Here is a 55909-nt window from a genome sequence, read left to right on the forward strand (position 1 = left end):
TACGACGGCGGGGTCCTCGGCGAGGGCGACTTCGCGGCGATCCGCCTGCAGGAGGAGGAGCTGCTGTCCTGGCGGCTCGTCCCGCGCGAGGAGCTGACCGGGTACCTGCCCGGCGCGCTGGGCCGCCGTGTGCTGGCCGCTCTCGACGTGCTGGCGGACGGCTCGGGGACGGCCGAACTGGAAAACGGCCGCCGCGTGGACTGACAGGCGCCGGTTCAGCCGTCGGAGTCGCGGGGTTTGACGTCCACCTCGCGCAGCGCCTCGTCGCGGGCGGCCACGCGGGCCTCGGTCCGGTGACCGCGCTCGATGTAGTCGCGCAGGACGAGGTGGACGGCGTCCTGGGGGGTGCCGACGCCCGCGAGCACCATGGCTTCCACGACGAGATCGGCATCGAGCGAGACGGTGACCTTGGCCATGGGCGGAGCCTAACACCGGGCGAGCAGCGCGATATCCGTTCGCCCCGCCCGGCCGGCCCGGCCTACCCTCGGCTGCATGAGCAAGCCCCTCGTCGCCCTCCTCAGCGGCGCCGGCATCTCCACCGACTCCGGCATCCCGGACTACCGCGGACCGAACGGACTGTGGCGGCGGGACCCGGAGGCCGAGAAGCTCGTGACGTACACGTACTACATGGGCGATCCGGAGATCCGCCGCCGCTCCTGGCGGATGCGGCGCAAGAACCGGACGCTTCAGGCACAGCCCAACGCGGCGCACCGGGCGGTGGCAGAACTGGAGCGGTCCGGGGTGCCGGTGCGCGTCATCACGCAGAACGTGGACGGGCTGCACCAGCTCGCCGGGATGCCCGCCCGCAAGGTGCTCGAACTGCACGGCACCGCGCGCGGTGTCGTGTGCACCACGTGCCACGCGCGCGGCCCGATGGAGGAGGCGCTCGCGCGGGTCGAGGCCGGCGAGGAGGACCCGCCGTGTCTGGACTGCGGCGGCATCCTGAAGTCGGCCACCGTCATGTTCGGCGAGCGCCTCGACCCCGTCGTCCTCGGCGAGGCCCTCGCCATCAGCAAGGCGTGCCAGGTCTTCATCGCCGTGGGCACCAGCCTCCAGGTCCAGCCCGCCGCCGGTCTCGCCGGGGTCGCCGCCGACCACGGAGCGCGGCTGATCATCGTCAACGCCGAGCCGACGCCGTACGACGACCGCGCCGACGAGGTCGTGCGGGAGCCGATCGGCACGGCGCTGCCCGCGCTGCTGGGCCGCATCCAGGAGACCGGCGCCTGAAGCGGGCCGGCGCGCGGTTCACCGTGACGGGCCGGTCCGCAGTTCCCGCAGGCGGTCGAGGGCGTCCCGGGCCTCGTTCCGCTCCCCCGCCGTGAGCGGGAGCGCCACGGCCCGGGCGAGCGCGGACCGGGCCGTCTCCTCGTCGCCGAGACGCCCGGCGACGTCCGCGCGCAGGACGAGCAGGCGCAGCAGGTGAACGCGTGTGGGTCGCTCGTCCTCCAGGCTCAGGACGCGGTCGATGGTTTTGGCGGCGGCTGCCGGGTCCTCCTTGGAGTCCGCGAGGAGCGAGGCGTGGTGCAGGGCCCGCGCGAAGGTCTCCCGGGGTGCGGGCGGGTGGTGCGCCTCGCCGCCCGTGCGGCGGCCGACGCGGACACAGTTGCCGCCCGGGTCGGTCATGAGGAACTGCCGCACGCCGTACGACATGTCCTTCAGCGGCCCGATGCGCGGCAGCCCGCGGGTCGGGACGCGCCCGTAGCCCGCCTTGAGCCCGGCGCGGAACGCCTCGTACAGCCCGTCGACATCATCGGTCAGGACGTAGCACGTACTGATCGACTCGGCCGGTTCGTAGTGCTTCATCGCGAAGAACTGGAGCTCTGTGCCGCCGCGTTCGACGACCGCGTAGGGATTGGGACTGCGCTGCTGGAACGTCACCTCGAACCCCAGGGCCGTGTAGAAGGCGAGCACGGGCTGCAGCGTGCGGCACGGAAGGATCGGGATGGTCTTTTCGCTGTCCATGCCGCCAATGTAGTCAAAATTGATTAGCACAGGGGCGGGTTGGCGGATCCGGCTCCCCGCTCGAAGTGCAGCAGGCGCCGTTTGCGGTCCAGGCCGCCGCCGTAGCCGGTGAGGCTGCCGTCGGCGCCGACGACCCGGTGGCAGGGGACGATGATCCCGACCGGGTTGCGCCCGTTGGCGAGCCCGACCGCGCGGGAGGCGGCGGGATTGCCGAGGGCGTCCGCGAGGTGGCCGTACGAGCGGGTCTCGCCGTAGGGGATGCGGCGCAGCTCCTGCCAGACACGGCGCTGGAACGGGGTGCCCGCCAGCCGGAGGTCGAGGGTGAACTCCCTCAACTCGCCCGCGAAGTAGGCCCGGAGCTGTTCGACGGCTGCCGCGAAGGGGGTGTCGTCGGGGTCGCCGAAGCTCTCCTCGGGTGGGCGGTGGCGCTGGTCGGTCATGTAGAGGCCGCACAGAACGCCGTCGTCGGCGACGAGGGTGAGGGGGCCGTAGGGGCTGTCGATCACGGTGTGCTGCTTCATGAAACGTCCTTGTACGTCCTCGTACGTCGTCTGTCCCTGTGCGCCCTGTGGGCGCTGTGGTCGCTGTGGGCCCTTGTGCGGGCTCATGGGGGGAGGAAGTTGATCGGGTGGCTGTCGGTCGCCCACAGGTACTGGACCGCGTAGGCCCGCCAGGGGCGCCAGGCCGCCGCGCGGGCGGTGAGCGCGGCGGGCGTGGACGGCAGGCCCAGTTCGCGGGCGGCGCGGCGGATACCGAGGTCGGTGGGGAGGAAGGCGTCGGGGTCGCCGAGGGCGCGCATGGCGATGACGTCGGCCGTCCAGGGGCCGAAGCCGGGCAGAGACAGGAGCGTGGCACGGGTGCGGGGCCAGTCGCTCTCCACGCCCAGGCCGAGGGAGCCGTCGGCGAGGTGGCCGACCAGGGTGGCGAGGGTCGTGCGGCGGGTGCGGGGCATCGCCAGCGTGTCGGGGTCGAGGGCCGCCAGGGCCTCGGCGGACGGGAAGAGATGGGTGAGGCCGCCCTCGGGGTCGTCGACCGGTTCCCCGTGCGCGGTGACCAGGCGGGCCGCGTGGGTGCGGGCGGCGGCCGTGGAGACCTGCTGGCCGAGCACGGCCCGGATCGCGAACTCGGCCTCGTCGACCGTACGGGGCACCCGTCGGCCCGGCGCCTTGTCGACCAGGGGCGCGAGGACCGGGTCCGTGCGCAACTGGTCGTCCACCGCCACCGGGTCGGCGTCCAGGTCGAGCAGGCGGCGGCAGCGGCTGATGGCGACGGGCAGATCGCGCAGGTCGCTGAGGGTGAGCCGGCAGCCGATGTGGTCGGGCCGCGGAGTCAGGGCCACGATGCCGTGGCCGTACGGCAGCCGAAGTGTGCGCCGGTAGGCGCCGTCCCGCCACTCCTCCACGCCGGGTACGGCGGTGGCGACGAGGTGGCCGAAGAGGTTGTCGGGGTTGAGGGGGGCGCGGAACGGCAGCCGCAGCGTCAGGGCGCCCGGGGCCGCCGCGGTGTTCTTCGGGGCCCGGGCCCGCAAATCGCTCGGGGAGAGCGCGAAGACCTCGCGGACGGTGTCGTTGAAGGTGCGGATCGAGGAGAAGCCGGCGGCGAAGGCGATCCGGGCCATCGGCAGGGTCGTCGTCTCGACGAGCAGCCGCGCGGTCTGGGCGCGCTGGGCGCGGGCGAGCGCGAGCGGGCCCGCGCCCAGCTCGGCGAGCAGCTGGCGTTCGACCTGCCGGGTGCTGTAGCCGAGCCGGGCGGCCAGACCGGGCACGCCCTCGCGGTCCACGACACCGTCGGCGATCAGCCGCATGGCACGGGCCACGAGGTCGGCGCGCTGGTTCCACTCCGGGGAGCCGGGGCTGGTGTCCGGGCGGCAGCGCTTGCAGGCCCGGAACCCGGCCTGCTGGCAGGCCGCCGCGCTGGGGTGGAACACCATGTTCTCGGGCTTGGGCGGCACCACGGGGCAGCTGGGCCGGCAGTAGATGCGGGTCGTCAGGACGGCTGTGAAGAACCATCCGTCGAACCGCGCGTCCTTGGACTGGACGGCGCGCACGCAGCGCTCCGTGTCGGTGTGCATCCCCATCTGCATGGATCCAGCATCGGCCACCGGCCACACCGCGTCCGGCGAGAATCCGACATCGACCTTCCGCGTGCTGGCACGGCCCGGATCCCCCCCGGCACCCCCGCGCCCCCAGCACCCGATTGATTTGCATGAAAGATCATTCATGTGTCTCGGGGTGACCGGTAGGATGTCTCCATGGGTCATGGAGCCGTCATCCCCGCGCAGGACGCCCCCGAGCGCGTACGCCTGGACGCCGACAACGTCGCGAAGGTCGCCACCACGCTCCAGGCTCTGTCCACCCCCTCCCGCCTGCTGATCCTGGCGCGGCTGCGCGAAGGCCCGCTGCCCGCCACGGAGTTGGCGGCGGAGGTCGGCATGGAGCAGTCGGCGTGTTCGCACCAGCTGCGGCTGCTGCGCAACCTCGGGCTCGTGGTGGGCGAGCGGCGCGGCCGGTCGGTCGTCTACGCGCTGCACGACCACCATGTCGCCGAGCTGCTCGACCAGGCCGTCTACCACGTGGAGCACCTGCGGCTGGGCATCAGCGACACCGCCGAATGAAACGTCTTGCTCCGCTCGGCCGCCGTACGGCTCGGCGACGGCCGGGAAGGGAGCCCTTCCCGGCCGTCGGGACCTGCCTGGGGCGGGGATCCGCCTACTCCGTGGCCGTCGGCCGGCGTGACAGCGCCGTCGCCCGGTCCACGTCGGTCAGCGGACGCAGCCGGTAGGTGTACGTGTAGTCGCGGTTGGCGAACAGCTTGTACTCGTCATGGGTGTGCGCACCCCAGCTGTTGTCGCCGCCCACGCCCATCTGCCGGTGGTTCACGCGCAGGACGACCTCGTCGCGCGGGGTGAGCTGGTAGTCGTGACGGACCCCGGACGACAGGTCCTCCGGGGTGAAGTACGACGCGTTGATCTCCAGCAGCGGTTCGCCGGAGACCAGCAGGCCGACGCCGTCGCGGTCGGTCAGGGCGGCCCAGCGGACGTCGGTCTTGTTGCCGTTCTCCTGCGGCCGGATGTAGGGCGTCCACTGTTCGGCGACGGTCCCGGAGTACAGGCCCACGTCGGTGCCGTTGTTGCGGTCCCAGTGGTTCTCCTCCGGGCCGCGGCCGTAGAAGTGCAGCCGGTCCAGGCGGCGCGGCAGGAACAGCAGGGTGCCGACCTCGGGGATGTACGGCAGGTTGGACGCGCCCGGGTGCAGCGTGTTCTCGACCTTGATCTCGCCGTTGCCGAAGACCGTGTAGGTGACGCTGTACGTCGACTCCGTGCTGGTGGGCAGCGTGCCGCCGACCTTGATCTCCACGGCCCGGTCACCCAGCGGGCTCACACGCACGTCCGTGACCTCGCGGCGGGCGCCGGCGTCGCGCCAGGTCTGGTTGCGGGTGTGCTGGCCGTTGCCCTTGTCGTTGTCGGTGGGCGCCCGCCAGAAGTTCGGCACCGGCCCGGAGCTGAACAGGGTCCTGCCCGCGACCTCGTACGAGGTGATGGTGCCGCTGCTCTTGTCGACGGTGACGGAGAAGCCCCGTCCGGTGACGGTGACGGCCGTGTCGCGGTCCTCGTGGCGCAGCGCGGGGACGCTGTCCAGCGGCACGGGGGTCACGGCCGGGCTGCCCGCGTCGAGCGGGAGCTGCTGCCCGGCCACCTCGAAGCCAGGCTTCGCCCACGCGGTGGTTTCCCTGGTCGTGAAGGACAGGTTCAGGAAGTACTCGGTGCCGGGCGCCGGACGTGCCGGCAGCTTCACGGGCACCGTGATGTCCTTGCTGGTCAGCGGGGCGACGTTCAGCTGGTCGCGGGTGAGTTTTCCGCGCTGGACGACCTTGCCGTCGGCGACCAGGGACCACCTTCCGTCGAACTCACGGAGGTTGGTGAACAGGTACTCGTTGGTGAGGGTGACAGCGCCGGGTCCGCCCGAGGCGGGGGCGGCGTTGATCGCCTGGTAGATCCGCTTGACCTCGGCGGCCTTGCCCGTGTGGCCGCGGTCGGCGGTGACGATGCCGTCCGCGACGAAGTTGCCGTCGTTGGGGTTGTCGGCCCAGTCGCCGCCGTACGCGAAGAAGGTCCTCTCCTCGGGCCGCTTCTCGGTGAACCCGACGGTGGCCGCGTCGAACCAGAACCGGACGCCGTCGTCGCCGGGGCCGCGGCCGTCGGAGGCCAGTTCGGCGGCGGTCAGGGCGCGGGCGTAGACGCGGGCCCGGCGGAGGGTGCCGCTGAACTCGCGGGTCCAGTTGTCGGCGTCGGTGGCGAGCGCGAGGGGCGCGGTGGTGCTGCCGGGCCGCCGGGTGGTGGTCCGGGTGGCTTGCACGGCTCCGTCGACGTACAGGGTCAGGGTGCCCGCGTCCGCGTCGAAGACGCCCGCGACGTGGTGCTCGCGGCCGGTCCAGTCCGCCGGCAGCGCCCAGCTCGCGGTGACCCACTGACCGCCGCCGTGGATGAAGAACTCCAGGGTCTTGTTGGTCTGCTTCAGGGCGTACTGGGTGTCGCCCTTGGCGATGATGGGCTGGTGATAGCCCGTCACGTGCGGGGTGACCCAGGCCTCCAGGGTGAGCGAGCCGGTGAGGTCCAGGCGCGCGTCGCGGGCGAAGACGGTGCCGCCGGTCAGGCCCTTGGCGCGGTCGAAGGTGCCGCCGGGGGCGAGGATCTCGCCGCGCAGCCCGCCGGGCCCGGACTCGGTGAACACCTTGCGCGTCGGGGTCGGCCAGCTCAGGGCCTGGTCGGCGAAGTCCCAGATCCAGCCGCCCTGGAGGACGTCGTAGCGACGGACCAGGTCCCAGTACTTCTTGAAGTTGCCGTTGGAGTTCCCCATCGCGTGGGAGTACTCGATCATCACATACGGCCGGGTGTCGCTCGTGTCCTTGGCGCGGGCCTCGACGCGTGAGGGGCTGTCGTACATCTCGGAGCGGATGTCGCTGATGCCCGGGCGGTCGTCGCCCTCGTACTGGATGACACGGGTGGGGTCGTACGAACGGATCCAGTCGTACATGGCGTTGAAGGTGGTGCCACCGCCCGCCTCGTTGCCGAGCGACCAGATGACCACCGAGGCGTGGTTCTTGTCGCGGTGCACCATGTTCTGGGCGCGCGCCACGCACGCCTCGGTCCAGTCGGCGTGGTTGCCCGGGTACTCGCCCCGGATGCCGTGCGTCTCGACGTTGGCCTCGTCGACGAGGTACAGGCCGTACTCGTCGGCGAGTTCGTACCAGAGCGGGTTGTTCGGGTAGTGCGAGGTGCGGACGGAGTTCATGTTCATCCGCTTGATGACCTTGATGTCCTCGACCAGGTCGGCGCGGGTGAGCGCCATACCGCGGTCGGGGTGCATCTCGTGGCGGTTGGTGCCGCGGAAGGAGACCGGCTTGCCGTTGATGCGCATCAGGCCGCCCTTGAGCGCGAACTCGCGGAAGCCGACGCGGTGCGAGAGCGTCTCGATCACCTTTCCGGCGGGGTCGCGCAGCCGCAGGACGGCGGTGTAGAGGTGGGGATGCTCGGCCGACCACAGGCGCGGCGAGGGCACGGCCTTGGACGCCTGTACGGTCCTCTCCTCGCCGGCCGGGACGTCGGCGGCCTGCTGCAGCGGCCGGGGCCAGACGGGGTGCCCGTCGGAGTCGTACAGCATGGTGTCGACGGTGTACCGGCCGCCGCTGCCGCCGTCGTAGTCGCGGACGCTCGCGGTGACGTGGAGCTCCGCGGCCGAGTAGTCGTCGCTGAGCGGGGTGTCCAGCTTGAAGTCGCGCAGGTGCACGGAGGGCGTGGAGTACAGGTAGACCGAGCGGAAGATGCCGCTCAGCCGGATCATGTCCTGGTCCTCCAGCCAGTCGCCGTCGGAGTAGCGGTACACCTCGACCGCGATCTGGTTGGTGCCGGGCTTCAGGTGCTCGGTGATGTCGTACTCGGCGGGCGTGAAGGAGTCTTCGTGGTAGCCCACGAGTTCGCCGTTGATCCACACGTAGTGCGCGGACTTGACGCCCTCGAAGTGCAGGAAGGTCCGCCGGCCCGTCCAGCCGCGCGGGACGGTGAAGGTGCGGCGGTACTGGCCCACGGGGTTGTAGCGGGTCGGCGCGGCGGGGGGCTGCGGTTCCTCGCCCAGGCCGTTGGGGCCCCAGTACGGGTAGGTGATGTTGACGTAGATCGGGAAGTCGTAGCCGTGCAGCTGCCACACGGAGGGGACCGGGATGGTGTCCCAGTCGGAGTCGTCGACGTCGGTGCGGTAGAAGTCGGTGTCCCGGTCGTCGGGGCGGTCCGCGTAGGCGAACTTCCACTTCCCGTCCAGGCTCAGCCGGTACGGGGTGCGGGTGCGGTCGGCGGCCAGGGCCTGTCTGACGTCCGCGTACGGCATCAGGGTGGTGTGCGGGGGTTCGGTGCCCACCCGGAAGGTGGCGATGGCGCCGTTCCACTCCGGGGATGCGTCCGCCGCCGCGCGCCGGCCGGCCGCGTGCGCCGCGGCGGGCGAGGCGGACAGCGCGAGCGCGCCGAGCACGGCGGCCGATCCCTCCAGCAGACGACGGCGGCTGACGACCGGCCGTTCGGGACGGACGGGCCGGTCGTCGGATGACACGTGCGGGTGCGGCATACCGTGGCCTTCCTCGGTTCGACAGGACGCTGCACGGACTGAGGGCACGTCAGGTGGTAGCCGCAACAGACCGTCGCGCACGGGGTGTTGCTGTCGGGGCGGATCACAACGGATGGTGACGGAGGCAACTGCTGAGCCAGCCACACCCTAGAACTCGAACACAACCGAAGCAATGACCCCGTGGGAGTTTGTGCGTTCCTGATGGTTCGACAAGCGGCCGACGGACCTTCCGGGGTGTCAGCTCTCAGCGAGGAAGGCGAGCAGCGCGCTCGTCAGCTGCGCGGGGGCGTCGAGCGGGACGAGGTGACCGGCCTCCGGGACGGGCCTGAACCGGGCGCCGGGGATCAGGCCGGCGAGCTCCTCTCCCTTGGAGTTCGGGATCCAGGTGTCCTCGGTGCCCCAGCACACGGTGACCGGCAGGTCGAGCGTGGGATACAACGGCTGGATCTCGTCGGTGTGGCGCTGGTCGGCCTGCGCGATCTGCCGGTAGAAGGCGGACTGGCCCGACGCACCCGTCCACGGCCGGACCAGGGCGTCCAGGACGGCGGGGCGTAGACCGGCGTGGCTCGCCGATGTGACGTACTCCTGCACCAGCGCCCGGTGCAGCGGCCCCGGCAACTGCTCGAAGACATGGCTGTGCCCGGCGGCCAGCCGGAAGAAGGGGGAACCACAGGGCGCCAGCGCCACCGCGTCCACCAGCGCGAGCCGGCGGTAGCGGGCCCCGTGCAGCAGGTGGGCGCGCAGCGCCACGCACCCGCCGAAGTCGTGGGCGACGACGGACGGTTCCGCCAGGCCCCAGTGCGCCAGCAGCTCGGCGAACACCTCGCCCTGCGCGCGCAGCGAGACGTCCTGGCCCGGGGCCATGTCGGAGGTGCCGTACCCGGCCATGTCCCAGACGAGGACGCTGCGCCCGGAGGCGGCGAGCGCGGGGGCGACCTCGTGCCACACGTACGACGAGAAGGACGTGCCGTGCAGCAGCACGACCGGCTCGTCGCGCGGATCGCCGAGCCGGCCCCAGCGGACGGTTTCCGACGCGGTGGACAGACTCTCCCGCAACTCCCAGTCGGCCAAGGCCGGACTTGCTCTCGTGCTCGCTGCTCGGGCTCGCGTGTTCGCGTGCCGCGGGTCTGCATCCCGGGCTGCCGCGTTGGGCGCCTGCCCCAGAACGGGCGTCGTACACGGTGAGCCGGGCCCCTGTGGACGGGCTCCGGACGGTCAAGTCCGGGGCGTGTCAGCGCAGTTGTTCCGCGAAAGCCTCGTAGGCCCGCTCGTCGAAGAGGACGAACCTGACCTCGTCGACCGTCGTGTGCGCGTCCCGTACCGTCTGGACGGCGATGCGCGCGCCGTCGTCCATCGGCCAGCCGTAGACGCCCGTGGAGATCGCGGGGAACGCGACCGTCCTGGCGCCCAGTTCGTCGGCGACCCGCAGGGAGGACCGGTAGCAGGACGCCAGCAGGTGCGAGCGGTCCTCGCTCTCGCTGTGGACGGGGCCGACGGTGTGGATCACCCAGCGGGCGTCCAGGTCGCCCGCGGTGGTGGCGACGGCCTCGCCGGTGGGCAGGCCCTTGCCGTAGTGCGAGGCACGGAGCTTGCGGCACTCGTCGAGGATCGCGGGGCCGCCCCGGCGGTGGATCGCCCCGTCGACGCCTCCCCCGCCGAGCAGCGAGGAGTTGGCCGCGTTGACGATGGCGTCGACGGACTGCCGGGTGATGTCGCCTCGCACAAGCTTGATCGTCGGCGTGGTCATGTCTGCCTCAGCCTCCTCCAGACGGCCTTGGCCGCGTTGTGTCCCGACATGCCGTGCACGCCGGGGCCCGGCGGGGTGGCCGAGGAGCAGATGAAGACGGCGGGGTGCGGGGTGGCGTACGGGGACAGGGACAGTTTGGGCCGCAGCAGGAGCTGGAGCCCGGCTACCGCGCCGGAGGCGATGTCACCGCCGACGTAGTTGGCGTTGCGGGCGGCGAGTTCGGGCGGTCCGGCGGTGGCACGGGCCAGGACGCGGTCGCGGAAACCCGGGGCGTAGCGCTCCAGTTGGTGTTCGACGGCGTCGGTGAGGTCGCCGGTCCAGCCGCTCGGAACGTGGCCGTACGCCCAGAAGACGTGCTGGCCGGCCGGGGCCCGGGTGGCGTCGACGACACTGGGCTGCACGGTGATCAGGAACGGCCTGTCGGGCGCCCGGCCCTCACGGGAGGCCGCGTGCAGCGCGCTGCCGATCTCCGCCTTGCTCGCGCCGATCTGCACGGTGCCGGCGACGCGGGCCTCCCTCGCGGTCCACGGCACCGGGCCGTCCAGCGCGTAGTCGATCTTGAAGACGCCGGGGCCGTAGCGGTAGCGGTCGTAGTAGCCGCCGAAGCCCGCGATGCGGGCCAGGGCGGTGGGTGAGGTGTCGAAGACGTACGCGCGCGCGGGCGGCAGATCGTCCAGCCGCTTGACCTCGTAGCCGGTGTGGACGCTGCCGCCGAGGTCCTGGAGGTAGGACGTCAGGGCGTCGGAGATGGCCTGGGAGCCGCCGCGGGCGACGGGCCAGCCGCGGGCGTGCGCGGCGAGGGCGAAGACCAGGCCGATCGCGCCGGTGGCGAAGCCGCCGAGCGGGGCCATGACGTGGGCGACGAGCCCGGCGAACAGGGTCTTGGCCTTCTCGTCGCGGAAGCGGCGCATCAGCCATGTCGACGGGGGCAGCCCGGCCAGGCCGAACCGGGCGAGGGTGACCGGGTCGCGGGGCAGCGCGGTGAGCGGCAGGGACATGAAGTCGCGGACCAGGGTGTCCCAGCGGTGCAGGAAGGGTTCGACGAGCCTGCGGTACGCGCCCGCGTCCCGGGGGCCGAAGGAGGCGGCCGTCTCGCCGACCGAACGGGACAGCACGGCCGCGGTGCCGTCCGGGAAGGGATGCGCCATCGGCAGCTCGGCGTGCAGCCACTCCAGGCCGTGGCGCTCCAGGGGCAGGGCACGGAACGCGGGTGAGTTGATGCCGAGCGGGTGGGCGGCGGAGCACGGGTCGTGGCGGAAGCCGGGCAGCGTGAGCTCTTCCGTGCGGGCGCCCCCGCCCACGGTGTCACGGGCCTCGAAGACCGCGACGGAGAAGCCGCGGCGGGCCAGCTCCACGGCAGCGGTCAGTCCGTTCGGCCCCGCACCCACCACGACCGCATCGAGCATCGACGGCACCTTCGGACCCCTTCGTCAGCCGATGGCCACTGAGGATCAGGATATGCCGGAGGGCTGACAACGTCCGGCGGAGGGGCGGGCGCAGGACTGGTCCGGGCGCGGGCGCAGGACGGGGGCGGGCATAGGCGGGGGCGGGGCGGCCGGATGCTGCCGGGGCGGGGGTCGCGTGGGGGGGCGGGGCGTCCTCCGGACCGGACGGTGGCAGGACGGGAGACCGATGAACGGCGGGGCGACCTCCGGACGGAGGCGGGACGGGAGACCGATGAACGGCGGGGCGACCTCCGGACGGAGGCGGGACGGGAGACCGATGAACGGCGGGGCGACCTCCGGACGGAGGCGGGGATGACCCGGTGGGTGGCGGGACGGAGGCCGGTGAGTGGCGGGACGGAGGCCGGTGAGTGGCGGGACGGGGCCCGGGTACGTGCGAGTGACTCCGGCCGTCGAGCGGGCCTCTCCCCACCCGGGCACCACGTCCCGCCCCGCGCTGTCACTCGGTCGCGTGCGGTACCGAGCTCGCCAGAAGGCCCGCCACCCGTCGGGCCGTGGCCGCGTCGCGGGCCGTGGTGAACGGCAGGGCGTTGCCGCCGGTGATGCGGAACGGCTCTCCCGTGCGGGTCAGGTGGGCCCCGCCGGCCTCCTCGACGAGGAGCAGGCCCGCCGCGTGATCCCAAGCCGCTTCCCAGGAGAAGGCCGTGGCGTCCATCTCGCCGCGCGCGACGGCGAGGTACTCCAGGCCGGCCGAGCCGCAGGAGCGGGGCGCCACGCCCTGGGTGCGCAGGCCGAGCAGGGCGCGCTTCTGCTCGTCCGTCGTGTAGTCCGGGTGGGAGGTCGCCACGCGCAGGTCCCGGCCGGGTTCCGGCGCGCCGGAGCGCAGGCGTTCACCGTCGAGGAAGGCACCCTGGCCCCGTACGGCGGTGGCGAGTTGGTCGCGGGCGGATGCGTACGTCCAGGAGGCGAGCAGGACGCCGCCCTGCGCCAGGGCGACGAGAGTGCAGAACCCGGAGTCTCCGTGCACGAACTGCCGTGTGCCGTCGACCGGGTCGACGATCCAGACCGGCTCGGCGCCCCGGATCGCCTCGTACGACACCGGATTGGCGTGCACCGCCTCCTCGCCGACGACGACCGAGCCGGGCAGCAGCGCGGTGAGTGCCTCCGTGAGGTACAGCTCGGCCTTGCGGTCCGCGTCCGTCACCAGGTCGTGCGGCCCGGCCTTCTGCTCGACCTCGTCCGCGGCGAGCTGCCGCCAGCGCGGCATGATCTCCTGGGCGGCGGCCTTGCGGATGGCCTCCTCCACGTCGGAGGCGTGTCGGGCGAGAAACTCGTCGATGGTTTCGCTGTCTTCGATCATGTCTCCATGAGAGCACGCGCCACTGACAATCCCCACCCGGCCGGTGCACTCCGGGTGGAATCGGGATGAAGAAGGTACCTGGGCGTACGTCAGCGTGCGTCAGCGTCCGACCGCGTACCCCTGCATGCCGCGCGGGTTCGCCGCCGCGGAGAGGATGCCCGTCCCGGGGTCCCGGGCGACCGCGCACAGCCGCCCCTCGGACCAGGGGCCGCCGACCGTCACGTCGTGACCGCGGCGCCGCAGCTCGGCGACGACCGCCGGGTCCGTGCGGGACTCGACGGTGACGCTCCCGGGACGCATGCCGCGCGGGTAGAAGGAACCGGGGAAGCTGTCGTTGTGCCAGTTCGGGGCGTCGATGGCGCCCTGGAGGTCAAAGCCGCCGCGGACCGGTGCGCGCAGCGCGAGCGCCAGGAAGAAGTGCAGCTGCCACTGGTCCTGCTGGTCCCCGCCGGGTGTGCCGAAGGCCAGGACCGGGCGGCCCTCGCGCAGGGCGAGGGAGGGCGTGAGGGTCGTACGGGGGCGGCGGCCCGGTGTCAGGGAGTTCGGCAGGCCCTCCTCCAGCCAGGTCATCTGGAGCCGGGTGCCGAGCGGGAAGCCCAGTTCGGGCACGACCGGGTTGGACTGCAGCCAGCCGCCGCTGGGCGTGGCGGCGATCATGTTGCCCCAGCGGTCGACGACGTCGAGGTGGCAGGTGTCGCCACGGGTGGTGCCGTCGGCGGCGACCTCCGGTTCGCCCGGCACCGGGGAGGCCGGGCTCTTGGCGACGGTCGGCTCACCGATGCCCAGGGCTGCGGGGCCCGCCGGGGCGGTGCCCGCCACGCGCGCGTGCGCGCACAGCCGCGGGGTGCGTCCGCCGGGGCTGCCGGGCCGGAGCTCGCGCGAGGCCGTGTCGCCGACGAGCGCGCGGCGGGCGGCGTTGTACTCGGGCGACAGCAGGTCGTCGAGCGGCACGCCGGCCGCGTCGCCGTACCAGGCCTCCCGGTCGGCCATGGCGAGCTTGCAGCCCTCGATCAGCAGGTGGACGTAGTCGGCGGAGCCGTACGGGGGCAGTTCGTCCGGGAGCAGCGCGAGCTGCTGGAGGAGGACCGGGCCCTGGCTCCAGGGCCCGGCCTTGCACAGGGTCCAGCCGTTCCAGTCGTACGTCACCGGCGTCTCGTACGTCGCCGACCAGGCGGCGAGGTCGGCGGCCGTCAGCGTGCCGGTGTGGCGCTCGCCGCTGGTGTCCATGGTGGGGCGCCGCGCCTGGCGTACGAGGGCCTCGGCGATGAAGCCGGTGCGCCACACCTGCCGCGCGGCCTCGATCTGCGCCTCCCGGTCCCCCGCCCCGGCGGTCTCGGCGAGCAGCCGCTTCCAGGTGGCGGCGAGCGTGGGGTTGCGGAAGAGCTCGCCGGGACGCGGGGGCCGCCCGCCGGGCAGGTAGACCTCCGCCGAGGAGGTCCATTCCGTCTCGAACAGCTCGCGCACGGTCTCCACGGTCTCGCCGACGCGCTCCACGGGCGCGTGCCCGTGTTCGGCGTATCCGACGGCGTACTTCAGGACGTCCGCGAGGGACTTGGTGCCGTGGTCGCGCAGCAGGAGCATCCACGCGTCGAACGCGCCGGGGACGGCGGCGGCGAGCGGCCCGGTGCCGGGTACGAGATCCAGGCCGAGGTCCCGGTAGTGCGCCACCGTGGCCCCGGCCGGTGCGACGCCCTGCCCGCAGAGCACCCGCACCTCGCCGTCCGCCGGGGCGAGCAGGATCGGTACCTCGCCGGCCGGACCGTTGAGGTGCGGTTCGACGACGTGCAGCACGAACGCACCCGCCACGGCGGCGTCGTACGCGTTGCCGCCGTCCTCCAGCACGGCCATGGCCGACTGGGAGGCCAGCCAGTGGGTAGAGGACACCATGCCGAAGGTGCCGGAAAGGGTGGGTCGGGTGGTGAACCGCACTTCTCACCTCGCTGTGTACGCCCGCCAGTCGGTCCGATCGGCGCCCTGGTACCGCCCTGGATCCGCATCCCCCCGGGGACGGTCCGGGACGGTCGCCGCCGCCGGTGGCCCGCCACCTGGGCGGCCGGGCTCGGCTCCCGTTCACCTGATCGGTCTGCAGCCTAACGATCGGACGGTGACCGCGCCCGAACGCGGTCGGAGCCCGCGCTCGGGCGCGGGCTCCGACGGTGGGGGGATCGTGACGGGCCGGGCGGAGGTACGGTCGGGTCAGTGCGCCTGGAGCCCGGCCTGCTGTGCCTCACGCGCGGCCCGTGCGCGCTGGGCCTCCGTGTGCGGGAAGATGTGGCGGTTGTCGACGCTCCACTGGATGGACTCGTCCCCGCGGGCGGTGGTGCCGGAGAAGCGCGGCGCCACCTGCTCGGCGAGCAGGGCGTAGCTGCGCTTCGTCTTCTCGAAAGACGCCCAGTTCATGGCGTAGACGAGGAACGTGCCGAAGCCGCCGGTCTGTTCCTGCAGGCGCTCGATCGCGGAGACGGCGTCCTCGGGGGATCCGACGATGGCCAGACCCTGCTCGACGCCCGCCTCCAGTTCCCGCGAGGAGGCGACCCCCTCCATGCTGGCGGCGACGTCGAAGCCGGCGGCCTTGCCCCAGTAGCCCCAGAGCCACTCGGAGAAGCCCTCCCGTACATCCCGGTACGCCTCCTCGCGGGTCTCGGCGATGTACAGCGGGACCACGACCCGCCAGGTGCGACGGTCCATCGTGGTGCCGTGCTCCTCGGCGGACTCCTCGGCGTACCGCCACTGCTGAGCCAGGTCGACGGCCGGCAGTCCGGGCGGCGGAGCGCCCCAGGACACCAGGCTCAGGCCGAACTGGCCCGCGACCTTCGGGCTGTTGGGCGTGCCGATGCTCGATATCGCCATCTCGATGCCCGGCTTGCTGTAGCGCGGCAGCTGCATCTTGGCGTCCTGGAGCACGAACCAGTCGGTCTTGGCGCTCACCCGCTCCTCGCCGTTGACCAGCTGCTGCACGGCCGGAATGGCCTCACTGGCCATCCGCTTCAGCTCGTCCTGCTCCACCCCGAACATGTGGGAGTCGTTGGGGGTGGCGCCGGGGCCGACGCCGAGGATGTAGCGGCCCCGGGTGAGGTGGTCGAGCATCAGGGCGCGGGTCGCGACGTTGAAGGGGTGGTGGAAGGGCAGCGGGACCACACCGTTGGCCAGCTTGATCTGCCGGGTCCGCTCGGCCGCGGCCGCGATCATGGTCTCCGGGGCGCCGATCGTCGGCCAGGCCAGGGAGTGGTGTTCGCCGAACCAGCACTCGTCGTAGTTCAGCTCGTCCAGGTGCTCCACGAGCTGGAGGTCGCGCCGGATGGTCAGGTGCGGGTCCTGGCCCGGGGCGTGCAGGGGGGAGAGGAACACTCCGATTCCGCTGTGCACAGTGGTCTCCTTGCCTGAGGCGGGACTGCGGTTGACGAAAGGACGGGGACGGGGCGGGGACGGGGGGAACGGAAGGAAGGGCGATTCAGCGACGGGGGGACTTCAGGACGGACCGGAGCATCCGGCGCCGGGTGCGCGGCGCCGGATGGGCGGCGGTCATGATCCCTGGCGCACGCCCGGAATGCTCAGCACCTGCTCGATGCGCTCCTCCAGGGTTCCCTTCACGATGTGCACCGGAATGTCGAGCGACTCGACCGTGTCGAGCATCAGCTGGTCGGACAGCGTCCGGAAATGCTCGCTGATCGGATCGTGGCCCTCCGGCAGCGGAAATTCCACGGGGCAGTGGACGAAGACGTCGTAGGTGACGCGGGCGTGTTCCTTCGCCAGCAGGGCGAGCTGGTCCACGACCTCCTCGAACACCCGGGTGCGGGGCGCGCGGACCGCGTCCTGGAGGGTCACCGACGGTTCCGGGTGCCGGCCCACGGCGAGCCGGACCTTGCTGTACACCCACTCGTGGAGCACCGAACCGTCGGACAGGAAACCCTCCTGGAGTCGGGCCTCGTCGACGGCGCGCTCCGTGAAGCGTCGCACCGCGAGCTGGATCAGTTCCGGCTCGTTGGTCTCCTCCAGCGCCTTGCGGGCACCGCCGGCCGGGTCGCGCATGGCGCTCCCGTGGACCCGCTCCAGGCCGAGTTTCTTCGACAGCTCGGTGGTGAGTGTCGTCTTGCCGTTTCCGTAGGCGCCTACGAAAGCGATCCTCACGTTTCCCTCTCCGTTTCTCTGTGACGGCGTGAATCCGGTTGTCCGCGGTGCCGTGAACCCGGTTCTCTGCGACGCCGTGAATCCGGTTCTCTGTGGCGCCGGAACCCGGTGTTCCTCGCGATGCGACGAGATCGCTCAGGCCGCGTCGGCCAGGCGCTCCAGCTCATTGCGCGTGTCGATCTTGGCGTACTCCTCCTCGGCCCGGGCGATGGCCTCCTCGATGCTCATCACGGGCCGGAATCCGAAGATGTCGGTGATCTTCGCAAGCCGCTCGGGAATCGTGCCGCCGACGATGTGCACCGGGATCTCCAGCTCCTCCAGGGTCTTGAGCAGCAGTTCCTCGGCGAGCACACGGAACCGCTCGTTCACCGGCCGGTGGCCGTCCTCGACGATCGGGAACTCGATGGGCAGGTGAACGAACGCGTCGTAGTTCTTCTTGGTGTGCTGCTTCGCCGGAATGGCTATCTGCTTCATGACTTCGGCGTAGAACCGGACCTCGTCGGTCATCTCGACGTTGTCCAGGTCCACGGATTCGTTCGGGTTGATGCCGACCTTGACGCGGACGGTGGCGTAGGACCACTCGTGGAGCGCGGAGCCGTCCGAGATGTAGCCGTTGGGAAGGTGGCTCTCGGCGACCGCCCGACCCTGAATCCGCCGGGTGATCAGCATGATGAGCTCGGCGCCGTTGCACTCCTCCAGGGTCTTACCGGGGAGCGAGATGGGGAGGAGTTCCCGCATGGTCGGGGCAGAGGTGCGCGGGATTCCCGTGAGGTGCGAAAGCGCCATGCTGGTGATCGTCTTACCGACGGAGTAGGTGCCGGAAATGGACAGGTTCATTTCTGCTCCTCTTGGGGTCCGTGACGGGTGAGTCATGGCGACGTGCCGGGAATTCCCATCGCCCGACCCATGACGGAATCATGGCAACCGCCGCCGGGGGGACCCAGACTCCAAACTCAACAGCGTCGCCGAACCCATCACCACAGACACGCTTGGCGTCACCAACACGTCGGCGGGAGGCGCCAGGTGACGAAAACACGGAGCGGGGTCCCGGCGCACGCCGGGACCCCGCAGGGAAAAGAACACATCCGTGGAGAACGTCGGTGGAGAACGTCGCTGCGGAAGTGCCGCGAGCCAAAGGGGTCGGACGATCAGGCGACGTCAGGCGTTTCAGGCGTTCTGCACCAGGCCATCACGCCATCGGACATCAGGCCGTCACGCCACGATCTGGTACTGCCGCGCCCGCACGGCGGACTGGTCGCCGCGGTCGACGCTGGTGACCACGGCGGTGAAGACGGTACGGCCGTCCTGGAGTCCGTCGACCCGCTGGCGCCGGCGCCCCCACTCGTCGACCTCGGGCTCGTCCGCGACGATGGCGCAGGGCAGGTCGAACTCGACGTAGCGGTGGAACGAAGTGTCGAACGCGATCGGGACGGTGTCCCGGGGCGCCGCGGCCCGGGCGGCCTGGCTCACCGCCTCCAGCAGGACCATGCCGGGTACGTGGTCGTGGGGGTGGTCGAAGAGCACGGGGTGGGTGGTGTCGGTGCGCAGCAGCCATCGCCGCGGTGCGCCGGTCGCGCCCTGCGCGGGGTCGGCGGGGTCGGCGGTGAGCACCACGTCGCGCGGGTCGGTACGACCCACCAGCGCGGGATCGATCGCGGGTCCGGGCGGCAGGGAGCGGGCGAAGGCCTCGCGGGCGTCGGCGTACGGGCCGCGCAGCCGGTCGTAGAGTGCCGGCGGGTAGGCGGTGTAGCGCACCTCGGCGGTGCCCAGGGGCATGCCGTCGCGGGTGGCCCGCACCCGCGCGGTCAGCCGGACCAGGCCCGACTTGCGGCGCTCCACATCCTCGTGGTGGATCGTCAGGTCAACGGTGGCCGGTTCCGTGCCGATCGACATGGCGTCCGGCCGCACCGTGCTGGTCAGCGTCTCCCAGCCCATCCGGTGACCCATCGGTACCCCGAGGCCGAGGTGGCAGGTCACGGCCAGCGACTGCCGGACGCTCTCGGCGAAGAGCAGGAGGCCGTAGTCGGGGTGCGGACCAGGGGTGTAGAACGCGTGCCGGCACGGCCAGCGCACCGTCACGGCGTCGGTGTGCTCCCCCTCCGGGTGCCAGTCCGTGACCAGCACTTCCGTGAGGTCGACCTTGCCCGCGTACCGCTTGGGGTCGGGGGCGGGGAAAGAAAGATCGACAATTCTTCGCGTGGTGCCCGGAGCCATCCGATTCCTCCGAAAGTGTCGACGCGATGGTTGCCGTGACCCATCCAGGGTCACGGGCGCCACGACCGGTAAGATAGAGAATATTATTTTTTTTGTCGAGGGAAGGAGCCCTCATGGCCGAGGTGCAGGGCAAACGGCAGGTCAAGCAGGAGCGAGCGGTCCGTACGCGGGCCGTCATCGCCCGTGCGGCCGCCGAGGTGTTCGCCGAGTGCGGCTTCTCCGGCGCGAGCGTCACCAAGATCACGCAGCGGGCCGGACTGACCCTCGGGGCGATGTACTTCCACTTCGAGGGCAAGGAGGCCCTCGCCCGCGAGATCGTGCGCGGCCAGCCGGAGCGCGTGGCGCCGCCGCAGCCCTCCGAGGGGCTTCAGCGTGCGATCGACATCACATTGACCTGGGCGCACCAACTCCTTGAGGATCCCTACCTGTTGGCTGGCGCTCGTCTTGTCATGGAACAGGACCTGTTCATCAGCCCCGCGGAGAACTCGCACCAGCAGTGGACACAGGTGTTGGCCCAAGACCTCGCCGTCGGCCGGCGTGAGCGCGAGATCCGCGCGAACGTCGACGTCAACTCGGTGGCACGGCTGGTCGTCAACGCGTGTACCGGCGCACAGATGCATGCCCACCTGGAGAGCGGTCGTCAGGACCTGCCCCAGCGAGTGAGGGAGATGTGGAACGTGCTGTTGCCATCGATCGCCACGCCGAGCGCCATGAAGAAGATCGTCCTCGACGACTCGCGCGGGAAGCCCGCGTGACGACGCGCGGGGCACTGCCCGTGGAATCCGCCGACTCCCCCCGGCCCCCGGTCGTCGTCACCGGTGCCACCGGCGCCGTGGGCCGCCATGTCGCCCGCCTGCTCGCCGAGTCGGCGCCGGCGCGGCACACCCTGGTGGTGCGGGACCCGGACAAAGCCGCCGCGCTCGGACTGCCCGGCCCGGTGGTGCGGGCCGACTACCGGGACCGCGGCCGGCTGCGCGAGTTGTTCGAGGGGGCCGACGCGGTGTTCGTCGTGACGGCGGACCCGCGACGGCCCGAGGACGACGAGAACATCGTGACCGCCGCCCGCGCGGCCGGGGTGCGCCATGCCGTGAAGCTCTCCTGGCTCGGCGTCACGGACCCGGGCGCGGACGACCTGGTCGCCCGCTGGAACCGGCGCAGCGAGGAGCTGCTGCGGGCGAGCGGCCTGTCCTGGACGGTGCTGCGCATCCGTACGCCGATGTCGAACGCGCTGGCCTGGGCCCCGTCGATCCGTACGGACGGCGTCGTGCGGGCCTTCGGCGGAGCGGCGCGTACGGCCTGTGTGGATCCCCGGGACGTCGCCGAGGTCGCGGTGCGGGCGCTCACGGAACCGGAACACGCCTCACGAGCCTACGCGCTGACGGGGCCTCAGGCGGTGTCGCCGCGTGAGCAGGTCGACGTACTCGCCGGACTCCTCGGCCGGACCCTGAAGTTCGAGGAGCTCACGGCGGACGAGGCCCGTGCGCGCTGGAGTCGACGCTACGGGGACCGGATCGCCGACGCCCTGCTGGAGGGGGCCCGGCGACGCGCCGGGGGCGCGGCGGAACAGGTCGACACGACCTTGGGGGAACTGCTCGGCAGGCCGCCCACGGGCTTCGCCCGATGGGCCGCCGACCATGCCGGGTTCTTCGGCTGAGCCACGCCCGGCCCAACGGGGGCCTGGACGGCCTGTGCCACGACCAGCAGGGGAATCGGGATCAAGTGGGAGGGGACGCACGGTGCTGAAGGGCAAGACCGTCATGATCACGGGGGCGTCGAGCGGAATCGGCGCCGCCACCGCCCGGTACGCCGCCGCCCAGGGTGCGGCGGTGGTGCTGATGGCACGCCGCAAGGACAAGCTGGAGAACCTGGCCGAGGAGATCACCGCCGCGGGGGGACGGGCGCTGCCCTGCCCGGGGGACGTGACCTCGGACGAGGACGTCCGCAGAGTGGTCGACAGAGCCGTCGACTCCTTCGGTTCCCTGGACGCCGCGTTCAACAACGCGGGATGGGGAACCGCGGGCACCCGGCTGCACGAGCTGCCCGACGACGTCTACGACCGGATCATGGACGTCAACGTACGGGGCGGGTGGAACTGCCTGCGTCACCAGATACCGGCCATGCTGGCCGCCGGGAGCGGTGGCTCCATCGTCAACACGTCCAGTACGGCGGGGCAGTTCGCCACCGGCGCGGTGGCGCCCTACGTCGCCGCCAAGCACGCGGTGATCGGTCTGACGAGGGCGGCCGCCGCCGAGTACGGCGACCGGGGGGTGCGGGTCAACGCCCTGGTGGTAGGCACCACGCGCACGGAGCTCATGGAGGAGGTCGTCCGGCGGTTCCCCGAGGTGGAGACCCACGGGGTGGCCCGTGCGATCCAGCGGCGCATGGCCGACCCCCTGGAGATCGCGCAGGCCGCGGCCTGGCTGCTGAGCGACCAGTCGTCCTTCGTCACCGGCGCGGCGGTTCCGGTGGACGGCGGCTGCAGCGCGGTCTGACCACCCGGCCGGCCCGGCAGGGCCACGGACGCTCAGCGCGCCGCGCCCCGCGTCCGTGGCCCGAGCTGCGCCGGGTCGGCCACCCCGGCCAGCACCAGGTCCCAGACCGCGCCGAGTGTGTGCCGATGCTCGGGGCAGCCGCCGTCCGGCCGTGCCGCCTCCTCCAGACCGGACACCAGGTAGTGCGTCAGCAGGGCCATGACCTGGGGGTCGACGCCGGGGCGCAGCTCGCGCTCCTTGCTCGCCTGCTCCAGCAGCTCGCGCACGCGGGGCAGCCAGCAGTCGTGCCAGTCCCCCTGGTCCAGGGTCCGCTCCCGGGTGAGGCGGCCGGCCGCCCGTACGGTGGCCTCCTCGTGCAGCAGCCGGGCCAGGACGTGGGTGATGGCGATGACCTGCTGGAGCCGGCGGCCGTCCCCGTCGTGCGCACGGGCCACCGCCGTGCGGGTGAGGGCGGAACCGTGGGCGTGCACGGCCTCGGCGAGCGCGAGCTTGGTGGGGAAGTGAAAGGTCAGCGCCCCCATGGTGACCCCGGCCGCCGCGCTGATGCGCTGGAGTGACGTGCCGCCGTATCCGTACAGCGAGAACTCCGCCGCGGCCGCCTGGAGCAGACGCTGCCGCGTCCGCTCGGCCCGCTCCTGAGTGACCATGGCTACCGGCCTCCGCACGTTCGATGGACTGCCCCTGGGTGGGTGGAGGGACGGGCCGGGCGCACGGCGGACCGGTGGAACTGCCGTACGGGCCGCGGCGGCTCGGACCGGCCCGCGCCCTGGCTCTGCGCGCCCGGGCGGCCCGAGGGCCGTCCGCGGCCTGCGAGTTGAGATGACAACGTGCCTTTCCCAGGTGGTGGAGCAGCTTCGTCGGGACGGGCGCGGACACACCGCTGAACCCGCCAAACAAAGATAGCGTTCACTATCATTTAGCGGCGGATGACCTTCCGCGCAACCCCGGCGCAGGTCACGCCACGAGTTCGGCGTGAATCGGACGGCGGATCACCGCCGCGAACCGAGCGGAGGCGGGAGGGCCGGGGCCTCGGCCCGGCGTGCGCGGGTGGCGGTGCGGGCACCACCGTGCGCGGACGGCGGCCGACGGCACCACCGTGCACGAGCGGCGGCCGACGGCACCACCGCGCGGACAGTGGCGACGCCGCACTCCCACCGGTGAGGGTGCGCGGGGCACGAGCGACACCGAAGCCCGGGCCGGACAAGCGGTGCGATCCCCGCCCGCAGCCCCCCCTTGCCACCCCTTCGCCGAGGAGGGAGCCATAGGGACCCTCACGCGCGCGCGGCGGGAGTCCGGGAACCGTGGCGTCGACGGCAGGCCCCGGAAGGCCCCCGGCGAGGAGCCGTTCACACCGTCCGCCACCTGGGAGAACAGCCCGGGAACACCCGACGCCCGGCGCCCCGGGGCGACCCGTTCACCTGGCCCCGGAAGGTTAACCTTCGGTAAAAAAACATAGCGAGCGCTCTCTTCTCTCCAGAAAAAAAATATCGTTCTCTATGATGTTGGGAGCGCCGCACACGCAGGGGGCGCCAGCGTTGACCACGGAGGGGGTTTGCCACGATGACTGGTCCTGGATCTCCGGCATCTGGCGTAGCGTTGACAGTGATCGACCGTGAGCGCCGGGACGCGGACGCCACCACCCGCCAGCGGACCGCCTCGGCCCTGGCCGCCACCAAACCGGCCGACCTGAAGTTCGCCGAACTCGGCAGCTTCCTCGCCGCCCGCCGCGCCGAAGTCACCCCGGAACAGGTCGGGTTGCCCGGCGGCGGTTCACGCCGGCTGACCGGGCTGCGGCGCGAGGAGGTGGCGATGCTGGCCGGCATCGGAGCGTCCTGGTACGCGTGGATCGAACAGGGGCGGGCCAAGAACGTCTCCCCCGAGATCCTCGGGGCCATCGCCCACGTCCTGCAGCTGGACGAGGCGCAGTGCCTGTACGTGATGCGGCTCGCGGGCTACGCGGCACCGCGCCGGCCGAGAGCCGCCGCCGAGAGCGACCAGCGGCTCCACAGGTCCATCGTGGCCGGCTATCTGCCCAACCCGGCGTACTTCATCGACCGTTACTGGGACATCACGGCGGCCAACAGCACCGCCGTGCGGTTGCTGGGCATCGACGAACCGCATCCGAACTACCTGGAGATGCTGTTCCTCGACCGGCGCGCCCGTGACCGGTTCCCGATGTGGGAGCGCGACGCGGCCGAGGCCGTGGCCCGCTTCCGTTCCCAGAGCGGCGAGTTCCTGGGCGATCCCCGGCTCGCCGCCCTGGTCGGTTATCTACGCGAGTGCAGCCCGGTCTTCGCCGACCTGTGGGAGCGCCACCGCATCAGCGACGGGTCGAGCACCAGCCAGGTGCTGCGCCATCCCGAGCTGGGACAGGTCGCGTTCACCCAGGTCGGCCTGGATCTCGCGGTCCGGCCCGGAATGCAACTGGTCCTGCTCAGCCCGCAGTCGGGCGGCACGGCCGACCGGATCGCCCACTGGGCCCGGGAGGCCGAGCCGGCCCTGGCCGCCGCCGGTCTCCGGGCCTCGGCCTGACGCCCGATGCCGAACCCGACCCCGATGGCGCTCCCGATGCTGACTTCGAAGCCGGTGCCGCTCCCGATGCCGCACCCAGTGCCGATCCCGCTGGCGGTCCCCTCAGCCGGTGGCCCGCGCCAGCAGGTCCCGCAGGTTCACCTGCTCCTCCTCGGTGAGCCTGCCGATCGGCGAGTCGATGCGCAGATGCCTGATGACCTCCTTGCGCAAGGCGGCCCCTTCTGGGGTGAGGTGCAGCAACTTGGCGCGCCGGTCGGTCGGATGCGGCCGTCGCTCCAGCAGGCCCATGGCCTCCAGACGGTCGGCGACGAACGTCGCGTTCGACGCCTCGCAGTGCATCCGCTGGGCCAGCTCCCGCAGGGTGCGCGGCTCGGGCAACTCCCGCAGGGCGACGGCCTGGGCCGAGGTCAGGCCCAGCTTGTCGGACACCTGCCGGGTGTGGCGGTCGATCGCCTGCGCCAGGGCGTTGACCAGGCTGCACACGTCGCTGTCTGCGATACGGCCGGATGAAGTGGACTGCGCCATGCAGCCATCGTACCCGGCCGCCGTCGCAGACAATCCGATCAGTTTCTACGAGTTCACACTATTCGAGGTCGACCCACCCTTGCGGAGCGCCTCGGCCACGCCCTATGGTCTGGGCACATAGTTCGAACTATTAGTATCCGAGCTAGAACGGCTGCTCGGTCGCCGGGTGCGCGGGTCGACGCCCGGGGCGAGCGCTCCTCATCCCCAACCTTCCGCTCCATCCAGAGAGGTACGGAGAGAGTCATGACTTCGTCGGGTTCCGCACGCCACAAGGGGTTAGTCCTGGCGGCGCTGGCGCTGGCGCAGCTGATCATCGCCCTGGACTACAGCATCGTCTTCGTCGCCCTGCCCGACATCGGCAGCGGCGTCGGCTTCTCGGACCAGCAACTGCAGTGGGTGATCGGCGCGTACGCCGTCGCGTTCGGTGGTTTCCTGCTGCTCGGCGGGCGCATGTCCGACCTGCTGGGCAGGCGCCGGATGTTCCTGACCGGCCTCGCGCTGTACGCGATCGCCTCCGTCATCGGCGGTCTTGCCACCACACCCGGCGTCCTGGTGGCCGCCCGCGCGGTGCAGGGCATCGGCGGCGCGTTCCTCGCGCCGGCCACCCTGTCCCTGCTCACCACCACCTTCGAGGAGGGCTCCGAGCGCAACCGCGCCCTCGGCGTCTGGGGGGCGACCGGCAGCAGCGGCATGGTCGTCGGATCGCTGCTCGGCGGCGTCCTGACCCAGGCGTTCGGATGGGCCGCGGTCTTCTACGTCAACGTCCCGCTCGCCGTCGGCGTGGGACTGCTCGGACTGCGCGCCATCCCCGCCGACCAGCCGGTCGAGCGCCGGCAGGGCTTCGACCTGCCCGGCGGCATCACGATCACCGGCGGTGCGCTGCTGCTGGTGTTCGGACTCGTCCAGGGGCCGGAGAGCGGCTGGACCGCGCCGGTCATCCTGCTGAGCTTCGTGGCCGCGGTGGCCCTGATCGCCGCCTTCGTCGTCATCGAGTCGCGCAGCGCCGACCCGCTGGTGCCGCTGCGGGTCTTCTCGTACAACAGCCTGCGCCTGGGCTCCATGATCACGTTCATGTTCATGGCGACGTTCGGCGCCAGCGCGTACTTCATCACGCTCGCGCTGCAGACCGTGCGCGGCTGGAGCGCCCTGGCCACCGGCCTGGCCTTCATCCTCCCGTGCGCCTGCATCCTGGTCGGCTCCATGATCGGCGGCAAGCTCGCCACCGCCATCGGTGTCCGCAGCACCCTGATCCTCGGTCTGGTCGTCGGCGCCATCGGTACGGCGGTGTTCGCCGCCTTCCTGGGCAACGGCTCGACGTACGCGCAGATGGCCCCCGGCATCGTGATCTTCAGCCTCGCGCAGGGCGTGATCTGGACGGCCATGTTCTCCGCGGCGACCGCGGGCATCGAGGAGCGGCTGCAGGGACTGGCGTCCGGCCTGGCCACCAGCGGCCAGCAGGTCGGCGCCGCGGTCGGTCTCGCCGTCCTGGTCGCCGTCTCCAACGCGGTGACGGGCTCCGACCCCGCCCCGGCCGAGCTCTCCGAGGGGCTCCAGGCGGCGACGTACACCTCGGCCGCACTGATCCTGCTTACCGTCGGCCTGGCCCTGGGACTGCGCAAGCCGCGTGCCGCGGACGTGCCCGAGACGGTCCCGGTCGAGGCTCCCGTCCGGGCCAACGAGACCGTCTGAGTCCACGGCCCGGGGACCGGACCCCCGTCGGCCCCCGGGGCTTCCCTCGCCCCGCGCCGCGGGGCCGTGAGGCGCAACGCCGGTGCGGCGCACCGGGGTTGCGCCTCACGCCGGTTTCGGTGTCGCGTCTCCCCGGTGCCGTGCCCGTGCCGGACACCGACGCGGGCCGGAGCCCCGTCTCCTGGCGCCGCCCACCCCTCCCCCACACGCCGACGGCTCTCCAAAGCCGCCGTCCGCGCGCCCGACGGCGGTGCGTGGACCCTGAGTTCACCAAGACAGGAGCACCATGACGCCAGCCACGGGGCCCAACGCCGCCCCGTCGCCCGTGCTGCCGTCCCTGCGGCTGGGCGAGCACACCGTCACCGTCGTCCCGGACGGCTCGGTCCAGCTGCACCCGCTGCGGTGGCTGCCCGGCTCGACCGCCGCCGACTGGGCGGGCGACAACGCCGGCCTCCTCGACGGGCAGGGCTTCATCGAGGCGCCCATCGCCGCCCTGCTCGTGGAGTACGGCGACCGGGCCCTGCTCGTCGACAGCGGATTCGGACCGCACGACATCGCCGCCGAGGACACCATCGACACGATCGGGGCGCTACGCGGCGGAGGACTGCCGGCCGCCCTCGCCCGGCTGGGCCGCAGCCCCGCCGACATCGACACCGTGGCCTTCACGCATCTGCACGACGACCACGTCGGCTGGGCCTTCCGCGCCGGACCGCCCGGCGAACTCCCCTTCGCCGAGGCCGCCTTCGTGGCGTCCGGCGACGAGTGGGCCGCCTGGTCGATGCCGGAGGGCTTCGCGCCGCGCACCCGGACGGTACGCACCGGGGAGGAGGTCTTCCCCGGCGTCACCGCGTGGGTCACCCCCGGGCACACACGCGGCCACACCTCGTACGTGCTCTCGGCCGGCGGACGGCGGCTGATCGCCTTCGGCGACGTCTTCCACACCGCCGCCCAGTTGGCCCGCCCCGACTGGCAGGTGTCGATGGACGCCCTGCCGGAGGACGCGGTGCGCACCCGGCGGGCGATGCTGACGGAACTGGCGCGGCCGGACACCGTCGCCTTCGCCAACCACTTCGGACAGGGGCAGCTGGGCCGGCTGACCACGACGGATGACGGGCCCCGCTGGACGAGCCTGCCGGATTAGAAAATTCCACGACAAAAAAGCGGGTCCGGAACTGGAATTTCCAGTTCCGGACCCGCTTTTCCTTTCCTGGATTTCCCCCCGCACCCGAATCCGCCCGGACCTGTTGGTGGGGGCAGCAGCATTCTTGGTGATGGCGTCGGCGAAGCCGGTGACATTGAAGTCTGGGGCGCCGCGAAAGCCACTGCGATGATTTTTCGCACGAGCCGGAACTTCGCCGCGCACCGGATTCTCCCGGCGCCGCCTCCCTCCCCCAGCCTCGTCCTCAGGAGCGTCACGGACCATGAACCGCACGCGAGTCGCCTTCTTCGACGTGGACGGCACCCTGACCACCGCCCCGAGCATGTTCCGTCTCCTGGCCTACTACCTGGCCGCCATGGGCCATCCACCCCGCGCCTACCAGGAACGGATGCGCGAGCTCAAGGCGATGGCCGCGCTCGGCTGCTCCCGGGAGGCCACCAACCGCGCCTATTTCACCCACCTCGCGGGCGTCGACGCCGGCGTCCTGACGCGCGTCGCGCAGGAGTGGTACGCGGCCGAACTGGCCACCGGCGGCTTCTACCACGAGCCCGCCGTGGCCGAGCTGCGCCGCCACCGGGAGCGCGGCGACCACGTCGTCCTCGTCTCCGGCTCCTTCCCCGCACCCCTCCGCCCCATCGCCGCGGACCTGGGCGTGGACGAGGTCTGGTGCACCGAGCCGGAGATCGTGCGGGGACGTCACACCGGCGAGCTCGCGGGTCCGCCGATGATCGGCCGGGCCAAGGCCGACGCCGTCATGAACGTCCTCCTGCGGCTCGGCGCCACCCGCGCCGACTGCGTCGCGTACGGAGACCACATCTCCGACCTGCCGCTGCTGGAGGCCGCCGGATCCGCGGTGGTCGTCGGGGGCGACCGCCGGCTGCGCACCTCGGCGCGCATCCACGGGTGGCCGCTGCTGCCCGGCACCCCGCCCGCTCCCGAGCCGCCGCTGCCGCCGTCGCGGACCGGCGCGGGGGTCTCCTCCCCCACCCCCTTTTGCCACCCCGCCCATCCCTTTCACCCATCCGCCCGTTACGAGATGCCGGAGAGCGCATGACTGCGTGGTTCTTTGAACGGATGCACAGCTTCGGTGACGCCGACGCGATCGTCTTCGACGGCAGAAGTCACAGCTACGCGCGGCTGCTGGAGCTGACAGAAGAGTGGAGGACGTTCCTCGACGAGCACGCCGTACGCGCCGGGGAAGTCGTCGCGCTGGAGGGCGCCAGCAGTGTCGAGGCGTGCGCCGGCCTGCTCGCCCTGGTCGACCGCGGCGCCATAGTCGTCCCCCTGACACCGCTGCCCAGCGCCAAGCGGGACGAGTTCCACGAGATCGCGGAGATCGAAGTGGCCATCACCCTCGGTTCCGGCGACGGCGACCGTGCCGTCCGGCGCACCGGCCGCGTCGCCGGTCACGAACTGTACGGGCGGCTGCGCGCGGCGGGCACGCCCGGGCTGGTGCTGTTCAGCTCGGGCACCACCGGCCGCAGCAAGGCCACCGTCCTCGACTTCGCCAAGGTGCTGGGCAAGTACGGCGAGGCCCGCAAACCCCGGCGGACCCTCGGCTTCCTCAGCCTCGACCACATCGGCGGCATCAACACGGTGCTGCACACGCTCAGTCAGGGCGGTGCGCTCGTCACCATCGCCGAACGCACCCCGGACACCGTGTGCGAGGCGATCGCCGCCCACCGCATCGAGGTCCTGCCCACCACCCCCACGTTCCTCAACATGCTGCTCATCTCGGGCGCCCACACCCGCCACGACCTGAGCACCCTGCGCCTGATCACCTACGGCACCGAGCCCATGCCGCTCGGCGTGCTGCGGCGGCTGCACGCGGCGCTGCCCGACGTCCGTCTGAAGCAGACGTACGGGCTGTCCGAACTGGGCATCCTGTCCACCCGGTCACGCGACGACGACAGCCTCTGGGTCAAGCTCGGCGGGGAGGGCTTCGACTACCGGATCAGGGACGGCATCCTCTGGATCCGCTCCGACATGGCCATGCTCGGCTACCTCAACGCCCCCGCGCCCTTCGACGACGAGGGGTACTTCAACACCCAGGACATGGTGGAGACCGACGGCGAGTACGTCCGCATCCTCGGCCGCAAGTCCGAGATCATCAACGTGGCCGGGGAGAAGGTCTATCCCAGCGAGGTCGAGAACGTCCTGCTGGAGATGGACCTGATCGCGGACGCCACGGTCTCCGGCCGCCACAGCCACATCACCGGCCAGGTCGTCCAGGCCACCGTGAAGCTGACCCGGCCCGCCGACCCGCGTGAGGTGGCCCGGCGCGTGCGCGCGTACTGCAGCGAGCGCCTCCAGGCCTACAAGGTGCCGCTGCTGGTCGAGGTCTCCGACGACGACCAGCACTCCGAACGCTTCAAGAAGATCAGGAGCGCGGCGTGAACGCGGCCCACGACCCGTCCGGCGGGCCGGGCGGCGGTGACGTCGCCGTCGTCAGCGGCGGCAGCCGGGGACTGGGCCGGGTCCTGGTCGAGCGGCTGCTCGCCGACGGCTGGCGGGTGGCCACCTTCAGCAGGAAGCCGAACGAGTTCACCGAGGCGACGGCCGAGAAGTACCAGGACGCCTTCCACTGGGCGGCCGTCGACCTCACCGACTCGGCGGCGGTGCGGCGCTTCGGCCGCGACAGCGCCCAGCGCTTCGGCCGGATCGACCTGCTGGTCAACAACGCGGGCGTACTGCGCCAGGAACTGTTCCTGACCACCCCGGCCGGCCGTATGGACCACCTGGTCGACGCCAACCTGCTCGCCCCCGCGCACCTGGCCCAGGTGTGCGCCCGGGTCATGATGCGCGCCGGCGGCGGCAGCATCGTCAACATCTCGTCGATCAACGCCATACGGGGCTACCGGGGCGTCGCCGTGTACGCCGCCGCGAAGGCCGGCCTGGAGGGCCTCGGCCGCAGCCTGGCCCGGGAGTTCGGCCCCCTGGGCATCCGGGTCAACACCGTCACCCCGGGCTTCTTCGACAGCGAGATGACGGCGGACGTCACCCCGCACAACCGCGAGAAGATCCAGCGCCGTACTCCGCTGGGCCGCCTGGGGACCGCGGAGGAGATCGCCGACGCGGTCCTCTTCCTGGCCTCGCCCCGGGCGCGATTCATCACCGGACAGACACTCGTCATCGATGGAGGCATCACATGCTGAACGGCACGCAGGCGCAGGACACCGACGTGCGCGAGATCATCAAGCGCGAGATCGACAGCGTCCTGCTCAACGACGAGCCCGACGCGGGCTACGCGCTCGACGATCCGCTGCTGACCGCGGGCCTCAACTCGCTGCTGCTCGCCCAGCTGCTGCTGCAGCTGGAGACCGCACTCGGCGTCGACCCGTTCGGCGAGGAGCGGTCCATCACCGACGTCCGCACCGTCCGCGAGCTCATCGACGTCTACGAGGCGGCGATACGGGCCCGGTCGGCGGGGGTGTGACCGTGGGCACCCGCCAGGAACTGCTGCTCCGGTCGATCGACGACTACCTCGGCCCGAGCGAGACCCGCTTCTTCTCCCGCGGCTACCAGCGCGCCGAGTACCGGGTCGCCGACGTCGTCGTCACCCCGGCCGAGGCCCCCGACGCCGGGGTGCGGGCCACGGTCGACGTCGGCTACCCCGCCGACTGGTCGCGCAAGAAGGACGGCACCGACCTGCGGCCCCACCTGAGCACCGTCGACGCCCTGGTGCTCGGTGCCCAGCTCGCCGAGCTGCACCTCGCCCACGGCTACGGGCTCGACGGGCCGGCCCGTACCCGGATGCGGCTGCGCAAGGTCGTCCTGCGGGCCGGCGGCGCGCCCCAGGAGGACCTGACGGGCATCCCGCTCGCGGCCCGCCTGGTGCGGACCGAGGAACTCCCCGGCCGGCCCGCCCGTTTCCTGTCCGTGCACGACTGCACGGTCGGCAGCCTGCGCGTGCGCTGCGAGACCGAGCACGACATCGTCACCCGCGCGCTCGAGGAAGCGCGCCACGAGAATCTGGACAAGGCCCTCGGCCCGAGCGAACAGCGCTTCTGGGGCGGCGGGTTCAAGGACCGGCGGCACTTCATCCGTGACGTACGGGTCGATCTGGAGGCGCACGCGGCACGGGCGGACGTGCACTTCGCTCCGGAGCTGCGGGGCGGCCGCGAGGGCATCGAAGGCACCGGCCAGCCGTCGGTGTCCCTCATCGACGCCTTCGTGGTCAACCTCCAGCTCGTCCAGGTCCTCATGTACGAACTGGACTCGATGAACCGGGCCGAGAGCAACACCCTGTGGATGATGCAGACGGTGCTGGAGGCCGCGCCCGCCGTGACACCGCTGCCCGACCGGCCCGACGCGCCGATCACCGCGCGGGCCTCCCTCACCGGCAAGCGCCTGCTGCCGCTGCGCGGCGGCATCTGGCGCAGCGTCGAGATCCAGGGGGAACTGGCCGGCATCGCGCTGCGCTGCGGATTCGCCCACGAGCTGCCCGAGCGGGTGGCCGCCGCCGCGAGCTGACGACCGGCCCGTGTCCCACGGCGCCCTCACGGTGCGCCGCGGCGTCCCGGGCACGGCGGCCTCAGGGGCTCACGCCCGCTGTGGCGGCCCACCGGTGCCCGGTACGCACGCGGCGCGCCGCGTCCCGACCCCCGTTCGACCACCTTGGACCTAAGGCTCCGACATGACCGTGGATCAGGCCCTGCTCGACTGGTTCCGTACCGGCCCCGACGCGCGGGCCGCCGTCGATGACGACCTCCCCGCCGACCTCTCCTTCGACATCGCTCCGCCCTCCCGCGCCGCTCTCGCGGCGGCGGACCCCGGTGAGCGGGAGCGCCTGCTGGGCGACTACCTCTGCCAGGAGGTCGGGCGCGTCCTGCGCTGCCCGGCCGACGCCGTCGACCGGGACCAGACGATGACCGACCTGGGCGTCGGCTCCATGACGGGGCTCGAACTGCACCGCCGGATCCGGGCGGCCCTGGGCGTCGCACCCGAACTCACCACCATCCTGCGCGCCGAGAACACCCAGGTGCTCACCCGGCACCTCATGGGACTGCTCGGCACGCCCGAGGCAGGAGCCGACCCAGCGTGACACTGCCGCTCCCACCCGACCGAGGCGCCGACCTGTGGCTGCTGCGCCAGCCCCGGCTCGGCACGTGCACCGGCGAGCTGGACCTGTCCGAGCTGGACGAGGCCGAGCGGAGCCGGGCCGGCACCTGCCGGCGCGAAGCCGGCCGCCTGCTGTACACGTCCGCGCACATCGCCCTGCGCCGGCTGCTCGGCGCCTACCTGGACACCGAGCCGCGCCGGCTCCGGTTCGGGCGGGCGCCCTGCCCGTGCTGCGACGCGGCGCACGGCCGGCCCGTCCTGCTGTCGCCCGCGTCCGCGCTGCACTTCTCGCTCTCCCACAGCAACGGGATGGCTCTGATCGGGGTGTCGACCGTGCCGATCGGCGTGGACGTCGAGAAGGTTCCCACCGGTGAGACCGCGCGCGTGTGCGTGCCCGCGCTGCATCCCGACGAGCGGGCGGAGCTGGGGTCCGGACCCGACGGCGTGGACACCGTCGCGTTCGGGCAGTTGTGGACGCGCAAGGAGGCGTATCTCAAGGGCATCGGCACCGGTCTCGGCCGTGACCTGTCCGCCGACTACCTCGGCGCCGACAGCGCCCGGCACCCCGACGGCTGGACCGTCTTCGACGTGCCCTGCGGCCCCGGCCACACCGCGGCCGCCGCCCTGGGCGACGCGAGCCGGGCCGATCTGCTGAGGGTGCACTGGATCCCCATGGACTGCCTCTACAAGGAGGACCCCGTGCCGCTGACCAAGCACGACACGTTCCTCGGCGGACTGGCGGCCTGAGATGCCGGTGTACGACCTCACGCCAAAGCCCCGTGGTGAGCCCTGCCTGACGCTGGTGCTGCTGCACCACGCGGGCGGCTCCTCGCGGGGCTACGCGCCCTTCGTGCCCCATGTGCCGCGCGAGTGGCGGGTGCTCGGCGCGGACCTGCCGGGCCGGCTGCTGGACCGCGGCGGCCGGCGGTGCCACACCGTACGGCAGGCCGTCGCCCATCTGCGCCAGGTGCTGCGGCCCGAACTCGCCGGCCGGTACGCGGTGTTCGGGCACAGCATGGGGGCCCTGCTCGCCTTCGAACTGGCGCGCGAGCTGGAGGCCGAGGGCCGGGGCCCGTGCTGGCTGGGCGTCTCCGGCAGCCCCGCGCCCCGGGCCTGCGGTGCCGCGCGCCGGGCGGGCCGGCTCGGCGACTGGCCGGCGCACCGCGTTCTGGAGTACGTGCACAGCCTGGGCGGCACTCCGGCCGGCACCGGCGGCCACCGGGCGCTCGCCCAGCTGGTCGCACACACCGTGCGCCAGGACTTCCTGCTCGTCGACGGCTACGAGTACGTCGACGGCCCGCCGTTGCGCAGCGCGCTGTCGGTGTTCGGCGGCGCCGACGATCCTCTCGCGCCCGCGCATCTGCTGGACCAGTGGTCGGCGCACGCGCGGCACCCCCTCGCTCCGCACATCTGGCCCGGTGGGCACTTCTACCTCTTCGACCACGCCGAGGAGGTCTGCGCCCGCCTGGTGGCCGGCTGCCGGGCGCAGCTCACCGCCGGCGGCGTGTGACGACCCGTCCGGACCGGGGCCGTCGCGCCGGCGGCGGGAACCGGTGGTGCTCCACACCGAGCGACGGGTGCCGGTCCGGCGGAACGAGCCGGACCGGCACCCGTCGCTGGGCTTCTTCGTCATCCGTCGGCCGCCGCCCGGTGACCGAACCGGGCCTCGCTACTGGCGGACACCGGTCTGGGCGGCCCGGGTGATGCGGTCCAGGAGCCGGTGGTGCTCCACCGCGTGCGCGAAGTCGGGGACGGTCCTCGTGCCCTCTTCGATGTCGGCCCGCAGCCGCGCGTACGCGTGCGCGACCGCCGACACCGGCTCGCTCACGCCCGGCACGGTGCTGTACCGGTCGGGGACGGGCAGCACGGACAGCTCGGTGTCGGTGCCCCGGGCGCCCCGGATCTCGTACTGCCCGAACTGCAGGTGCCCGGTGCCACCGGTGACCACCAGGTCGCCCTCGGTGCCGTTGATCTCCCACAGGAGGTTCGTGGAGCGGCTGGAGCCGCCCCGGTAGTGCAGGGAGGCGACGGCGCCGCTCTCCAGCTCGCCGGAGACCGCGATCTGGTCCTCGGCCGTCTGGATCAGGGTCTCGCCGGTCTCCGGGACGCGCACCTCGCGCCGGCGGGTCGCCGTGGTGGCGCTGACGGTGGCGAAGCCCGACAGGCACATGGTGAGGGCGTCGAGCGTGTGCCCGAACGGGATCGTCATGAGCGTGGCCCCGTTGGCGCGGTCGGTGGTGTAGGCGGTCCTTGAGGCCACCACCGGTCCCCAGCCGCCGCCGGAGCCGACCAGCGTCGTGGACAGCACCTCGCCGACGTACCCCTCGGCGATCAGGTCGCGCAGATACCGAACGGCCGGGGCGGAACGGGACTGCAGGCCGACGGCGGTACGGACGCCGCGCCGCTCGGCCAGCGAGGCGAGCTCCTCGGCCTCGGCGGGTCCGGTGGCCAGCGGCCACTCGCTCAGCACCATCGTGCCGGCCTCCAGCGCCGGCACGATGAGTTCACGGTGGCGGGGCACCTTCACGGCGACGACGACCAGGTCGATGTCGTCGTGGGCGGCGAGTTCGGCGGCGTCGGTGAACGCCAGCGGCACGTGGTACTTCTCGGCGGACCGCTTCGCGGCCTCCGGCGTGGAGGCCGTCAGACCGCGCAGCTCGAACCCCTCGACGGCCCGCAGGGCCGGCAGGTGCCCGCGCGCTCCCCAGCCGCCGTCGGCGCTGAGTCCGACGATGCCGACCCCGAGGGGCTTGAGGGAACCGGTGCTCTGTGTCATGGAAGGCGTACCTACTTCATGTCGGTCGTACGGGAACTGAGGGAAGTCCAGGAGATCGAGGAAGACGAAGAAGACGAAGAAGACGAAGAAGACGAAGAAGACGAAGAAGACGAGGAAGACGAGGAAGAGCGGAGAAGCCGAAGGGTGCGGAAGGGCGCCGAAGGGTGCCGAGCGGAACCGAGGGGTGCCGTCCGGGCCCGAGGCCCGGCGGCACACGGGAGCCGCGGGGCCGGGTCAAGCGGCCAGCCGCTCGTAGGACCCGCGGTAGAAGACCAGCGGCGCCCCGTCCTCCCGGCTGCTGAGCCGGTGGACACGGGAGATGATCACTTCGTGGTCCCCGGCCGGATACTCGGCCTCCACCGAGCACTCCAGCCAGCCGATGGCGCCTTCCAGCACGGGGGTTCCGGCCGGCGTGGTGGTCCAGCGGACACCGTGGAACTTGTCGTCGCCGCTGGTGGCCAGTCGTGTGCTGACCTCTCGCTGGCTCTCGCCGAGGATGTTGACGCAGAACCGCCCGGCGGTGCGGACCTGGGGCCAACTGGTGCTCGTCCGCGCGATGCAGAACAGGACGAGTGCCGGGTCCAGGGAGACCGAGGTGAAGGAATTCACCGCGAGACCGACCGGTGCCGAATCGCTGTTCCGCAGCGCGGTCACCGCCACGACTCCGGTGGTGAACCGGCCCAGGGTGGCGCGGAATTCCTCGCGGGTGACGGGGGTGGAGGAAACTGTCGGATGCATGGCCGAGGCAGGAATACCCGTGGCGGGCGTAACTGGCGATGGCATGCTTCCAGCATTGGGCCGTCATTCGGCTAAGGCCAGTGCGTACTCAACATATTGGCGACGCCAACACCGATTCGGCCGGCTCTCTTCCCGGGTGAACGGAACGGACGGATGAACGGAACGGACGGATGAACGGAACGGACGGATGCCCGCGCGCCCCGCTGACCCGTCACGACCCATCAAATCCCCCAGAGAGGGCGATAGATGGCGATTCACTCCGAAACCGGGAATCCCCCGGTGAGGCACCGTCACCGCCCATGCACGCCCATGCACGGAGCGAGTTCGCACTTCCGCCCCACAGAGACTCATGTGACACTGTCGTCCCGTCCGCAGTGCGGACTCCTCCGCACCGTCCGTCCCCCACGAGAAGTGCGCCGTGCGTGATCTTCCCCTGCCGCTCGCTCTGACCGCGCGTCTGTCCCCGGTCGCCGTGCTCGCCGCGGCGGGCTGGGCGCTGTCGTCCGGACCGCTCGCCGCGCCGCAGGCCGCCGAGCACACACCGACCGAGACCGCGACGACCGGGACACAGTCCGCGTCCGCGCCGTCCACGGAGGCGGTGTCGAAGACGTACACCAAGGCTCCCGCCCCGTGCGACAGCCTGGCCCAGAAGACGATCAAGTCCCTGGTCCCGGGCGCCAAGACGGCCGGGAAGGAGATACCGTCGACGGACTCCGAGCTGCGCCGCACCTGCTCTTGGAACGCGCTCGAGGGATACGAGTACCGCTGGCTCGACGTGTCGTACGAGATCCTGGAGTCGGACGAGGCGGCGCAGAAGTCCTACAAGGCGCGCACCGAGGAGAAGAGCGGCGGAGGGGCGGTCCCCGGTCTCGGCGACTCGGCGTACTCCGTCGTCAACCTCACCACCGAGGACAAGCAGGAGACGCGCGAGGGCCTGGTGCTTGCGCGCGCGTCCAACGCGCTGGTGATCGTCACCTACAACGGCAGCGACTTCGAGACGAAGAAGGCGCCCAGCACGGACGAGATCAACAAGGGCGCCATCAAGGCCGCCAAGGAGGCGGTGGCGGCGCTGGAGGACGGCCGGAAGGGCTGATCCCTTCCGGCCGTCCTCCCGCACGCGCAGCCCGACGGGTCACACGGCGGCCCGGTCCCGGCCCCGCGCGAGCATGAGCACCAGGTACAGCACCATCGACGTACCCAGGCCCACCGCCCAGCCGTAGTCGGCCAGGTCCGCGAGCGCCGGGATGGGACGGCCGTCGATCAGCGGCTTGAAACTGGCACCGCCGACGGCGAGGACACCGCCCGCCACGAAGGCGACGACGGCCCGCCAGTTCCAGCCGCCCGCGTACCAGTAGCGGCCGCCCGCGCGGTACAGGTCGACGAGGTCGAGCCGGGTGCGGCGCAGGATCCAGTAGTCGGCGATGAGGATGCCGGCGACCGTGCCGAGCAGTCCGCCGACCAGGCCGAGCCAGGTGAAGATGTAGCCCTGGGGGTCCGAGTACAGCTTCCAGGGGAAGATCAGCACGCCGAGCACACAGGTGGCGAGCGCGCCCGCCCGGAAACTGATCCGGCGCGGCGCGATGTTGGAGAAGTCGAAGGCCGGGGAGACCAGGTTGGCCGCGACGTTGACGGAGAGCGTCGCCACCAGCACGGTGACCAGCGCGAAGAGCAGCCCGACGGTGTTGTCCGTCTTCGCGGCGAGCTGCACCGGGTCCCAGATCGCCTCGCCGTACACGGCCTGCGAGCCGGAGGTGACCATCACGGACAGGAACGCGAACAGCGTCATGGTCGTCGGCAGGCCCAGCGCCTGGCCCCACGTCTGCGCCTTCTGGCTCTTTCCGTACCGTGTGAAGTCCGGGATGTTCAGCGACAGCGTCGACCAGAAACCGATCATGCCCATGAGAGCCGGGGCGAACAGCGTCCAGAAGTCCGCGCCCCAGCCGAGCTTGGAGGGCTGGTCGAAGAGCGGACCGAAGCCGCCGGCCTTGTCGCTCATCCACCACAGCATCACGAAGGCGCCGACGAGCACGAAGGGCGCCGCCCAGTTCTCGAAGCGGCGCAGCGTCTCCATGCCCCGGTAGATGATCGCGACCTGGAGTGCCCAGAAGAGGGCGAAGGACAGCCACATGGTCCAGGCGTAACCGCCGACCTCGGCCGCGTCGGTCCAGCTCTCCCCGACGAGCTTGCCGGCGAGGAAGTAGATGGCCTCACCGCCGATCCAGGTCTGGATGCCGAACCAGCCGCACGCCACCAGCGCCCGGACGACGGCCGGGAGGTTGGCGCCCCGGATGCCGAACGACGCGCGGGCGAAGACCGGGAAGGGGATGCCGTAACGGGGCCCGGCGTGGCCGGTGAGCAGCATCGGCACCAGCACGATCACATTGGCCAGGGCGATGGTGAACACCGCCTGTTTCCAGTCCATGCCGACGGCGATCAGACCGGAGGCCAGGGTCCAGGAGGCCGTGTTGTGGGCCATGCCGACCCACAGCGCGGAGAAGTTGTACGTGGTCCAGGTGCGCCGGGCGACGGGGACCGGCAGCAGGTCCTCGTTGGCGTAGGGACCGGTCGGCGCGGGGGCGCCCGGGGCGATCTCCACCCGGCCGTCGGAGAGGGTGACTTGGGTGGTGGGTGGTATGGCCGTGGGAGCGGTGTCGGTCATGGGCAGGCCAATCAGGGGAGGTGGGACGGGAAAGGCCGTGCGGGCGGCGCCGAGGGGGGTGCGCTGTGGGGAGCGTCCCAGGGCCCCCTTCCCGGGCCGACGGGAAGGGGGAGTTCGTAGGGGCGGGTAGCGAAGGAGCGGGGATTCGGAGGAGAGGGAGTTCGGAGGGGCGGGAGTTCGGAGGGGAGAGGGCGGGATTCAGCCGTTGACGGCGGGGATCACCCGGGACCCGTACGCGTCGATCACGGCCTCCTGCGCGTCGTGCATGTCGTAGACCGCGAACTGGTCGACGCCCAGCGCGCGCAGCGCCTTCAGCTTCTCGATGTGCTGCTCGACCGGCCCGATCAGGCAGAACCGGTCGACGATCTCGTCGGGCACGAACTGCGTGTCCGGGTTGCCGCTGCGCCCGTGGTGGGCGTAGTCGTAGCCCTGCCGTGCCTTGATGTAGTCGGTGAGCTCGTCGGGCACCTGGGAGGAGTGCTCGCCATACTTGGCGACCAGGTCGGCGACGTGGTTGCCGACCATCCCGCCGAACCACCGGCACTGCTCCCGCGCGTGGGCGAGCGCCTCGGGCGAGTCGTCCTCGGTGACGTAGGCCGGGGCGGCCACGCAGACGGTCACCTCGCCGGGGTCCCGGCCGGCCGCGACGGCCGCGTCCTTCACGGCCTTGACCATGTACTCGGTCAGGTACGGGTCGGCGAGCTGGAGGATGAACCCGTCGGCCTCCTCGCCGGTCATCTTCAGCGCCTTGGGACCGTACGCGGCCATCCACACGGGGAGTCGGGCGCCGGGCTTGATCCAGGGGAACCTGACGACCGTGCCGCCGCCGAGGTCGGCCTCCTGGCCGCTGCCCAGCGCCCGGATGACCTTCATGGCCTCGCTGATACGGGCGAGGGTGTTGGGTTTGCGGCCGGCCACGCGCATCGCCGAGTCGCCGCGGCCGATGCCGCAGACCGTGCGGTTGCCGAACATGTCGTTGAGGGTGGCGAAGGTGGAGGCGGTGACCTCCCAGGTGCGGGTGCCCGGGTTGGTGACCATCGGGCCGACCGTCAGCTTCGTGGTGTTCGCCAGGATCTGGCTGTAGATCACGAACGGCTCCTGCCACAGCACGGCGGAGTCGAAGGTCCAGCCGTGGGTGAAGCCGTTGCGCTCGGCGCGCTTCATGAGGCTGACGACCCGCGAGGCCGGCGGGTCGGTCTGCAGGACGAGTCCGAAGTCCATCGGGGCCGCTCCTAGTCGAGGTACTGGCAGGTGGAGCGCGGGGTGTAGACGCCGTGACCCGCGCGTCCGGTGTACTCCCGCTCGCTGATGACGAGTTCGCCGCGCGAGAGCACGGTCTCGACGCGGCCGGTGACGCGCTTGCCCTCGTACGCCGAGTAGTCGACGTTCATGTGGTGCGTCTCGGCGGACATGACCTGCTCGGCGTGCGGGTCGTAGATGACGATGTCGGCGTCGGCGCCCGGCGCGATGGTGCCCTTCTTCGGGTACAGGCCGAACATCCGCGCCGGGGTGGCGCAGGCGATCTCGATCCACCGGCGGCGGGAGATGCGCCCGTCGACGACGGCCTGGTGGAGCAGGTCCATGCGGTTCTCGACGCCCGGCAGACCGTTGGGGATCTTGGAGAAGTCGCCGCGGCCGAGCTCCTTCTGCCCGACGAAGCAGAAGGGGCAGTGGTCGGTGGAGACGACCTGGAGGTCGTTGGTCCTCAGGCCCTTCCACAGCTGCGCCTGGTGCTCGCGCGGCCGGAGCGGAGTGCTGCACACGTACTTCGCGCCCTCGAAGTCGGGCTCGGCGAGGTTGTCGGTGGACAGGAACAGGTACTGCGGGCACGTCTCGCCGAAGACGGGCAGGCCTTCGTCGCGCGCCCGGGCCAGCTCGGCGACCGCCTCCATCGCCGAGACGTGCACGACGTACAGCGGAGCCCCCGCCACCTGCGCGAGCCGGATGGCGCGGTGGGTGGCCTCGGCCTCCAGCAGCGCCTTGCGCACCTCCCCGTGGTACCGGGGGTCGGTCTCGCCCCGGGCCAGTGCCTGCTCGACCAGCACGTCGATCGCGATGCCGTTCTCGGCGTGCATCATGATCAGTCCGCCGTTCTCGGCGGAGCGCTGCATGGCGCGCAGGATCTGCCCGTCGTCGGAGTAGAAGACCCCCGGATAGGCCATGAACTGCTTGAACGAGGTGACGCCCTCCTCGACCAGCAGGTCCATCTCCTTCAGCGTCTCCTCGTTCACATCGGAGACGATCATGTGGAACCCGTAGTCGATCGCGCAGTTGCCGTCGGCCTTGGCGTGCCAGGCGTCCAGGCCCTCGCGCAGGGCGTGCCCGACGCTCTGCACCGCGAAGTCGATGATCGTGGTCGTACCGCCCCAGGCGGCGGCCCGGGTGCCGGTCTCGAAGGTGTCGGAGGCGAAGGTGCCGCCGAACGGCAGCTCCATGTGGGTGTGGGCGTCCACGCCGCCCGGGATGACGTACCTGCCGGTGGCGTCGATCACCCTCCCCCACCCTTCGGGCGGGGGCGCCCCCGTCTCGCTTCGCTCGGCGGTGAAGGCCTCGGCGGCCGGGGTGCCGGAGGCGGCGAGGGCGGCGACGCGGCCGTCCTCGATCAGGACGTCCGCGTGGACCTCGTCGGACGCGGTGATGACGAGGCCGCCGCGGATGACGGTACGACTCATGCTCCCTCTCCTGCCGTGGTCGGTTCTGGTGACGTACGGGTCCGCCCGGTGCCCGCCGGGTCGGCGGGCACCGGGACGGCGGTCAGGGTGCGGTCAGCGGCGCGTACGCTCCCGGCGCGCGGTCGCGGTAGAACTGCCAGCGGTCGCGGACCTCGCGCAGCTTGGCCATGTCCAGGTCGCGCACGACGAGCTCGGTCTCCTTGTCGCTCGCCACCTCGCCTACGAACTGCGCCTCCGGGTCCACGAAGTACGACGTCCCGTAGAAGTCGTTGTCGCCGTACTCCTCGACGCCGACCCTGTTGATGGCGCCGACGAAGTACTCGTTGGCGACGGCCGCCGCCGGCTGCTCCAGCTGCCACAGGTAGCCGGACAGGCCGCGGGAGGTGGCCGACGGGTTGAAGACGAGCTCGGCGCCCGCGAGGCCGAGGGCCCGCCAGCCCTCCGGGAAGTGCCGGTCGTAGCAGATGTAGACGCCGACCTTGCCGACCGCCGTGTCGAAGACGGGCCAGCCGGAGTTGCCCGGACGGAAGTAGAACTTCTCCCAGAAACCCCTGACCTGCGGGATGTGCGTCTTGCGGTACTTGCCGAGGTAGGAGCCGTCCGCGTCGATCACCGCGGCGGTGTTGTAGAGGACGCCGGGCTGCTCCTCCTCGTACATCGGCAGGACGAGGACGATGCCGTGCTCCGCCGCGAGCGCCTGGAAGCGCTCGACGATCGGGCCGTCCGGGATCCTCTCGGCGTACTCGTAGAAGGCGGGGTCCTGGACCTGGCAGAAGTACGGCCCGTAGAACAGCTCCTGGAAGCACAGGACTTGAGCACCCTGGGCGGCCGCGTCGCGCACCGCCTGCTCGTGTACCTGGATCATCGACTCCTTGTCGCCGGTCCAGGCGGTCTGGAAGACGGCGGCACGGATCACTCTGCTCATCGGGACCTCCGGTCGCTCGGTGTGCGGCGAGCCTAGGAAGTCCGGAAGGCGGCTTTGAGTTGCACCGTGTCACGTCTGCGGGTGTGTGGCGTGCCACTGTGTCACCTTCGCCCGGCCCCATGTTTCACCACCGTTTTCGCAGGTCGTCCCGTGTTTCACTGCTGTTGCACGCCGGGCTCTCACCCCTGTTGCGCGTCGTGCGCGAGGAGCGCGATGTGCACCGAGGCGGCCTGTTCGAAGTCGTCGAGGTCCACCCCGAGCCGGGCCTGTATGGCCTCCAGGCGGCGGTACAGCGCGGGCCGGGAGACATGGTGGAGCTGCGCGGTGCGGGACTTGTTGCGGCCGGTGGCCAGGTACGTGCGCAGCACGGACAGCAGATCTTCGCCGGACCCGCGCAGCAGCCCGTCCAGCTCCCGCTCCGCGAAGGACTGCACGTGCGGGTCGTCCCGCAGCAGCCGGATCAGGCCGCGCAAATGGACGTCCCTCAGGCGTACGACGGCCGGCAGGTCGAGGGCCGCGGAGGAGTCGGCCACGGCGTCCGCCACGTGCTGGGCCTCGCGCAGTCCGGCCGGTACGTCCTCCCAGGCGGTCCGGGCGTCGGCCGCCGCCACCACGGTCCGCGGCGCCCCCGCCTCCGACCTCAGCCGCGCCGCGAAGTGGGCGGTGAGCGCCGTGGCGTCCTGGTCCGGGGCGAGGCTGAGCAGCACGGCGGTGGCCGCGTCGGCGAGTTCGGCGACGATTCCCGGCAGTCCGAGCAGGCGCAGCACTCGCTCCAGTTGGGCCGTCTCCCTGCCGCGGACGACCAGCGGGACGAAGGTGCGCCGCCCCACCGGCAGTCCGGCCGCCCGCGCCCTGGGCAGCAGCTGCCGGGCCGGTACGACGCCGCTGACCAGGTCGGTGAGCAGGCTCTGCGCGGACTGCTCCTCCCAGGAGCAGGCGGAGTTGCCGCCGAGCATGCGGTGCAGGACGAGGGCCTCGGCGGCTCGGTCGGCCAGCAGCCGCCCGGTCGCGGTGTCGCCGCGGTAGCCGCACAGCACGATCCGGCCCCACCGCTCCCCGCGCCCGCCCAGTTCGGCGCGGATCCAGCCGTCGCCCTCGTTTCCGCCGGCCTGCCGGGCGATGCGCTCCCAGTCGCGCAGCACGTCGTCCACCGCCGGCCGCTCCCCCGCCGTGCCGAGGACGCGGTGGGCGAGGTTGGTGACGACGACGGGGCAGCCGCTGTGCCGGGCGACCTCGTCGAGCAGGCGTTGCAGCGGGGCCCCGGCGGTGATGAGCGCGGTGAGTTCGGTGCGTACGGCCTCGGACAGGCTCACGGCGGCGAACTTCCGTCGCACCAGCCGGGACTGGACCTCCTCGGTGAGCTGGGCGAAGGGGAAGGGCCGGTGCAGGACGACCATGGGCAGCCCGCACCGCTCGGCCGCCCGGCGCATCACCGCCGGCGCGGAGGGAAAGGCGCGGCCGAGTCCGAGGACCACGGCCGCCGCGTCCGCGCGGTGCAGGGAGCGGATGTACTCGGCCTGCATGTCCTCGTGCCCGGCGAGCAGCACGCCGGTGGTGAGGACCATCTCGCCGCCGCTGAGCATCACGCCGACGTCCGCGGCCTCGGCGACGTGCACCCAGCGCACCGGCCGGTCGAGATGACCGGCCCCGGCCACCACCTCGGGCTCCCCCGCGAGCACCCGTTCCAGGGTGAGGACCTGCCGGACGGACAGGGCCGGTTCGAGGGGCTCCCAGGACTCCGAGGTGGTGGTCATGGCGGTGTTCCCTTGTTCACATGGGGTCTACTGGATGCTCCTCAGAGCGCTCTCGAGGATCTCGGCGCCTTCCTCGGCCTCCGCGACGTTGAGGGACAGCGGCGGGGCGACGCGCAGGGCGCTGGTGTTGTGGCCACCGCCCTTGCCGATGAGCAGGCCGCCGGCCCGGGCCGCCTCCAGCACGGCGGACGCGGCCTGCCAGTCGGCCTCGTCCGTGCCCGGCCTGGTCAGCTCGATCCCGATCATCAGGCCGCGCCCGCGCACCTCCCGTACGTGCGGCACCTGCGCGGCGGCGGAGCGGATCCGCTCGATGAGCATGCCCCCGACCCGCCGGGCGTTGCCCTGCAGGTCGTGCTCCAGCAGGTAGGTGAGGTTGGCGAGCCCCGCGGCCATCGTGATCTGGGTGCCGCCGAAGGTGGAGATGCTGTTGGCGTCCAGGCAGTTCATGATCTCGGAGCGGGCGACGACCCCGCCGATGGACATGCCGTTGCCGATGCCCTTGGCGAAGGTCATGATGTCCGGCGGCCCGCTGCGGCCGTGCGCCTGCCAGCCCCAGAAGTGCTCGCCGGTGCGTCCCCAGCCGGTCTGCACCTCGTCGGCGATCCACAGGACGCCGTGCTCCTGGAGCACCTCGCGGAAGGCCGCGTACAGGCCGTCCGGCGGGGAGGTGAAGCCGCCGACGCCCTGGATCGGCTCGGCGATCAGGGCGGCGGGCGGGCGGGTGTGCCCGAGCAGGTCCCTCAGGTCGTCGACGCAGGCCGCGATGAAGTCGGCGTCGCTCAGCGCGGCGTACGGGCCCCGGGTGCGCACCCCGCCGTGCACGTACAGCGTCTGCAGCGGGGACAGCGAGGTCGGGGACCAGCCCCGGTTGCCGGTGATGCCGACCGAGCTGAAGGAGCGGCCGTGGTAGCTGTTGCGCATCGCCAGGATCGTGTTGCTGCGCCGGTACGTGGTCGCCAGCAGCAGGGCGGTGTCGTTGGCCTCGGTGCCGGAGGTGGTGAAGAACACCCGGGCGTCCGGGATGCCGCTCAACTGGGCGATGCGTTCGGCGAGTTCCACCATCGGCCGGTTGAGGTACAGGGTCGAGGAGTGGATGATCCGCCCGGCCTGCTCGCTGACCGCCTTGGTGACCTCCGGCAGGGCGTGCGCGGTCATGGTGGTGAGGATGCCGCCGAAGAAGTCGAGGTACTTGTTGCCTTCCGAATCCCAGACGTGGCGGCCCTCGCCGTGGGTGATCTCGATGGGCTCCTCGTAGTAGAGGGCGAGCCAGTCGGGGAGCACGGCCCGGTGGCGGCCCAGCAGGTCGTTGGTCACGGCTGCACCAGCCCTTCGTAGGCGTCGGGGCGGCGGTCGCGGTAGAAGGCCCACTGCTGCCGCACTTCTTCGATGAGGTCGAGGTCCAGGTCGCGGACCACGAGTTCCTCCTTGCTGTCGCTGGCGACGTCCCCCACGAACTGCCCACGGGGGTCGACGAAGTAGCTCGTCCCGTAGAAGTCGTTGTCGCCGTACTCCTCCTGCCCGACGCGGTTGATCGCGGCGACGAAGTACGCGTTGGCGACGGCCGCCGCCGGCTGCTCCAGCCGCCACAGGTGGGAGGACAGGCTCCGGTGGGTGGCGGACGGGTTGTACACCAGCTGGGCGCCGTTCAGGCCGAGCTGCCGCCAGCCCTCCGGGAAGTGGCGGTCGTAGCAGATGTAGACGCCGACCTTGCCGGCGGCGGTGTCGAAGACGGGCCAGCCGAGGTTGCCGGGCTTGAAGTAGTACTTCTCGCGGAAACCCTTGATCTGCGGGATGTGATGCTTGCGGTACTTGCCGAGGTAGCTGCCGTCGGCGTCGATCACGGCCGCGGTGTTGTAGTAGAAGCCCGGCTGCTCCACCTCGAACACCGGCACGACGATGACCAGGCCGGTCTCGCGCGCGAGCGCCCGCATGCGCCGCACGGTCGGCCCGTCGGGCACCGGCTCGGCCCAGCGGTAGTGCTCCGGCTCCTCGACCTGGCAGAAGTAGGGGCTGTTGAAGACTTCCTGGAACCCGATGATCCTCGCGCCCCGCCGGGCCGCCTCGCGGGCGTGCTCCTCGTGTTTCGCCACCATGGACTCGGTGTCGCCGGTCCAGGTGGCCTGGACCAGAGCGGCACGTACGACGTTGGCCATGAGCTGCTCCTTCGACGCGACGTCAGCGCCTCTACGCCCGTAGAAACAGGCCGTAGAGGGACGAACGTAAGCCTCCGCGACGGGCTTGCCAAGACCATCGTCGCCGACCCGCTGAGTCGTTCGTGTTTCGCACCCCTGACGGGTGAGTCGTGGAGCCGGTGAGAGGCGGCCGGTCCGGGGGCTCAGACGGAGAAGCCCGCGACCCGCAGCGCGTGCACCAGGTCCCAGTACCGTTCGTCCGTGACGCCCCGGGCGGCCTCCAGCAGCAGCGGTACGAGCTGCTGCGGGCCGGGCTCGGCGCTGCGCGCCGCCTCCTCCGGGGTCCGGACCCGGACGTAGGCGTCGAGCAGCGCCTGCACCTCGCGGCGGCGGCCCTCGGCGACGAGCTCGAGGACCGCCTCCCCGATCTCGTGGGCGGGCCGCACCACACCCTGCCGCAGGATCTGCTGCCCGTCCTCCGGGCGCCCCGCCGCGGACAGGGCGTCTGCGGCTGCGACCAGCCGGTCGGCCGGCAGCGAGGCGGCCTCCCACAGCAGGGTCGCCCAGTCGGCGCCCAGCCCCGCGCGCCGCATCTCCGCGGCGAGCAGCGGGAACCGGGCCGCGGGCCAGTACGCCACCTCCACCAGCAGGGCGTGCGCCTCGCCGCTGCGCCCCTCACTCCGCAGCCGGGCGAGCGTCTCGACGGTGTCGAGGACCTCGCGCCGCTCCCCCGCCTCGGGCGTCCCGCCCGACGTCGCGACCGGCGTCACCGCCGGCTTGATGGTTTCGGCGGGCTCGACGGCACCGGCCGCCCCGGTCCCCTCGGCGGCCCCGGCGAACCGCGCGCCGCGCGGGGTGCGTCCGGTCGCGGGAGCGGGGGCGGGCAGGCCGGCCGCGGCCACGGGGGGCACGGCGACGGGCGCGGCCTCCTCCTCGGCCATCCCGGCGAAACGGGCACCGCCACGACGGCGCTTGCGCTGCTTGGGCACGGGGGCGGGGTCCGGCTGCGGGCCGGCGAACGGGGGCTCGGGCCGCGGGGCGGTGTGTTCCCCGGGGGCCACGCCTGCGGCGGGGCGCTCGTGGAGACCGGTCACCCCGCCACCGGCCCGCCGCGTCTCGTCCCAGCCCCCGGCGCCACCAGGCCCGTCCGCCCCAGGCCGTGCGCCGTACCGGGAGGGGCGGTCGGGCAGCGCCCCGCCGGCTTGGTCGGGGCCGGGCCGTTCCCCGTACGGGGCAGCGTGCTCGGCGTCTGCGGGGGCTGACCGCTGTTCGGCGTGCTGGTCGCGGTGCTGTCCCTGAGCGGGGGGCACGTCGCGGTCGTGGGGGTGTCCGGGGGTTCCGGCCGGGCCCGGGCCGCCCGGCTGAGTGCCGTCCGTGCGGAAGCGGCCGTCGGTTCTGAAACCGGCGTGCTCGCGGTGGATCTGCGCCACCCGCTGCGCTCGCCGATCCAACTCGGCCATACGGGCACGCAGTTCGGCGCACCGCGCGGTGGCGCGCTCGTGGTCGTCGCGGGCCCACGCCAGGTCGAGGCGGAGGGCGTCGGCCTCCTCGCGGGTCGCGGCGGCGGCGAGCGACCGGCTCAGTTCCGCCTGCCGTTCGGCCGCGTACCTCTGCTCGCGGAGCATGACGTCGAGCCGGTCCCCGAGGGCGTCCCGGCCGCCCGGCCGGGCGTCGTACGCGGCGAGCGCGGCGGCGTGCAGGCCGCGCGCCCGCTCCTTCTCCTGCCCGGCGACCTCGGGCCCGTACGCCGCGGCGAGATCCTGCAGCAGCGCCTCCACCACGTCCCAGGGCGGCACCTCACGGCCGTCGAGGCAGGCCCGCATGCCGTCGGGGTCGCGCTGCCAGAACACCCCGCACCAGCCGCCGCCTTGGTCGAGGCGCGCCAGCAGACCGTCCAGATAGTCCGTGAACTCCCGGATCCGCGCCGGGAGTTGATCCACTGCCATCGCTCGACTCCCGCCTGACCGGATCCCTCCGGTCCGTAGGCAACACCAGTCGTGTTACAGCGCGGCTACGAGGAGTTTTCGAAGTGGACGCAGGAGTCTCCGCCCAGCCCGGCTCCGCCGGTGACGTCACACGCCCGCGAGCGCGCACCGCCCGGCCAGTTCGTCCATCGACAGCCCGAGCGCGCGGGCCAGCGCGGCCACCGTGAAGAAGGCCGGGGTGGGCGCCCGGCCCGTCTCGATCTTCCGGAGGGTCTCGGCGGAGATGCCGGCGCTCGCGGCGACGTCCGCCATGCTGCGGTCGCCGCGCGCCTCGCGCAGCAGCCGCCCGAGCCGCTCGCCGCGTTCGCGCTCTTCCGGGGTGAGAGGGGTGCGCACCATGCCGCCCATTCTAATACCGGTATAGTAATTGGCATGGTGGAGCTGAAGACGGACACATCGATCGACGCGATGCACGAGGCGGGCCAGGTCGTCGCCCGGGCCCTGACGGCCGTACGGAGGGCCGCGGACGTGGGCGTCTCCCTGCGGGAGCTGGATGAAGTGGCGCACGACGTGCTGCGCGAGGCGGGCGCGACCTCACCGTTCCTCGGCTACAAGCCGTCCTTCGCGCCCACGCCCTTCCCGGCCGTGATCTGCGCGTCCGTGAACGACGCGATCGTGCACGGCATCCCGACCGGCTACCGGCTGCGCGACGGCGACCTGCTCTCCGTCGACTGCGGCGCCGAACTGGGCGGCTGGGTCGGCGACTCGGCGATCAGCTTCGTCGTGGGCCGCCCGCGCGCGGCCGACCTGCGCCTGGTCGAGACCGCCGAGCACGCCCTGGCGGCGGGCATCGAGGCGGCCGTCGTCGGCAACCGCATCGGGGACATCGCCCACGCGATCGGCTCGGTGTGCCGCGCGGCGGGCTACGGCGTCCCGGACGGTTTCGGCGGCCACGGCATCGGCCGCCGTATGCACGAGGACCCGGCGGTCCCGAACGAGGGCCGCCCGGGCCGGGGCCTCCCGCTCCGCCCCGGCCTGGTGGTGGCGATCGAGCCCATGCTCATCGCCGGCGGCACGGACGGCTTCCACGCGGCCCCCGACGGCTGGACCCTCCGCACGAACGACGGCACCCGGGCGGCCCACGTGGAGCACACGGTGGCGATCACGGAGTCCGGACCCCGTGTCCTGACAGCCCGGGAAGAAGCCTGACAGGGCGCGGAAGACCGCGCGCGGAGCCACGACGGATCCGCACCCGCGCGACGACATCGAGCCCTCTTTCGTACAGGCGTTCCACGACATGCCCACCGATACAGAACGTGTCATCGTGGCATGAGCGAGCCCGAACGGGGTTACCCGCCCCGGGCACGTCGACCAGCGAAGGAACGGATGACGATGACGAGCGGTTTCATCGGCCCGGAGGGCGACCCCTTCGCAGAATTCCTCGCCCGCTTCTTCGGCGGACCCCGCCCCCGCCAGATCGACATAGGCCGGCTGCTCAGTCAGCCGGCCCGTGAGCTGGTGCGCGGAGCTGCCCAGTACGCCGCCGAGCACGGCAGCCGCGACCTTGACACCGAGCACCTGCTGCGCGCCGCGCTCTCCACGGAGCCGACCCGCAGTCTGCTCAGCCGGGCCGGCGCGGACCCCGACTCGCTGGCCTCGGCGATCGACGCGCGGTCCGGGCCGAGCCAGCACGCCCCGGACAACGCTCCGCCGCCGACCTCGCTGTCCCTGACCCCGGCCGCCAAGCGCGCGCTGCTGGACGCACACGAGATGGCCCGGGCGCGCGGGTACGGCTACATCGGCCCGGAGCACGTCCTCAGCGCCCTGGCCGCGAACCCGGACTCGGCCGCCGGGCACATCCTGAACGCGGCCCGTTTCGCGCCCTCGAACCTGCCCCAGGAGACACCGGAGGCGGCGCCGACGCACGCCGAGCGGCCCCGGCCGACGAACACGCCGACCCTGGACAAGTACGGCCGTGACCTCACCGACCTGGCCCGGCAGGGCCGGATCGACCCGGTGATCGGGCGGGAGCAGGAGATCGAGCAGACCGTCGAGGTGCTCTCCCGGCGCGGCAAGAACAACCCGGTGCTGATCGGTGACGCGGGCGTCGGCAAGACCGCCGTCGTGGAGGGACTGGCGCAGCGCATCGCCGACGGGGACGTGCCGGACGTCCTGACCGGGCGGCGGGTGGTCGCCCTGGACCTGACGGGGGTCGTCGCGGGCACCCGCTACCGGGGCGACTTCGAGGAGCGGATGAACAACATCGTCGACGAGATCCGCAGCCACTCCGACCGGCTGGTCGTCTTCATCGACGAACTGCACACCGTGGTCGGCGCCGGGGGCGGTGGCGGCGACGGCGGGTCGATGGACGCCGGCAACATCCTCAAGCCGGCGCTGGCCCGCGGCGAACTGCACGTCGTCGGCGCCACCACGCTGGAGGAGTACCGCCGGATCGAGAAGGACGCGGCGCTGGCCCGCCGCTTCCAGCCGATCATGGTGCCGGAGCCCACGCCCTCGGACGCGATCGAGATCCTGCGGGGCCTGCAGGACCGCTACGAGGCCCACCACCAGGTCCGCTACACCGACGAGGCGCTGGTCGCGGCCGTGGAGCTGTCCGACCGCTACCTCACCGCCCGCCACCTCCCGGACAAGGCGATCGACCTCATCGACCAGGCCGGCGCCCGGGTGCGGCTGCGCGCCCGCACGAAGGGCTCGGACGTACGGGCCATGGAGCGTGAGCTGGAGCAGCTGATCCGGGACAAGGACCAGGCGGTCGCGGACGAGCAGTACGAGCAGGCCACCCAGCTGCGCGACCGGATCGCCGAGCTGAAGCGGCGGCTCACGGAGGCCGGCGGCGACGGCGAGGTCGACGAGGGCCAGGACCTGGTGGTCGACGCCGAGGCGATCGCCGAGGTGGTGTCCCGGCAGACCGGCGTCCCGGTCAGCCGGCTCACCGAGGAGGAGAAGGACCGCCTGCTCGGTCTGGAGGAGCACCTGCACCAGCGGGTGGTCGGCCAGGAGGAGGCGGTGCGCGTGGTCGCCGACGCGGTGCTGCGTTCGCGTGCCGGGCTGGCCAGCCCCGACCGGCCGATCGGCAGCTTCCTCTTCCTCGGGCCGACGGGCGTCGGCAAGACCGAGCTGGCCCGTGCGCTGGCCGAGGCCCTGTTCGGCAGCGAGGACCGCATGGTCCGCCTCGACATGAGCGAGTACCAGGAGCGGCACACCGTCAGTCGCCTGGTCGGCGCCCCGCCCGGGTACGTCGGGCACGAGGAGGCCGGGCAGCTCACGGAGGTCGTACGGCGGCACCCGTACTCGCTGCTCCTGCTGGACGAGGTGGAGAAGGCGCACCCGGACGTCTTCAACATCCTGCTCCAGGTCCTCGACGACGGGCGGCTCACCGACGCGCAGGGCCGGACGGTGGACTTCACCAACACCGTGATCGTGATGACCAGCAACCTCGGCTCCGACGTCATCACCCGGCGCGGCGCCACGCTGGGCTTCGCGGCGGGCGGCTCCGACGCGGACGAGGAGGCGCGGCGCGAGCAGATCCTGCGTCCGCTGCGCGAGCACTTCCGGCCGGAGTTCCTCAACCGCATCGACGAGATCGTGGTCTTCCGCCAGCTCACCGAGGAGCAGTTGCGGCAGATCACCAACCTGCTGCTGGACCGCACCCGCCGGCTGCTGCAGGCCCAGGGCGTGTCGGTCGACTTCACCGACGGGGCCGTGGACTGGCTGGCGCGGCGCGGCTACGAGCCGGAGTACGGCGCCCGTCCGCTGCGCCGCACCATCCAGCGGGAGGTCGACAACGAGCTGTCCCGGCTGCTGCTGGACGGCCGTGTCAAGGAGGGGGCCCGGGTCACGGTGGACGTCGCCGACGGACAGCTGGCGTTCCGCACCCAGGAGACGCCCACCGCGGAGCTGTGACGCCCGCCGGTTCCCGGCCGGGGCTGGGCGTCGACGCCCAGCCCCGGCCGGAGGCGGTCACGACGCCGGTCGTACCACCATCGCCGAGCCGCCGCCCCGCCGTACCTTCTCGGCTGCGGCGAGCCACTTCCCGCCCGGCAGCCGCTGCACGGCCGTGGCCGCACCGATCTCAGGGTTGAGCCGGAAGGAGTGCCCGACGGCCTCCAGCCGCTTCCTGAGATCGCTGTCGTACAGACCCGGTTCGAGCTCCGTCTGGGCGGCGTTGCGCTGGCTGGCGCGCGGCGCGGCGATCGCGTCGACGAGCGGCAGGCCGCGGTCGAGGAAGCCGGTCAGCGTCTGCAGCACGGTCGTGATGATGGTGGCGCCACCGGGTGAACCGAGCGCCACCACCGGCTTGGCGTGCCGGTCGAGCACGATCGTCGGCGCGATCGACGAGCGCGGCCGCTTGCCCGGGCCCGGCAGGTTCGGGTCGTGCACGGCCGGGTTGGCGGGGGTGAAGGAGAAGTCGGTCAGCTCGTTGTTGAGGATGAACCCGCGGCCGGGCACGGTGATGCCGCTGCCGCCGGTCTGCTCGATGGTGAGCGTGTAGGCGACGACGTTGCCCCATTTGTCGGCGACCGTCAGGTGCGTGGTGCTGTCGCCCTCGTACGTCGTCGGGGCCGCCGTGCCGCCTGCCCCGCAGGGCGCGGGGTCGCGCGGGTCGCCGGGCGGGAGCGGGCTGGTGAGCACCGCGTCGTCCTTGATGAGGCACGCGCGCGAGTCGGCGTACTTCTGCGACAGCAGTTCCTTCGTCGGTACGTCCTCGAAGGCGGGGTCGCCGACCCAGCGTCCCCGGTCCGCGAAGGCGATCCGGCTCGCCTCGATGAAGCGGTGCAGGTACCGCTCCTGGCTCGCTTTCGCCAGGTCGGTCCGCTCCAGGATGTTCAGCGCCTCACCCACGGTCGTGCCGCCGGAGGACGACGGCGCGATGGAGTAGACGTCCAGGCCCTGGTAGGAGGTCCTGGTCGGGGCCTGGAGCCTGGCGCGGTAGGCCGCCAGGTCCCGGACGGACAGGTCGCCGGGCCGGGCGTTCCAGCCGGAGGACGGGTCCACCGGGGGTTTGTTGACCGTGTCGACGACGTCCCTGCCGAGGTCGCCGCGGTAGAGGGCGTCGACGCCCTTGCGGCCCAGCTCCGCGTAGGTGCGGGCCAGGTCGGGGTTCTTGAAGGTGGAGCCGACCACCGGCAGCCGCCCGCCCGGCAGGAACAGCTCGGCGGTGTCGGGGAAGTACCGGAACCGGGTCTCGTTGGCGGCGGTCTGCGCACGGAAGGTGGCGTCGACGGTGAAGCCGTCGCGGGCGAGCCGTTCCGCGGGCTTCAGGAGCGGACCGAGCGTCCGGCTCCCCCATCTGTCCAGCGCCGTCTGCCAGGTGGCGGGCGTGCCCGGGGTGCCGACGCTCAGGCCGCTGCTGACGGCCTCGGCGAACGGGAGGGGTGTGCCGTTCTCGACGAAGAGGTCGCGGTCGGCGGTCAGGGGCGCGGTCTCACGGCCGTCGACGGTGTGCACCGTACGGGACTTGGCGTCGTAGTAGACGAAGTAGCCGCCTCCGCCGATGCCGGCCGAGTAGGGCTCGGTGACGCCGAGCGCGGCGGCGGTGGCGACGGCCGCGTCCACGGCGTTGCCGCCCTTCCTGAGGATCTCGATCCCGGCGGCGGAGGCGTCCGGGTCGACGCTGGCGACCGCGCCGCCGTAACCGACGGCCACCGGGGTCTTCTCGACGGGGCCCGTGTCCGGCGTGGGTGGCGCCGCCGCCCCCACCGACACCACGGCGGCCGAGACCGCCAGGACCGCCAGATTCCGTGCGACAGGACGACGCATCCGCACCTCCAGCAAAAGGACGTCCGCGCAGCTTAGTTCATCGGCATGGCCTCGTCAGGAACCTCGGGTTCGAACACGGGTCCAGCAACGCCCGCTAGCATGCGCGCCCATGAACGACGACGTGCGCAACATCGTCCTGGGTGTGGTGGCGGCGGGCATCAGCGCCACGCTCGGCTGGCTGACCCGCACCTACCTGTGGAAGCGGAAGCTCCGGCGCAAGCAGGCGTTCTTCGGGCTGCCCGACAACTCCGAGTCGCTGCTCGTGGTCAACCGGGGCGCCGGCGGACCGGAGTTCGCGGTGATGCGCTACGACGTGTTCGCCCTGCTCGAACTCGCCGCGCTGATCAAGGACTGCAACGCCCACGCCCAGGTCCTCCCGCACGACACGGCGCGTCAGGGATTCGGTGAGCGCACGGAGTTCTGTGTGGGGGGTCCGGCGTCGAACCGCCGCATGACGGCGCACCTCGCCTCCCTGCTGCCCGGTGTCCGGGTGAACGTCGACTCCGAACCCGGCCCGGACCGCGGCGCCTTCCAGATCGGCCCGGAGCGCTACCGCCTGGACGTCGGCAAGGAGGAGTACGTCCTGATCGCCCGGCTCACCGCGGGACAGAGCGCGACCACCCGTCCCGTCTTCCTCTTCTGCGGTCAGACCTCGATCACCAACCAGGCCGCCACCCGCTACCTCGCCCGCCACCACGAACGCCTGTCCCGCAGGTACGGCGGCAAGTCCTTCGTCCTGCTGCTGAAGGTGATCAACTCGCAGGCCTACGGCCCGGACGTCGTCGAACTGGTCGCGGACGTCACTCAGGCGGCGCAGAGCCCGCTGCCGGCCGCGACGGCCCGCACCTCCCACCGGGCCCCCTGACCTTGTCCACACGTCAATGATCGTCACCGGCACGTGCGTTGCGACGGGGTCACCGATGGCACGGACCCGAGGTCACCTTCTGGTCACGCGACGGCCCCACGCGTGCGCGGCTCGGTCCGGCTGCACACCACCCCCACCCCGACCAAGGAGAGCGGCACCCCCGTCGCCCACCTCCACGACGGGGGGGCCGCTCGGCCTCGGCAAGCTGGTCAGCACCGCACCGTCCACGTTCCACGGGCGAACGCCCGGTGCACCGTCCGCCGTTGACCGGGAGCTGTACTCCGCGGCCCACGACGTCCCGGCCGGGCACCGTCCCGCCCTGGTCGTCGACACGGTCGACCCGCTCTGCATCGAGCACAACCCGTCCGGCGCGCAGCTGACCTTCTCCTCGCCGGCGGACGACCCGTCGTACGTGTCGGTTCCGCTGCGCGAGCAGTGATCTCCGGCTGCCGCCGGACGGGTCTGGCCGATGTGAACCGCCGCCCCTCGCGGTCGAGGGCCGTGGGGGGCACCCCACTCGGCGACGGCATCCGGTGTCCGCAGCGACCTGGTCCGAACCGGTCGAGCGGTACGCACATCCCGGCCGGACCGGCCAAGTCACCATCGTCCGACGGGATGAAGGGCACATCGTAGTCGAGGCCCGGTCAGGCGGGATGCCCCGCGTCGTCCCCGTTCAGTCGTCCCCCCGTTCAGTGGTGGAGGATCTTGGAGAGGAAGTCCCTGGCGCGGTCGCTGTGCGGGTCGGTGAAGAACTCGTCGGGGGTACGGTCCTCGACGATGCGGCCGTCGGCCATGA

50 protein-coding genes and 1 pseudogene (2 of these 51 only partly in view) are annotated in these 55909 nt (G+C 72.1%); 22 read left to right on the plus strand and 29 right to left on the minus strand.

The window, feature by feature from the left end; genetic code table 11:
* Positions 1-204 carry the 3' portion of an NUDIX domain-containing protein gene (locus ACFPZJ_RS19455; RefSeq protein ID WP_381022955.1) on the plus strand. The gene continues 300 nt to the left of window position 1, outside the view, so the window shows 204 of its 504 coding nt (coding positions 301-504); its start codon lies off the left edge, out of view; its stop codon occupies positions 202-204.
* Between the two features lie 11 nt (positions 205-215).
* Here ACFPZJ_RS19455 and ACFPZJ_RS19460 read toward each other — a convergent pair whose 3' ends face one another.
* Positions 216-416: a type II toxin-antitoxin system VapB family antitoxin gene (locus ACFPZJ_RS19460; RefSeq protein ID WP_381022958.1), complete on the minus strand. Its 201-nt coding sequence runs from the start codon at positions 414-416 to the stop codon at positions 216-218.
* A 76-nt stretch (positions 417-492) separates the two neighbouring features.
* On the opposite strand from ACFPZJ_RS19460, the gene ACFPZJ_RS19465 reads away from it, so the two are divergent.
* Entirely contained in the window at positions 493-1227 is a 735-nt protein-coding gene (locus ACFPZJ_RS19465; protein WP_381022961.1) for an SIR2 family NAD-dependent protein deacylase, read from the plus strand.
* Positions 1228-1245: 18 nt separating this feature from the next.
* On the opposite strand, the gene ACFPZJ_RS19470 is transcribed toward ACFPZJ_RS19465, so the two are convergent.
* The 3 genes from ACFPZJ_RS19470 to ACFPZJ_RS19480 all read right to left on the minus strand — a co-directional run bounded on the left by ACFPZJ_RS19470 (position 1246) and on the right by ACFPZJ_RS19480 (position 4045).
* Positions 1246-1962, minus strand: coding sequence for a bleomycin resistance protein (locus ACFPZJ_RS19470; RefSeq protein ID WP_381022964.1), 717 nt, complete (start codon positions 1960-1962; stop codon positions 1246-1248).
* Between the two features lie 23 nt (positions 1963-1985).
* Positions 1986-2483 carry a methylated-DNA--[protein]-cysteine S-methyltransferase gene (locus ACFPZJ_RS19475; RefSeq protein ID WP_381022966.1) on the minus strand — a complete coding sequence of 166 codons (498 nt, stop codon included), beginning with the start codon at positions 2481-2483 and terminating at the stop codon, positions 1986-1988.
* Between the two features lie 83 nt (positions 2484-2566).
* Entirely contained in the window at positions 2567-4045 is a 1479-nt protein-coding gene (locus ACFPZJ_RS19480; RefSeq protein ID WP_381022969.1) for an AlkA N-terminal domain-containing protein, read from the minus strand.
* A 168-nt stretch (positions 4046-4213) separates the two neighbouring features.
* Here ACFPZJ_RS19480 and ACFPZJ_RS19485 point away from each other — a divergent pair, with 168 nt between their 5' ends.
* Positions 4214-4576 carry an ArsR/SmtB family transcription factor gene (locus ACFPZJ_RS19485; RefSeq protein ID WP_381022972.1) on the plus strand — a complete coding sequence of 121 codons (363 nt, stop codon included), beginning with the start codon at positions 4214-4216 and terminating at the stop codon, positions 4574-4576.
* Positions 4577-4670: 94 nt separating this feature from the next.
* Here ACFPZJ_RS19485 and ACFPZJ_RS19490 read toward each other — a convergent pair whose 3' ends face one another.
* The 10 genes from ACFPZJ_RS19490 to ACFPZJ_RS19535 form a co-directional block, all read right to left on the minus strand.
* On the minus strand, positions 4671-8576 hold the full coding sequence (locus ACFPZJ_RS19490; protein WP_381022975.1) for a glycoside hydrolase family 2 TIM barrel-domain containing protein: 3906 nt from the start codon (positions 8574-8576) through the stop codon (positions 4671-4673).
* 237 nt (positions 8577-8813) lie between these two features.
* On the minus strand, positions 8814-9647 hold the full coding sequence (locus ACFPZJ_RS19495) for an alpha/beta fold hydrolase (RefSeq protein WP_381022977.1): 834 nt from the start codon (positions 9645-9647) through the stop codon (positions 8814-8816).
* Between the two features lie 160 nt (positions 9648-9807).
* Complete coding sequence (locus tag ACFPZJ_RS19500) at positions 9808-10323, minus strand: O-acetyl-ADP-ribose deacetylase (protein ID WP_381022980.1); 516 nt, start codon at positions 10321-10323, stop codon at positions 9808-9810.
* A complete protein-coding gene (locus tag ACFPZJ_RS19505; protein WP_381022983.1) occupies positions 10320-11729 on the minus strand; it encodes a phytoene desaturase family protein in 1410 nt (469 codons plus the stop codon). Before ACFPZJ_RS19505 ends, ACFPZJ_RS19500 begins: the two co-directional genes overlap by 4 nt.
* A 496-nt stretch (positions 11730-12225) precedes the next feature.
* Entirely contained in the window at positions 12226-13086 is an 861-nt protein-coding gene (locus ACFPZJ_RS19510; protein ID WP_381022985.1) for an inositol monophosphatase family protein, read from the minus strand.
* Positions 13087-13185: 99 nt separating this feature from the next.
* A complete protein-coding gene (locus tag ACFPZJ_RS19515) occupies positions 13186-14973 on the minus strand; it encodes a gamma-glutamyltransferase family protein (RefSeq protein ID WP_381023463.1) in 1788 nt (595 codons plus the stop codon).
* 309 nt (positions 14974-15282) lie between these two features.
* A complete protein-coding gene (locus ACFPZJ_RS19520) occupies positions 15283-16452 on the minus strand; it encodes an LLM class flavin-dependent oxidoreductase (protein ID WP_381022987.1) in 1170 nt (389 codons plus the stop codon).
* A gap of 156 nt (positions 16453-16608) precedes the next feature.
* Positions 16609-17214: an ATP/GTP-binding protein gene (locus tag ACFPZJ_RS19525; RefSeq protein ID WP_381022990.1), complete on the minus strand. Its 606-nt coding sequence runs from the start codon at positions 17212-17214 to the stop codon at positions 16609-16611.
* Positions 17215-17349: 135 nt separating this feature from the next.
* Complete coding sequence (locus ACFPZJ_RS19530) at positions 17350-18051, minus strand: AAA family ATPase (RefSeq protein WP_381022993.1); 702 nt, start codon at positions 18049-18051, stop codon at positions 17350-17352.
* Between the two features lie 375 nt (positions 18052-18426).
* Positions 18427-19428, minus strand: coding sequence for a ScbA/BarX family gamma-butyrolactone biosynthesis protein (locus ACFPZJ_RS19535; protein ID WP_381022996.1), 1002 nt, complete (start codon positions 19426-19428; stop codon positions 18427-18429).
* Between the two features lie 113 nt (positions 19429-19541).
* On the opposite strand from ACFPZJ_RS19535, the gene ACFPZJ_RS19540 reads away from it, so the two are divergent.
* The 3 genes from ACFPZJ_RS19540 to ACFPZJ_RS19550 all read left to right on the plus strand — a co-directional run bounded on the left by ACFPZJ_RS19540 (position 19542) and on the right by ACFPZJ_RS19550 (position 21920).
* Positions 19542-20183 (plus strand): ScbR family autoregulator-binding transcription factor, encoded by a 642-nt coding sequence (locus ACFPZJ_RS19540; RefSeq protein ID WP_381022999.1) that lies wholly within the window; start codon positions 19542-19544, stop codon positions 20181-20183.
* Positions 20180-21082 carry an NAD(P)H-binding protein gene (locus ACFPZJ_RS19545; RefSeq protein WP_381023002.1) on the plus strand — a complete coding sequence of 301 codons (903 nt, stop codon included), beginning with the start codon at positions 20180-20182 and terminating at the stop codon, positions 21080-21082. Before ACFPZJ_RS19540 ends, ACFPZJ_RS19545 begins: the two co-directional genes overlap by 4 nt.
* 82 nt (positions 21083-21164) lie before the next feature.
* Positions 21165-21920: an SDR family NAD(P)-dependent oxidoreductase gene (locus ACFPZJ_RS19550; protein WP_381023005.1), complete on the plus strand. Its 756-nt coding sequence runs from the start codon at positions 21165-21167 to the stop codon at positions 21918-21920.
* Between the two features lie 32 nt (positions 21921-21952).
* Here ACFPZJ_RS19550 and ACFPZJ_RS19555 read toward each other — a convergent pair whose 3' ends face one another.
* Positions 21953-22567: a ScbR family autoregulator-binding transcription factor gene (locus tag ACFPZJ_RS19555; RefSeq protein ID WP_381023008.1), complete on the minus strand. Its 615-nt coding sequence runs from the start codon at positions 22565-22567 to the stop codon at positions 21953-21955.
* A 955-nt stretch (positions 22568-23522) separates the two neighbouring features.
* Between ACFPZJ_RS19555 and ACFPZJ_RS19560 the strand changes: the two genes are divergently transcribed.
* The gene (locus ACFPZJ_RS19560; RefSeq protein ID WP_381023010.1) at positions 23523-24452 is read left to right on the plus strand and encodes a helix-turn-helix transcriptional regulator; all 930 of its coding nucleotides are present in this window, start codon (positions 23523-23525) and stop codon (positions 24450-24452) included.
* Positions 24453-24554: 102 nt separating this feature from the next.
* Here the strand turns inward: ACFPZJ_RS19560 and ACFPZJ_RS19565 are convergent, their stop codons facing one another.
* Complete coding sequence (locus tag ACFPZJ_RS19565; protein ID WP_381023013.1) at positions 24555-24977, minus strand: MarR family winged helix-turn-helix transcriptional regulator; 423 nt, start codon at positions 24975-24977, stop codon at positions 24555-24557.
* Positions 24978-25220: 243 nt separating this feature from the next.
* Here ACFPZJ_RS19565 and ACFPZJ_RS19570 point away from each other — a divergent pair, with 243 nt between their 5' ends.
* From ACFPZJ_RS19570 to ACFPZJ_RS19615, 10 genes are all read left to right on the plus strand, one after another.
* Positions 25221-26666: an MFS transporter gene (locus tag ACFPZJ_RS19570; RefSeq protein ID WP_381023016.1), complete on the plus strand. Its 1446-nt coding sequence runs from the start codon at positions 25221-25223 to the stop codon at positions 26664-26666.
* Between the two features lie 286 nt (positions 26667-26952).
* Positions 26953-27807: an MBL fold metallo-hydrolase gene (locus ACFPZJ_RS19575; protein WP_381023018.1), complete on the plus strand. Its 855-nt coding sequence runs from the start codon at positions 26953-26955 to the stop codon at positions 27805-27807.
* Between the two features lie 280 nt (positions 27808-28087).
* A complete protein-coding gene (locus ACFPZJ_RS19580) occupies positions 28088-28879 on the plus strand; it encodes an HAD family hydrolase (RefSeq protein WP_381023020.1) in 792 nt (263 codons plus the stop codon).
* The gene (locus ACFPZJ_RS19585) at positions 28876-30222 is read left to right on the plus strand and encodes a class I adenylate-forming enzyme family protein (protein ID WP_381023022.1); all 1347 of its coding nucleotides are present in this window, start codon (positions 28876-28878) and stop codon (positions 30220-30222) included. Before ACFPZJ_RS19580 ends, ACFPZJ_RS19585 begins: the two co-directional genes overlap by 4 nt.
* Complete coding sequence (locus tag ACFPZJ_RS19590; protein WP_381023025.1) at positions 30219-30980, plus strand: SDR family NAD(P)-dependent oxidoreductase; 762 nt, start codon at positions 30219-30221, stop codon at positions 30978-30980. The genes ACFPZJ_RS19585 and ACFPZJ_RS19590 overlap by 4 nt, the downstream gene beginning before the upstream one ends.
* Complete coding sequence (locus ACFPZJ_RS19595) at positions 30974-31261, plus strand: phosphopantetheine-binding protein (RefSeq protein WP_381023028.1); 288 nt, start codon at positions 30974-30976, stop codon at positions 31259-31261. Before ACFPZJ_RS19590 ends, ACFPZJ_RS19595 begins: the two co-directional genes overlap by 7 nt.
* Before the next feature lie 2 nt (positions 31262-31263).
* Positions 31264-32298 (plus strand): AvrD family protein, encoded by a 1035-nt coding sequence (locus ACFPZJ_RS19600; protein ID WP_381023031.1) that lies wholly within the window; start codon positions 31264-31266, stop codon positions 32296-32298.
* A gap of 163 nt (positions 32299-32461) precedes the next feature.
* On the plus strand, positions 32462-32869 hold the full coding sequence (locus ACFPZJ_RS19605; protein WP_381023034.1) for an acyl carrier protein: 408 nt from the start codon (positions 32462-32464) through the stop codon (positions 32867-32869).
* A complete protein-coding gene (locus tag ACFPZJ_RS19610) occupies positions 32866-33633 on the plus strand; it encodes a 4'-phosphopantetheinyl transferase family protein (protein WP_381023037.1) in 768 nt (255 codons plus the stop codon). Before ACFPZJ_RS19605 ends, ACFPZJ_RS19610 begins: the two co-directional genes overlap by 4 nt.
* A 1-nt stretch (position 33634) precedes the next feature.
* Positions 33635-34396: a thioesterase II family protein gene (locus tag ACFPZJ_RS19615; protein ID WP_381023039.1), complete on the plus strand. Its 762-nt coding sequence runs from the start codon at positions 33635-33637 to the stop codon at positions 34394-34396.
* Between the two features lie 159 nt (positions 34397-34555).
* On the opposite strand, the gene ACFPZJ_RS19620 is transcribed toward ACFPZJ_RS19615, so the two are convergent.
* Together ACFPZJ_RS19620 and ACFPZJ_RS19625 are read right to left on the minus strand one after the other, a co-directional pair.
* Positions 34556-35662, minus strand: a complete 1107-nt coding sequence (locus tag ACFPZJ_RS19620; protein ID WP_381023465.1) for a Gfo/Idh/MocA family protein — start codon at positions 35660-35662, stop codon at positions 34556-34558.
* Positions 35663-35896: 234 nt separating this feature from the next.
* The gene (locus ACFPZJ_RS19625) at positions 35897-36400 is read right to left on the minus strand and encodes a flavin reductase family protein (RefSeq protein ID WP_381023042.1); all 504 of its coding nucleotides are present in this window, start codon (positions 36398-36400) and stop codon (positions 35897-35899) included.
* Between the two features lie 418 nt (positions 36401-36818).
* On the opposite strand from ACFPZJ_RS19625, the gene ACFPZJ_RS19630 reads away from it, so the two are divergent.
* The gene (locus ACFPZJ_RS19630) at positions 36819-37493 is read left to right on the plus strand and encodes a hypothetical protein (RefSeq protein ID WP_381023045.1); all 675 of its coding nucleotides are present in this window, start codon (positions 36819-36821) and stop codon (positions 37491-37493) included.
* Positions 37494-37532: 39 nt separating this feature from the next.
* Here the strand turns inward: ACFPZJ_RS19630 and ACFPZJ_RS19635 are convergent, their stop codons facing one another.
* From ACFPZJ_RS19635 to ACFPZJ_RS19675, 9 genes are all read right to left on the minus strand, one after another.
* Positions 37533-39059 carry an NCS1 family nucleobase:cation symporter-1 gene (locus ACFPZJ_RS19635; protein ID WP_381023048.1) on the minus strand — a complete coding sequence of 509 codons (1527 nt, stop codon included), beginning with the start codon at positions 39057-39059 and terminating at the stop codon, positions 37533-37535.
* 198 nt (positions 39060-39257) lie between these two features.
* Entirely contained in the window at positions 39258-40280 is a 1023-nt protein-coding gene (locus tag ACFPZJ_RS19640) for a TIGR03842 family LLM class F420-dependent oxidoreductase (protein ID WP_381023050.1), read from the minus strand.
* 11 nt (positions 40281-40291) lie between these two features.
* Positions 40292-41731: a dihydropyrimidinase gene (gene hydA / locus ACFPZJ_RS19645; RefSeq protein ID WP_381023052.1), complete on the minus strand. Its 1440-nt coding sequence runs from the start codon at positions 41729-41731 to the stop codon at positions 40292-40294.
* Between the two features lie 82 nt (positions 41732-41813).
* Positions 41814-42656, minus strand: coding sequence for a nitrilase-related carbon-nitrogen hydrolase (locus ACFPZJ_RS19650; RefSeq protein WP_381023054.1), 843 nt, complete (start codon positions 42654-42656; stop codon positions 41814-41816).
* A gap of 179 nt (positions 42657-42835) precedes the next feature.
* A complete protein-coding gene (locus ACFPZJ_RS19655) occupies positions 42836-44410 on the minus strand; it encodes a PucR family transcriptional regulator (RefSeq protein WP_381023057.1) in 1575 nt (524 codons plus the stop codon).
* Between the two features lie 27 nt (positions 44411-44437).
* A complete protein-coding gene (locus ACFPZJ_RS19660; RefSeq protein ID WP_381023060.1) occupies positions 44438-45724 on the minus strand; it encodes an aspartate aminotransferase family protein in 1287 nt (428 codons plus the stop codon).
* Complete coding sequence (locus ACFPZJ_RS19665) at positions 45721-46563, minus strand: nitrilase-related carbon-nitrogen hydrolase (protein ID WP_381023062.1); 843 nt, start codon at positions 46561-46563, stop codon at positions 45721-45723. The genes ACFPZJ_RS19660 and ACFPZJ_RS19665 overlap by 4 nt, the downstream gene beginning before the upstream one ends.
* A 182-nt stretch (positions 46564-46745) precedes the next feature.
* Complete coding sequence (locus ACFPZJ_RS19670; protein ID WP_381023064.1) at positions 46746-48488, minus strand: hypothetical protein; 1743 nt, start codon at positions 48486-48488, stop codon at positions 46746-46748.
* Positions 48489-48614: 126 nt separating this feature from the next.
* Entirely contained in the window at positions 48615-48866 is a 252-nt protein-coding gene (locus tag ACFPZJ_RS19675; RefSeq protein WP_381023067.1) for a helix-turn-helix domain-containing protein, read from the minus strand.
* A gap of 33 nt (positions 48867-48899) precedes the next feature.
* Between ACFPZJ_RS19675 and map the strand changes: the two genes are divergently transcribed.
* Positions 48900-49676, plus strand: a complete 777-nt coding sequence (map, locus tag ACFPZJ_RS19680) for a type I methionyl aminopeptidase (RefSeq protein WP_381023069.1) — start codon at positions 48900-48902, stop codon at positions 49674-49676.
* Positions 49677-49859: 183 nt separating this feature from the next.
* On the plus strand, positions 49860-52391 hold the full coding sequence (locus ACFPZJ_RS19685; RefSeq protein ID WP_381023071.1) for an ATP-dependent Clp protease ATP-binding subunit: 2532 nt from the start codon (positions 49860-49862) through the stop codon (positions 52389-52391).
* A gap of 57 nt (positions 52392-52448) precedes the next feature.
* Here ACFPZJ_RS19685 and ggt read toward each other — a convergent pair whose 3' ends face one another.
* On the minus strand, positions 52449-54248 hold the full coding sequence (gene ggt, locus ACFPZJ_RS19690; RefSeq protein ID WP_381023074.1) for a gamma-glutamyltransferase: 1800 nt from the start codon (positions 54246-54248) through the stop codon (positions 52449-52451).
* Between the two features lie 109 nt (positions 54249-54357).
* Between ggt and ACFPZJ_RS19695 the strand changes: the two genes are divergently transcribed.
* Positions 54358-55113 (plus strand): hypothetical protein, encoded by a 756-nt coding sequence (locus tag ACFPZJ_RS19695; protein ID WP_381023077.1) that lies wholly within the window; start codon positions 54358-54360, stop codon positions 55111-55113.
* 84 nt (positions 55114-55197) lie between these two features.
* Positions 55198-55552 (plus strand): annotated as a pseudogene (locus tag ACFPZJ_RS19700) (CocE/NonD family hydrolase C-terminal non-catalytic domain-containing protein); the annotation flags it as partial.
* A gap of 250 nt (positions 55553-55802) precedes the next feature.
* Here the strand turns inward: ACFPZJ_RS19700 and ACFPZJ_RS19705 are convergent.
* Positions 55803-55909 carry the final stretch of an amino acid ABC transporter ATP-binding protein gene (locus tag ACFPZJ_RS19705; protein WP_381023079.1) on the minus strand. 637 nt of this gene lie beyond the right edge of the window, so only the last 107 of its 744 coding nucleotides appear in the window; its start codon lies beyond the right edge, outside the window; its stop codon occupies positions 55803-55805.

The sequence above is a fragment of the Streptomyces bullii genome, from assembly GCF_042657145.1.
Classification (GTDB): domain Bacteria; phylum Actinomycetota; class Actinomycetes; order Streptomycetales; family Streptomycetaceae; genus Streptomyces; species Streptomyces bullii.

Excerpts from the sequence above, each read along its gene's own strand:
- ACFPZJ_RS19460 (WP_381022958.1), bottom strand. The coding sequence starts at position 416 with ATGGCCAAGGTCACCGTCTCGCTCGATGCCGATCTCGTCGTGGAAGCC.
- ACFPZJ_RS19465 (WP_381022961.1), top strand. The coding sequence starts at position 493 with ATGAGCAAGCCCCTCGTCGCCCTCCTCAGCGGCGCCGGCATCTCCACC.
- ACFPZJ_RS19470 (WP_381022964.1), bottom strand. The coding sequence starts at position 1,962 with ATGGACAGCGAAAAGACCATCCCGATCCTTCCGTGCCGCACGCTGCAG.
- ACFPZJ_RS19475 (WP_381022966.1), bottom strand. The coding sequence starts at position 2,483 with ATGAAGCAGCACACCGTGATCGACAGCCCCTACGGCCCCCTCACCCTC.
- ACFPZJ_RS19480 (WP_381022969.1), bottom strand. The coding sequence starts at position 4,045 with ATGCAGATGGGGATGCACACCGACACGGAGCGCTGCGTGCGCGCCGTC.
- ACFPZJ_RS19485 (WP_381022972.1), top strand. The coding sequence starts at position 4,214 with ATGGGTCATGGAGCCGTCATCCCCGCGCAGGACGCCCCCGAGCGCGTA.
- ACFPZJ_RS19490 (WP_381022975.1), bottom strand. The coding sequence starts at position 8,576 with ATGCCGCACCCGCACGTGTCATCCGACGACCGGCCCGTCCGTCCCGAA.
- ACFPZJ_RS19500 (WP_381022980.1), bottom strand. The coding sequence starts at position 10,323 with ATGACCACGCCGACGATCAAGCTTGTGCGAGGCGACATCACCCGGCAG.
- ACFPZJ_RS19505 (WP_381022983.1), bottom strand. The coding sequence starts at position 11,729 with ATGCTCGATGCGGTCGTGGTGGGTGCGGGGCCGAACGGACTGACCGCT.
- ACFPZJ_RS19510 (WP_381022985.1), bottom strand. The coding sequence starts at position 13,086 with ATGATCGAAGACAGCGAAACCATCGACGAGTTTCTCGCCCGACACGCC.
- ACFPZJ_RS19515 (WP_381023463.1), bottom strand. The coding sequence starts at position 14,973 with ATGGTGTCCTCTACCCACTGGCTGGCCTCCCAGTCGGCCATGGCCGTG.
- ACFPZJ_RS19530 (WP_381022993.1), bottom strand. The coding sequence starts at position 18,051 with ATGAACCTGTCCATTTCCGGCACCTACTCCGTCGGTAAGACGATCACC.
- ACFPZJ_RS19535 (WP_381022996.1), bottom strand. The coding sequence starts at position 19,428 with ATGGCTCCGGGCACCACGCGAAGAATTGTCGATCTTTCTTTCCCCGCC.
- ACFPZJ_RS19540 (WP_381022999.1), top strand. The coding sequence starts at position 19,542 with ATGGCCGAGGTGCAGGGCAAACGGCAGGTCAAGCAGGAGCGAGCGGTC.
- ACFPZJ_RS19555 (WP_381023008.1), bottom strand. The coding sequence starts at position 22,567 with ATGGTCACTCAGGAGCGGGCCGAGCGGACGCGGCAGCGTCTGCTCCAG.
- ACFPZJ_RS19565 (WP_381023013.1), bottom strand. The coding sequence starts at position 24,977 with ATGGCGCAGTCCACTTCATCCGGCCGTATCGCAGACAGCGACGTGTGC.
- ACFPZJ_RS19570 (WP_381023016.1), top strand. The coding sequence starts at position 25,221 with ATGACTTCGTCGGGTTCCGCACGCCACAAGGGGTTAGTCCTGGCGGCG.
- ACFPZJ_RS19575 (WP_381023018.1), top strand. The coding sequence starts at position 26,953 with ATGACGCCAGCCACGGGGCCCAACGCCGCCCCGTCGCCCGTGCTGCCG.
- ACFPZJ_RS19580 (WP_381023020.1), top strand. The coding sequence starts at position 28,088 with ATGAACCGCACGCGAGTCGCCTTCTTCGACGTGGACGGCACCCTGACC.
- ACFPZJ_RS19585 (WP_381023022.1), top strand. The coding sequence starts at position 28,876 with ATGACTGCGTGGTTCTTTGAACGGATGCACAGCTTCGGTGACGCCGAC.
- ACFPZJ_RS19595 (WP_381023028.1), top strand. The coding sequence starts at position 30,974 with ATGCTGAACGGCACGCAGGCGCAGGACACCGACGTGCGCGAGATCATC.
- ACFPZJ_RS19605 (WP_381023034.1), top strand. The coding sequence starts at position 32,462 with ATGACCGTGGATCAGGCCCTGCTCGACTGGTTCCGTACCGGCCCCGAC.
- ACFPZJ_RS19615 (WP_381023039.1), top strand. The coding sequence starts at position 33,635 with ATGCCGGTGTACGACCTCACGCCAAAGCCCCGTGGTGAGCCCTGCCTG.
- ACFPZJ_RS19620 (WP_381023465.1), bottom strand. The coding sequence starts at position 35,662 with ATGACACAGAGCACCGGTTCCCTCAAGCCCCTCGGGGTCGGCATCGTC.
- ACFPZJ_RS19625 (WP_381023042.1), bottom strand. The coding sequence starts at position 36,400 with ATGCATCCGACAGTTTCCTCCACCCCCGTCACCCGCGAGGAATTCCGC.
- ACFPZJ_RS19635 (WP_381023048.1), bottom strand. The coding sequence starts at position 39,059 with ATGACCGACACCGCTCCCACGGCCATACCACCCACCACCCAAGTCACC.
- ACFPZJ_RS19640 (WP_381023050.1), bottom strand. The coding sequence starts at position 40,280 with ATGGACTTCGGACTCGTCCTGCAGACCGACCCGCCGGCCTCGCGGGTC.
- hydA (WP_381023052.1), bottom strand. The coding sequence starts at position 41,731 with ATGAGTCGTACCGTCATCCGCGGCGGCCTCGTCATCACCGCGTCCGAC.
- ACFPZJ_RS19650 (WP_381023054.1), bottom strand. The coding sequence starts at position 42,656 with ATGAGCAGAGTGATCCGTGCCGCCGTCTTCCAGACCGCCTGGACCGGC.
- ACFPZJ_RS19655 (WP_381023057.1), bottom strand. The coding sequence starts at position 44,410 with ATGACCACCACCTCGGAGTCCTGGGAGCCCCTCGAACCGGCCCTGTCC.
- ACFPZJ_RS19665 (WP_381023062.1), bottom strand. The coding sequence starts at position 46,563 with ATGGCCAACGTCGTACGTGCCGCTCTGGTCCAGGCCACCTGGACCGGC.
- ACFPZJ_RS19670 (WP_381023064.1), bottom strand. The coding sequence starts at position 48,488 with ATGGCAGTGGATCAACTCCCGGCGCGGATCCGGGAGTTCACGGACTAT.
- ACFPZJ_RS19675 (WP_381023067.1), bottom strand. The coding sequence starts at position 48,866 with ATGGTGCGCACCCCTCTCACCCCGGAAGAGCGCGAACGCGGCGAGCGG.
- map (WP_381023069.1), top strand. The coding sequence starts at position 48,900 with ATGGTGGAGCTGAAGACGGACACATCGATCGACGCGATGCACGAGGCG.
- ACFPZJ_RS19685 (WP_381023071.1), top strand. The coding sequence starts at position 49,860 with ATGACGAGCGGTTTCATCGGCCCGGAGGGCGACCCCTTCGCAGAATTC.
- ggt (WP_381023074.1), bottom strand. The coding sequence starts at position 54,248 with ATGCGTCGTCCTGTCGCACGGAATCTGGCGGTCCTGGCGGTCTCGGCC.
- ACFPZJ_RS19695 (WP_381023077.1), top strand. The coding sequence starts at position 54,358 with ATGAACGACGACGTGCGCAACATCGTCCTGGGTGTGGTGGCGGCGGGC.